Here is a 52727-nt window from a genome sequence, read left to right on the forward strand (position 1 = left end):
GAACCCGCGCGACCGGGCCGCCGCGAGGTCGCCTATACGGTCGGCGTCGCCCACCGCGCGGGGCTGGAAATCGTCACCTGGTGCCCCGACCCCGTCGATGCGGCCCGGTTCGCCGACGCGGGGGTGGACGCGGTCGTCGCCGACGACGTCCCCGGAGTGGTCGCCGCGTTGAAGGCCGACGCCAGGCGCTGAATCCGCACCTGCTTCGAGGCGGTTCGTCCGGCTGCAGCTATGACGACACCGCCTTTCGCCCAAGCCCGGAACCGACGGTCCGCGAACCGCTCGACGACGTAGAGAGAACACACGGAAGAGTCGTCCTCACACGGCACGGGAGGGACACCGCCGTCCTCGTCTCGGCGTACCGCTGATCCGAGGTCAGGCGTGCTGTTCGCGGTTCGCGCGGGCGACACGGGAGTCGGCCCCGAGGCTGGGCGGGCTGGTGAGGAAGCCCACGCCCCAGGCCATGTGCATGGTGGCCAGGGCGGCCGGGATGCTCAGGCGGGCCTTGGCGGGCAGTCCGCGGCCGAGCGGGACCGAGGCGGCGATGATCGCCGCCGCGTACGTGCCGGGAACGAGCCAGGCGGGCCAGAACACGAAACCGCCCGCCAGTCCGAGCACGATCCCGCAGACGGCCGTGGGAGCGGCGAGGTAGCGCAGGCTGATGGTGCCCTTGTGCTGGCGGGAGACCACATGGCGCCAGCGCCCGTAGTTGAAGTACTGCTTGGCCAGCGCGCGCACACTGGGCCGCGGGCGGTAGGAGACCCGCATCCTGGGTTCGAACCAGACCGTGCCGCCGCTGGTGCGGATGCGGTGGTTCATCTCCCAGTCCTGGGCGCGCAGGAACGCCACGTCGTAGCCGCCCACGCGCTCCAGCGCCGAACGGCGGAAGACCCCCAGGTAGACGGTGTCGGCCGGACCTCCGGAGCCGCCGGTGTGGAAGCGGGCGTTGCCCACGCCGATCCTGGAGGTCATGGCGGCCGCGACCGCCTTCTCCCAAGGGGTCTCGCCCTCTGCGGCCATGATGCCGCCGACGTTGTCCGCACCGGTCTCCTCGATGGTGCGCACGGCGACGGCGAGGTAGTCGGAGGGCATCATCGAGTGCCCGTCGATACGCGCGACGATTCCGTGCGAGGACGCGTCGATCGCGGCGTTGAGGCCCGCGGGGGTGCGGCCCGTCGGGTTGTCGACGACCTTGACCCGCGCGTCCGCGGCCGCGATCTCGGCGGCGACCTCGCGGGTGCGGTCGGTGGAGGGGCCCACCGCCAGCACGATCTCCAGCTCGCCCGGGTAATCCTGGGCGAGGACGTGGCGAACTGCGGACGCCAGGTGGCGCTCTTCGTTGAGCACGGGCATGACGACGGATACGGCCGGCCAGGTCACGGGCGATTCCAACGGTCGGGCTACAGGGAGCGCGAGGCCGGGTCGCGGCTTCGCAGTCGATACGGTACTGCACTCTTCGACGACGCCCGGCCACGGCGCACACGCCCCCTCCGCAGTCCGCACCGGACTGAACCGCGCGCCCGCCGCGCGCGTCCCACCAAGGCGAGCGGCCGAACAGCCGATGCGCCCGCTCAGGAAGCGGGCAACACGCCGAGAGGTGATATCGGGCGACCGATGGGTGGATTCGGTGACAACCTAGAGGCGCGAACGTGAGGGCCGGTGGATTCGCGCGGAGCCGGGGGCACGCGATGCACGTGCTCCGTCGGGGCCGTGGGAGACGGGGCGCAGAGCTCGCTCTTCGCCGCGCCGCCGACCTCGTTCCGCCCGCGCAGGACCGCGGAGCGGCGAGCGGACGGAGGGTGCTGTGAGCGACCGCCCTGGCGAGGACCGGCGCAGCGGAGAGCGAGCCGGACGCGGCGAGTTCCGCCGCATGCGTTCGGCTCCCACGCCGCCCGATCCCCGGCGCGGCTTCACGCCGCCCAGCGGCCATGTCCGGCGCAAGCGCGCGGCGCTGCTGATGGCCGGCACCATGTCGATTCTGATCCTGCTGGCCTCGGGCACCGCGTGGTCGCTCACCGGCTGGGTCTCCGGGCAGCTCAACCGCTTCGACGTCTTCGGCGAGATGGTCGACGGCGACCGCCCGCAAGCCGGCGCACACGGCGCCCTGAACTTCCTGATCATCGGGTCGGACACGCGCGACGGCATGGAGCGGGAGAAGCAGAACGAGCTGGGCGTGGGCCGGGCCGAGGGCAAGCGCTCGGACACGATGATGCTCGTGCACCTCAACGACGACCGCGATCACATCACCGTCGTGGGCATCCCCCGCGACTCGTGGGTCGACGTCCCCGGCCACGGCGAGAACAAGATCAACGCCGCCTATTCGCTGGGAGGGCCTTCGCTGGCGGTGGAGACGGTCGAGTCGGCCACCCACGTGCGCATCGACCACTACGTCGAGGTCGACTTCACCGGATTCGTGGACATGGTCGACGCCCTCGGCGGCATCGAGGTGTGCCTGCCCCAGCCCATCGACGACGAAAAGGCGCACCTGGACATGGCCGCGGGTACGCACCGGGTGGACGGCACCGAGGCGCTGGCGTTCGCACGCACACGCGCCACCGAGGGGGGCGACCTCGACCGCATCGACCGCCAGCAGCAGGTCCTCTCGGCCATGCTGGAGACCGCGCTGAGCACCGACACCCTGTCGGACCCCCAGCGCTTCGGCGACTTCGTCGACACGGCACTCAACTCGGTCACCGTGGACGAAGGTCTGGACACCGGCGCCATCAACACGCTGGCCGGCCAGCTGCGCGGCATCGGGCTGGGCGACGTCACCTTCACCACGGTGCCCGTCGAACAGACCGACTTCTGGACTCCGCACGGCGACGTCGCGGTGACCTGGGACCGCCGACGCGCCGCGGACATGTTCGCCCGGATCAACGCCGACAAGCCCCTCGACGGCGCGGAAGGCCAGAGCGGCGGCTCGGCGGCCGGGACGTCCGGTTCCTCTCCCGAACCCGCGGACATCCGCCTGCAGGTGTTCAACGGCACCGGCATCCCCGGGCTCGGCGCCGAGGCGGACCGCGCCTTCAGCGACGCCGGCTTCCGGGTGCCTTCCTCCGCGCGCAACTGGTCCAGCACCGAGGTGCCCGAGACCGTGCTGCGCCACGGCCCGGGCAACAAGGAGGAGGCCGCCGCGGTGGCCGAGACGGTTCCGGGCTCCTCGCTGGAGGAGGACGAGCAGCTCGGCGACAAGATCCAGGTGGTGATCGGGTTCAACTACCGCGAGGTCAAGGCGCCCGAGACGGAGCAGGCCGCCCCCGACCCGTCCCCGCGGCAGTCCGGCGGCCAGGAGCACGGAGACGCCTCCTCCGCCCGGGAAAAGGTCTGCGAGGGCTGAACGGCCCCGGACCCTCGTCCCCCGAGAGGGAAGGGACCCCCCGGGAGCCCACGGGGCCCTGCTCCGCCCAAGCGTGCGGGGCCCCGGGCGGAAACGGGCGATAGCGTGGGTCCCCCGGCGCCGGACCGGGAAGGTACGGCCACCTGCTGAGGAGGCACGATGCTGCGCCACCTGATCGGTCTGCTGACGGGTCTGGTCATCGCCCCCGCGATGTGGGCCGCCCTTGCCTGGTCCGCCCAGCGGGTCTCCACCACGGTGGACGGCGGCGAGGGCTTCGCACCGCTGGCGCTGACCGCCGTGGGCGTGCTGATGGCCGTCGGCATCGCCTGCGGGTTCCTCGCCGGCGCCCGCATCTCGCCGCTGGCGGCGTTCGTCGGCGGCGGCCTGCTGCTGAGCTATGCGCTGTGGCCGGTCATGGCCCCGGGCACGGTGGACGCTGTACTGCCCGGCTGGGTCCCCGACGACTCGATCCTCCACCCGCTGGGCCCCGGGCTGCTACTGGCGCTGCCGCTGGGCACCCTGCTGTTCATCTCCGGGCTGGTGCCCTCGCGGTGGCGCTCCCGCTACGCGCCCCGTCCGGGCGACCCCGGGCCGCCGCCTCCGGCCAAGGGTGTACCCGGCCCCCGCGCCGAACACGGTCCCGAGCCGGTCGGCCCGGCCGACCCGGCGGCCGGCGGCTCCGGCGGGCCGCAGGAGGGCGATCCGGACAAGACCACCACGCCGATGCGCCGCCGGCGCATCGGCAGGCCGCGCTGGCACGCGAGCTCGCCCGAGCCCGAAAGCGACACGCTGGAGTTCCAGCGCGGACGGAGCTGACCGGCTCCGGGGACGTGGCCCCGTGTCCGGTGTGCACCGGAATGCGGCCGAGCGTGCGGCACCTCTGGCACCGGGTGGGGAGTCCCGGCTAGCGTGTGATGTCCAGCGCGTCCCCGGCTGAGGAGTCTGTGCCATGTCCAACGGCCTGCGCCACTTCCTGGGCCTGCTCGTCGGAATCCTGGCCACCCCGCTTCTCGCGGCCGGACTGGCCTGGGCTCCGCACTGGAGCGCCGAGGCCGGCCTCGGCCACGACCCGGCCGCCGTCGTTCCGGGGCCGTCATGGCTGGTGCCGGTGACCGTGCTGGCCTTGGTGGGACTGCTGCTGGGCCTGCTGACGGGATCGCGCCTGTCGCCGCTGGCGGCGCTGCTGCCCGGCCTGGTCATCGGCGCCGTAGGTTTCATCGAGACGGCGGAGCTGCCCCATCCGGTTCCGGCGGTGGCCGACCTGCTGACGGTGGAGTGGGCCGAGGAGCAGCCGTGGTTCTCCTGGGGGCCGGTGCTCGCCCTGGTCGGCGCGGCCCTGTTCATCTCCGCGCTGGCGCCCTCGCGCTGGCGGCGCCGCCTGCGCGAGGAGGACTTCGACTACGACGACGACCCCTACGGCGGCTACGCCCCGCCCCCGGCGCGTCCCGGAACCGGTGGCACGCCGCCGGAGGCCGACGAATCCACTCGGACGATGTCCTGGGACGCCGACGGCATGCCGCCGCGCTACCACGTCTCCGATCCGCAGGGCCGGCAGCCGCCCTCCGCGGGTTCGGCGGGCTGGAACGATCCGCACGGCGACACGCCGCCGCCGCGGTGGCCGGACCGCGGCTCCGGCCCGTAGGTTCGCCCGGCTTCGCCGCCCTGCAGGGCACCGCGCTGCGGGCCACGGCGCCCGCACTGTTTACACACGGGTAATCTTGCGGCCGAGCGGCCGCTCGAATCCCGCTACACCGTCGCCGCACCATCGCATTCGAGCCGTGCCACCCTCGGCGGCCGCTCCCGTCCGCGGCCGGACGACGGCTGCGGGTGGCCGGATCGACGTTGAACCGGACACGAATCCGGAAATACCTCTCCACAGGTGCGCGCGGACGCCCCCACGGCCGCGCGCGACAACGAATCCGGGGCCGCGCAGTCGCGGTGGGCCACACCGCACGGCGCGAGCGGCACCCGGACGCGCGTCATCACCGGCGCCGACCCCCTCCCGACCCGGCGGTAACATGCCAAGGCCGCGGGGCGAAGCAGCGTCGGCGCGGACGGTAGCGACGCCAGCTCAGCTTGGAAGGACGGACCATTGGTCGCAGAATCGCGGAGCAGGATCTCCGTCATCGGCACCGGCTACCTGGGTGCCACGCATGCCGCCTGCATGGCCGAGCTCGGCTTCGAGGTGCTGGGCCTGGACCTCGACCAGTCCAAGATCGACAGCCTCGCCGCCGGACGGGTGCCGTTCTACGAGCCGGGCCTGGAGGAGGTCCTCCAGCGCAATCTCGCCAACGGCCGCCTGCGCTTCACCGCGGACTACGACGAGGCCGTCGCCTTCGCCGACATCCACTTCCTGTGCGTGGGCACCCCGCAGCGCGCCGACTCCGACGCCGCCGACCTCGCATTCGTCGAGGCGGCCGTCGACGACCTCGCCTCCCGGCTGACCGCTTCCGCGATCATCATCGGCAAGTCGACGGTTCCGGTGGGCACCGCCGGGCGGCTGGCCCAGCGCATCGCGGCCCGCGCGCCCGCGGACATCGAGGTACACCTGGGATGGAGCCCGGAGTTCCTGCGCGAGGGCTTCGGCGTGGAGGACACGCTGCGCCCCAACCGCATCGTCATCGGCACCGACTCCCCCGCCGTCGAGTCCGCCATGCGCGACCTGTGCGCGCAGCAGATCGAGCAGGGCATCCCCTTCCTGGTCACCGACATTCCGACGGCCGAGCTGGTCAAGGTCTCGGCCAACGCGTTCCTCGCCACCAAGATCTCCTTCATCAACGCCATGGCCGAGGTCTCCGAGGCCGCCGGCGCCGACGTCATGAAGCTCGCCGAGGCGCTGTCCCACGACGACCGCATCGGGGGCAAGTTCCTCGGGCCCGGGCTCGGGTTCGGCGGCGGCTGCCTGCCCAAGGACATCCGCGCGTTCATGGCCCGCGCCGACGAGCTGGGCGTGGAGCCGGCGTTGTCCTTCCTGCGCGAGGTGGACGCCATCAACCAGCGGCGGCGGGCGCGCACCGTCGACATCGCCCGAGGACTCATCGGCGGCAGCTTCGCGGGCCGCACCGTGGGCGTGCTGGGTGCGGCGTTCAAACCCAACTCCGACGACATCCGCGATTCGCCCGCGCTGCACGTGGCCTCCGCGATCGCCGAGCAGGGGGGCGTCGTCACCGTCTACGACCCCGAGGCGCTGGAGCGCGCCAAGCAGGAGTTCCCCGCCCTGCGCTACGCGCACAGCATGCTGGAGGCCGTGCGCGACGCCGAGGTCGTGCTGCTGCTGACGGAGTGGGCGGAGTTCCGCGACGCCGACCCCGACGAGCTGGCCAAGGTGGTGGCCGAGCCGCGGATCGTGGACGGCCGCAACGCACTGGACCCGCAGCACTGGCGTGGCTGCGGGTGGACCTACAGGGCGTTGGGGCGGCCCTGACCGGACGGCCGGAAACACAAGGCATGATGGGGGCATGAGCATCAGCGCAGTCGCCGACGAGGACGCGATCCGCCGCGTGCTGAAGGAGGCCCGCGTGTGGGCGATCGTCGGGCTCGGCGACAACCCGCAGCGCCCCGCCTACAGCGTCGCCCGCTTCCTGCAGGAGCGCGGCAAGCGGATCGTGCCCGTGCATCCCCGTGCCGCCACGGTCCACGGCGAGCAGGGCTACGCCTCGCTTGCCGAGGTCCCCTTCGACGTCGATGTCGCCGACGTCTTCCGCCGGTCCGAGGACGCCGGGGCCGTCGCCGACGAGGCGCTGGCGCGCAGCGACATCTCCACCGTGTGGTTCCAGCTGGGTGTGGTCGATCCGGATGCCGCCGAGCGGGTCGGCGCGGCCGGACGCACCATGGTCATGGACCGCTGCCCGGCGATCGAGTGGCCGCGTCTGCTGGGATGACCGACGACCACGACACACTCGGGCGTTATGCGCCGTTCGCAGGGATACGTCGCATACCGACTGGATTCCCATGCTTTGCCGGAAACAGCACTGACCGCGATCGGTTCGCCGCGCGGCGAGCCGGGTAGGGAGCGAACATGCGACGCCCGCGCTTCCTCCGCTCCTTGGCCGGCGACCGCCAGGACGCCGAAAGCGGCTCTACCGCCGACGTCGACGCGCCGCCGCCGATCGACCCGGACCGCTCCGAGCAGCGGCGGGAGCTCGCCGACCTCCACGGGTGGGACTACGCCGAGCGCCACCAGGCCGCCATCCAGGGCTGGCCGCGCACGGCCCTGCCGCCCGGCCCGCTGGGGCGGGTGCGCCACGAGCTGACGGGCCGCCACCGCGGACGGCCGTTCCGCATCTTCGACTACGTTCACCACGGCGCGCCCGGCGCCCCGTGGCAGCGGATCGAGGTCTGCGCCGTCGCGCTTCCGGTCCGGGTCCCCTACATCTACATCCGCGGCCACGGCGACGACGAGGGCGACGTCTACGCCGAGAGCCCCGACTCCCGCTTCGCCCTGGAGCTGCTCTCGGAGTCCGTGCGCGCGGACCTGCGCCGATACGGATTCACCGATCTGGTGATGGACCGCGACGTACTCATCTGCACCAGCGACGGCGGTGGCCCCGGCGCCCCGGAGTCCCGTCTGGAAGCGCTGACCGAACTCGTCGACAGGGTCCCCGCCGACGTCTGGGCGCGCTGGGGCCAGGACTGACAGCCGGCTCAGTCCGCGGCGCCGAAGCCCGTCGAGGCCGTGCCGCCCGCCACCTGGCGGCGCAGCCGCGCGCCCTTCTCCTGGGCCTGGCTGCGCAGCTCGTCCTGGAACTCGCTCATGCGCGTGCGCAGGTCGGGGTCGTGGGCGGCGAGCATGCGCACCGCCAGCAGCCCCGCGTTGCGGGCGGCGCCCACGGCCACCGTCGCCACCGGAACGCCCGCGGGCATCTGCACGATCGACAGCAGCGAGTCCATCCCGTCCAGGTGGCGTAGCGGAACGGGCACGCCGATCACCGGCAGCGGTGTGACGGCCGCCAGCATGCCCGGCAGGTGGGCGGCGCCCCCGGCACCGGCGATGAGGGCCTTGAGGCCGCGCCCGGCCGCCTCGGAGCCGTAGGAGATCATCTCGTTCGGCATGCGGTGGGCGGAGACGACGTCGGCCTCGTAGCCGATGCCGAACACCTCCAGCGCCTTGGCCGCCTCTTCCATGACCGGCCAGTCGGAGTCGCTGCCCATCACGATGCCTACGGCCGGGGCGTCCTCGCTCACGTGTGCACTCCTTCGCTGATCGGCGGCACCTCCGCGCTCGGGGCGCGGCGTGCTGCGGCGGCCCGCTGCCTCCGCACGACGAGAGCGATCCTATGGCGGCGGTGGCCCGAGCGGAGCCAGCGCACACAGCGTGCCGTGATGCCCAGCGCCCGGCGCGGCGGGGCTTCTGCGCGGGGGCGCGCGCCCGCTACGGTGGAGTCACCGGCGCGGCCGCCCGCGCACCCAGTGGGCGCGGCGGCGCGGACCGCTCCGCGGCAGGGAACTCACCAGGCAAGGAGGCGTCGACAGTGATGCACCGCCAGCAGCACCCGCGCAAGGCGGAGGTCGGCTGAATGGCCGAGACACAGGGCCCCGTCGACCGCATCGTCACCTCCGGGACCTTCCGCCTCGACGGGGGCGAGTGGGAGGTCGACAACAACGTCTGGATCGTCGGCAACGAGCGCACGGCGATCGTGATCGACGCGGCGCACGACGCCGAGGAGATCGCCCGCGCTCTGGGCGACCGCGAACTGATGGCGGTCGTGTGCACCCACGCCCACAACGACCACATCAACGCCGCGGCCGAGCTCGCCGATCTGGCCGACGCGCCGATCCTGCTGCATCCCGACGACGCCGAACTGTGGGCGATGGTCTACCCCGACCGCGAACCCGACGCGCCGCTGCTGCACGGCGAGTGGCTCCAGGCCGGCGACGTCGAGCTGGAGGTGCTGCACACCCCCGGCCACAGCCCTGGCGCCGTGTGCCTGCACGCGCCGGGCATCGGCACCGTCTTCACCGGCGACACCCTCTTCCAGGGCGGTCCGGGCGCCACGGGGCGGTCCTTCTCCGACTATCCGACCATCGTCAGCTCGATCCGCACCCATCTGCTGTCGCTGGCTCCCGAGACCGTGGTGCTCACCGGACACGGCGACTCCACCACCATCGGCGCCGAGGCCGCGAACCTGCAGGAGTGAACCGGCCGCGGGCACCGGGTGGACGGCGGCTCGTAGAGCCCGGCTCCCCCGGTCGCCCGCGGGGACGTTCGGCGGCGGTCTGGGCGGCTGTGCCGCGCCGGCTCATGCCGGGCTGGACGCCGACGGCGACAGCACGGTGCCCGCCGGGGGCAGGAAGAGCGCGAACGTGGTGGGCCGCGACTGGATCAGCTCGATACGCGCGCCCTGGGACTCGGCGATGTGGCGGGCCAGGGCCAGACCCAGGCCGGTGCCGTTGCCGCCGGTCACCTCGCGCTCGAAGATCCGCCCGGCGATCTCCTCGGGTACACCCGGGCCCTCGTCGCTGATCTCGATGCGCACGGACCCGCCGTCCTCGAACTTTCGCACCGTCACCGTGCCCGCGCCGTGGCGGCGGGCGTTGTCCACCACGGTGGCCATGATCTGCGTGAGGTCGGTGTTGGGGATGGCCGCCGACAGGCCGTGCTCGCCGGTCAGCACGACGTCGCGGCCCTCCCTGCGCAGGATCGGTGCCCATTCCGAGACGAACCGGCCCAGGGCCTCGTCGATGTCGATGGCCTCCGCCTGGGGCTGCTGGCTCTTGCGCGCCCGCCCCAGCAGGCTCTCGACGGTATCGACCAGCCGCTCGGTCTGCGCCAGGGCCGCCTCGCCCTCGTCGCGGACGACGTCGGGGTTGTCGGCCTCGGAGATGATCTCCTCCAGCCGCATCGACAGCGCCGTCAGCGGAGTACGCAGCTGGTGGGAGGCGTCGGTGGCGAAGTGGCGCTCGGTGGCGATGAGGCCGGCGATGCGCTCGGCGCTGCGATCGAGCACCTCGGCGACCCGGTCGGCCTCGGAGATCCCGTAGCGGTGGCCCCACGGGGTGACGATGCCCGAGCCCAGCCGCTCGGCGGTGGCGGCCAGGTCCACCAGGGGCAGGGTCAGCCGGCGGGCCTGCAGCATCGCCAGTCCCACAGCGACTCCGATCGCCAGCAGGGACAGCGACCCGATACCCAGCCAGGCGTTGAGGATGTTCTCCCGCACACGGGCGGTGTCGCGCCAGACGGTGACGGCGCCCCCCGCGCTCGAGGAGGCGGTGGCGTGCACGCTCGGCGGGGCGTTCTCCGCGCGGGGGTCGACCTCCCAGCCTCCTGCGGAGAGGACCTGGCCCGTCTGCAGCCTGATCTCGATGTGGCGCTCGGGGTGGACCTCGGTGAGGCGACCCAGGTCGACCTGCTCGGACTCGGCGAGCTCGGCCTCGATTTCGGCCGCGATGACCTGGGCCTCCTGCTCGACCTGGCGCCGGGCCTGGGAGTGGATGGTGCTGTAGGTCAGCGCGCCCAGCGGCAGCCCCAGCAGCAGGACCGCGATCACGGCCACCACCAGCGTGGAGAACAGCATCCGCCTGCGCATGTCACACCCCCACTGCCCGATCCGCTCGGCCCGGGGACCGCCTTACGGCCCCGGCGGCGGGGCGGGGCCGACTAGTCGCGTTCAAACCGGAAGCCGACACCCCGCACCGTGGTGATGTAGGAGGGCTGGTTCGCGTCGTCCCCGAGCTTGCGACGAAGCCACGATATATGCATGTCCAGCGTTTTCGTGGAGCCCCACCAATTGGTGTCCCATACTTCGCGCATGATCTGCTCGCGCGTGACGACCTTTCCGGCGTCGCGCACCAGAACCCGCAGCAGATCGAACTCCTTGGTGGTCAGCTGCAGTTCGCGGTCGCCGATCCAGGCGCGCCGGGAATCGTTGTCGATTCGCACGCCGTGCACGACGGGCACCTCGGCCCCGCCCCTGCGCAGCAGCGCGCGAACGCGGGCCAGCAGTTCGGCCAGGCGGAAGGGCTTGGTGACGTAGTCGTCGGCTCCCGCGTCGAGCCCCACCACGGTGTCGACCTCGTCGGCGCGCGCGGTGAGGATGAGGATCGGTGTGCCGTGGCCCTCGGAGCGCAGTCGGCGGGCCACCTCCAATCCGTCCATTTCGGGCAAGCCGAGATCCAGGACCATCAGATCGACGTCGCCGGCGCGGGCGCGTTCAAGGGTCTCATTGCCGTTGACGGTCACCTCGACGGAGTAGCCTTCGCGGCGGAGTGCGCGCGCAAGGGGCTCGGAAATCGAGGTATCGTCCTCGGCCAGCAAAACGCAGGTCATGCGGCCGATCGTAAAACGACGGCACGTATTTCCCTATGATCCGCGCCGTAAAGAACCGGGTCGGACGAAAACACACCAGCCTCATAGCGGACATAAGGTCACAAAAATCTGCGGGTTGTGCATTCTTTGCCGATCCCGTGCCGGGAATTTACCGCCCGCTGCGCCGCGCCCGCGTCAGGAGGGCTCGGTCTGGCGCGCCGGAACGTCCCCATCGGCGCCGGCCGGGTTTTCGGCGGGCCGCGGCTCGGCCTGCGGCTCGGCCTGCGGCTCGGGCTGCGGCTCGGGCTGCGGCTCGGGCTGCGGCTCGGGCTGCGGCTCGGGCTGCGCCGGAAACACCCACAGCTTGTAGGAGACGAACCGGAACACCGATCCCATCCCCACGCCGACGACGTTGCCCGCGATGTTGCGTGCGAGTGGACCGTCCAAGCCCAGGCCGTAGACCGAAACCCACAAGCACGCCAGCTGGATGCCCAGCCCGACCGCGTTGAACACGAAGAACAGCACGTACTCGCGGGCCAGGCCGGTCCGGGCGCGGTGCCTGAAGGTCCAGAAGCGGTTGCCGAGGAAGGCCACCACGGTGGCGATCAGCACACCGAGCGCCTGTCCGACCAGCGGCGAGGCGTCCAGCACCAGCCAGAGCACGTTGGTTGCGGCCAACTGGACCGCGTAGGCCACGCCGCCGACAGCGCCGAACTTGGCCAGCTCGCGGGCCAGCCGCGGCAGCCACTCCGGCGTCACGATCACCGATCGCACAGGGGGACCCGCTCCTTTGCCCTGGTGGTCATTAGAATTCCGGGGGGCGCCGCTGGTGTTGTGCCAGCTTACTCCCCGCCCGTTGCGGACCACCAGCGTAGAAGTCGTCGACGAGTTGAGGAACTGTGAGCGAGCATCATCGGCCCGTCCCCTGCGTGGGGATGGTCGGCGGCGGGCAGCTGGCCCGCATGACCCACCAGGCGGGGATCGCCCTGGGCGTGGACTTCCGCGTCCTGGCGGGCTCGCCCTCCGACAGCGCGGCGCGCGTCTGCGGCGACGTCCACCTCGGTGACGACCGGGGCCTGGCCGATCTTCTCGCCTTCGCCAAGTCCTGCGATGTGATCACCTTCGACCATGAGCACGTCCCCGAACACGTCCTGCGCGAGGTCGAGGATTCGGGCGCCAGAGTGCGCCCGGGCCGCGCCGCCCTCCAGCACGCCCAGGACAAGCTGCGCATGCGCACCCGCGCCCAGGAGCTGGGGGTGCCGTGTCCGCGCTGGCGTGCGGTGACCGCCGTCGACCAGATCGAGGCGTTCGCCGAGGAGACCGGCTGGCCGGTGGTCCTCAAGGCCGCCCGCGGCGGCTACGACGGCAAGGGCGTGTGGGTCGTCGCCGACAGGGCGCAGGCCCACGAGGTGCTGGAGCGCGCAGCGGAGAACGGCGTGCGGCTGCTCGCCGAGGAGCAGGTCTCCTTCCGCCGCGAGCTGGCGGTGCAGGTCGCCCGCTCTCCCTACGGGCAGCTGGCCGTCTATCCGGTGGTCGAGACCGTCCAGCGCGGCGGCATCTGCCACGAGGTGATCGCCCCCGCCCCCGGTCTGGACGAGGACAAGGCCACCGCCGCCCAGCAGCTGGCCATCGACCTCGCCCACGCACTGGACGTGGTCGGCGTGCTCGCCGTGGAGCTGTTCGAGACCGAGCGCGGCGTCGTCGTCAACGAACTCGCGATGCGCCCGCACAACTCCGGGCACTGGACCATGGACGGCGCGCGCACCTCCCAGTTCGAGCAGCACCTGCGCGCGGTGCTGGACCTGCCGCTGGGCTCGCCGCGCGGCACCGCCCCCTACACGGTGATGGCCAACGTGCTCGGCGGCGACGACCCCGCCGTCTACGAGCGCTACATCCACGTCATGGCCAAGGACCCCGAGGTCAAGGTCCACTTCTACGGCAAGGACGTGCGTCCCGGCCGCAAGATCGGCCACGTCAACGTCGCGGGAGACGACCCGGCGGACCTGCTCGCCCGGGCCCGGGACGCGGCCTCCTACCTGCGCGGCGACCAGGGCTGAGGCACCGGCGCGCCGCCCTCCGCCGCCCGGTCGGGGCGCGGGGGCGCCGCGCGCCCTACGCCGAGGGCTCGGGTACCGGATGCTCGGCGGCCCGGCTGACCTCCTCCCACCGCGCCCAGGTGTCCATGCGCTGCCGGGAGACGTCGAAGGCGAGGTCGTAGACCATGCCGCCGAGCAGCAGCCGCAGCGGCGGGGCGTCGCTGTCGACCAGCGTGAGCAGGGCCTCTGCGGCGAGCCGGGGCTCGCTGTCGACCGGCTCGGATTCGGCCTGCGACCACTGCCGCTCCAGTTCCGCCCGCAGGGGAGCGTAGGCTTCCAGCGGTTCGGCGGTGCGCATGCGGGTGTACAGCTCCGTCCAGTAGCCGCCGGGCTGGAGGACGGTGACCCGCACGCCGAAGGGTGCGGCCTCCATGGCCAGCGCCTCGCTCATGCCCTCCAGGGCGAACTTGCTCGCGCTGTACATCCCCGACGAGGTGTAGCCGGCGACGGCGCCGATGCTGGAGACCTGCACGATGTGGCCGGATCCCTGCGTCCGCAGCTGCCGCACGGCGGCCTGGCTCACCCATAGTGCGCCGAAGAAGTTCGCCTCCATCTGATGGCGGGCCTCGGCCTCGGAGAACTCCTCGACCATGCCCATCGACAGTGTTCCGGCGTTGTTGACCACGATGTCCAGGCGGCCGAAGCGCTCCACGGCCGCCTCGACGACCGCGAACACCGCCGACCTGTCGGTCACGTCCAGCGTCCGGGCCAGCACCCGGCCCTCATAGCGCGCGGCGAGCCGATCCAGGGCCGCGGTGTCGCGGGCGGCGGCGACGACGCGGTCGCCGGCCTCCAGCGCCGCCTCGGCGAAGGCGCGGCCCAGGCCCCTGCTCGCCCCGGTGATGAACCAGACGCGTCCGGCGCCGTTCTCGGAAAGGGTCATGCCGTCATCCTCCTTCGGAGCGAGACGGACCGTTCCGCCTCGCTGATTCAACCATGGGCGACATGCGGACCGATGTCAAGACGGACCGTCTCGTCTTATCTGCTGGTAGTATCGCGCCGTGAGCACCGGAAGCGGAACCTCCCCCAACGCCGCGCGGCGCAGTGACGCATCGCGCCGGGCGATCCTGAGAGCCGCCTTCGACCTGGTCGGCGAGGTCGGCTACGCGAAACTGAGCATCGAGGGCATCGCGGCCCGCGCCGGAGTGGGCAAGCAGACCATCTACCGCTGGTGGCCGTCGAAGGGCGCCGTGCTCTTCGACGCGTTTCTGATGCTCTCCGAGGACTCCGGCGGCTCCCCGGCACTACCCGATACGGGGGATCTGCGGGCCGATCTCGTCGCGGTGCTGCGGGCGACCGTCGAGGAGCTGAACGATCCCCGTTACGACGAGCCGATGCGGGCTCTGAACACCGAGATCGCTCACGACCCCGAACTGGCCCGGACCTACCTCCAGCGGCTGGAGCGGCCGATGCGCGAGCTCAAGAAGGACCGGCTGCGCAGTGCGCAGCGGGCCGGCGAACTCCCTTCTGACCTCGACCTGGACGTGGCCGTCGACCTGATCTGGGGCCCGCTGCTCAACCGCTGGATGCTGCGCGGCGGCGAACTGACCGGCGACTACGCCGAGCGGGTGGTGGTCGCCGCCCTCGACGGCCTGCGCCCACGCGGCGGCGCCGTCGGCTGAGGCCCGGACACGGCGCGCAGTGTCGCCGCGCGAAGGCGGGAGTCGGCCGGGGGTGTCAGGCCGCCGGGCCGGCGGGTTCGAAGCTGCGGCGCAGAGCGTAGGGCTGGAGCTGCCCCAGTCCGTGGGCGTGGCGCGCCCGCGCGGCGACCACCTGCAGCGAGGGGTCGTCGCTCAGCAGGTCGGCCGTCGCCTCGTCGATCAGGATGGTGCCCGGACGGGCGAAGGAGGTCAGCCGGGAGGACCGGTTGACGGTCGTGCCGAAGACGTCGCCCAGCAGCGCCAGCACCGGTCCGTGGGCCAGCCCCACCCGGACGTCGGGCACCTCGACGTGGGTCTTGACGCCGTCGGCGAGCTGCAGCGCGATCTCGGCCGCCTGCTTCGCGGTGTTGGCGACGTAGAGGATCTCGTCGCCGAGCGTCTTGACCACGCGCCCGCCGCCCGAGGCCACGATGTCGGTGGCGGTGGACTCGAAGCCCTCGACCACCTCGGCCAGCTCGACCTCGTCCAGTTCGCGGCTGAGCGTCGTGAACGACACCAGGTCGGCGAAGCCCACCGCCAGCGGGAAGTAGGTGGGCGCGGCGTCGTCGCTGCTGCGGACGAAGGCGATACGCCGGGCCACGGAAGCGGCGAGCTGACGGCGCCAGATGTGCAGCAGCAGGGTCTCGATACCGGGCATCAGGCCTTGGGCCAGGCCCACCAGCGGCCCGTGCGGCTCCGCGTCGGTGCTCTTGTCGGGCGAGTGGGAGAGCGTGGAGAGGATGCTGGTCTGCCATTCCGCCAGCCGGGCCATGGTCTGGCCCATGGCGCGGGCGAGCCGGATGGCGGCGTCCTCGTCCAGGACGCCGTCCTTCATCAGCTCGGAGGTGATGCGCAGCGCCTCGACGTCGCCGTCGCTGAAGGCGATCTCGTCCTCGCCGCGGGTCGCGAAGCCCAGAGCCCGCCACACCCGCTTGGAGAAGTCGCCGGGGGCGCCGGAGAGCCGGATCGCCTCTTCCCGTGTGTAGCGGGCCTCCCCGCCGAGCAGGACGGATTCGATCTCCGTGGGGTCGGGACGCGACGGCATCAGAAACTCTCGTGTTCGAGGCCAGTAATGGCGGTGCGGGGAGGAGGCGTCGGGCGGAGGGGCGTTTCACGGCACCGTCGCCCGCGTGTCATTGTCGGTTTAGTACGTGCGGGCGGTGCGCGTCAAGAAAACTCCGGCCCCACTGTCCCTGCTCACGGGCTTCTCCCCGGGTCGGGCGGTGAGCCGCCGTCCTGCTGTTCGGCCTGGCCCGGCCCGGCCTCGCGCCGCTCCGCGTCCTCGACCGCACGGTAGATCTCGCCCTGCAGCCACCGCACACGCGGGATGTCGTGCAGTTCCATGCCCTCCTGCTCTGCGGCGGAGCGCACGGTCAGGGTGCCGCGGCCCAGCATCCGGTCGCCCAGGGACATGCTGTAGGAGACGTCGTTGACGCGGCTGAGCGGGATGTCCCGGCCGTGCTGGGTCAGCAGGCCGTGCCTGTTCATCAGCCGCCGGTCGCTGAGGATGTAGAGGTTCGTCCACCACCCCAGAAGCGGCACCAGCCACAGCACGACTGCGGCGACGACGGCCAGCGCGATCACGAGGTAGCGGGTCCAGCGCGCCCACTCCTCACCGGGAGGAAGCAGCCAGACGACGACCGCGGCGACGGCCGCGATCACGATGAGCGCCAGGAATTCGTCGATCACCGTGGTCCAGTGCCGACGGGTGCTGTGAATCAGCGCCTCGTCGCCGGCCAGGTGGCGCCGCCCTGTTGCCATACTCCGATCCTCGCACAGCCCGCCCGCCCAAGGCAGCTCGGCGCGGCGCCACACGGGGCCTCCCGGCGCCTCGGCCCCCGTGCACCCCGGCCTTTCGCACGGCGGTGCCTAGTCCTGATCGGGGCGCAGGTGGACGACGTCGCCGGCGCTGAGGAGGTGCTCCTCCCCCGCGTCGTCGCGCACGGCCAGGTGCCCCCCCTCGCCGACGTCGACCGCCCTGCCCCGCAGCTCGCGGCCGCCGGGCAGGTGGGCGAGCACGCGGCGGCCCAGCGTGGCGCAGCAGGCGCGGTACCGCTCGGCCAGGCCCGCCGCTTCGGCGTCGCCTCCGGCTGCCGACCAGGCGGTATACAGCGCTGAGAACTCCCCCAGCAGTGCGGCGGCCAGCTCCTGGCGGTCGGCGTCGGGGGCGCCGCACAGCGCCAGGGAGCCGGCGGTCTCGACGGGCAGCTCCTCGCGACGCTGGGAGACGTTGAGGCCGATGCCGATGACGACGCCGATCCCGACGCCCCCGGACTCACCGCCCGCCGCGGCCGGGTCCCCGGGGAAGGCGGCCTCGGAGAGGATCCCGGCGAGCTTGAGCTCGCTCCCCTGCGCCAGGAGGTCGTTGGGCCACTTCAGCACCGCCAGCACGCCCGGCCCGCTCTGCAGCGCCCTGACCGCCGCCACGCCCATGATCAGCGGCAGCCACCCCAGCCGGGTCGGCGGGACGGCGGGGCGCACCAGAGCCGAAACGGTCAGCGCGGCGCGCGGGGGCGCAGCGAAGCCGCGGTCGAGCCGCCCCCGTCCTGCCGTCTGGTGGTCGGCGGCCAGCACCGCGCCCCCGGGTTCGCCGTGCCGGGCACGGTCGAGCAGCTCGCTGTTGGTGGAGGCGATCTCGGGCAGCACCTCGACCGAGCGCCACAGCCCGCCGGGGCGCACGAGTGCGCTTTGGAGTTCGGGGCCGCTCAGCGGCGGGCGGGGCCGATCGGCGCCAGGGTCGCCGGGGCCGACGGCGGAGGGTGTGCTCATGGGCCCATTCAACCGCGCTGATCCGGTCCTCCCGCACAACGGCGCCTTCCCCCGTTGATCTTGTACCTACGGTCACATGTGATCGCTCACAATGACCGTAGGTACAAGATCGACGCTGATGCGGAAGGAGGGCCGGGCCCGCCGCGCAGGCGGGCCGGCGCCGTGCCGTCAGCCGGTGTTCTGCAGGCCGGCGGCCACGCCGTTGACCGTCAGCAGCAGCAGCCGCTCCAGGTGGCGCTCGTCCTCCTCCGACAGCGATTCCTCCTCCGCGCCGCGCAGCGCCGACAGTGCCCGCAGCTGCAGGTGGGACAGCGCGTCCACGTAGGGGTTGCGCAGATCGACGGCGCGGGAGAGCACACTGCGGTTCTCCAGCAGGCGCTCGTGGCCTGTCACCTTGAGCACGAGGTCGCTCGTGCGGTCGAACTCGTCCAGCACCACCCGCGTCAGCTCCGGCCTGCCGCCCAGCGCCAAGTAGCGCTCGGCGATGGCGCGGTCGGTCTTGGCCAGGCTCATCTCGGCGTTGTCCAGCAGCGAGGAGAACAGCGGCCACTCGTTGTAGGCGGCCTGCAGCTCGCTCAGATCCGGCGCGGCGGCCAGTCCGGTACCCAGCCCGAACCAGCCCGGCAGGTTGACCCGGGTCTGGGTCCAGGCGAACACCCACGGGATGGCGCGCAGGTCGTCGAGGCCGCGGGCGGCGCTGCGCCGCGAGGGGCGCGAGCCCAGCCGCAGCTCGCCCAGCTCCTCCAGCGGGCTGACGGCCGAGAACCACTCCGCGAAGCCCTCGGTCTCGATGAGCGAGCGGTAGGCGTCGTGGGCGGCCCGGGAGATCCCGTCGGCGAGCGTGCGGTACTTGGACGCGGCCGCGTTGGCGCGCTCCTGCACCTCCTCGGTGCTGGCCATCAGCACGGCGTGGCCGACCTGCTCGATGTGGCGGTGGGCGATGGCGCGCTGGCCGTAGCGGGCGAAGATCACCTCGCCCTGCTCGGTCACCTTGAACCGGCCCGCCACCGACCCGGGCGCCTGGGCGAGCAGCGCCCGGTTCGCGGGCCCGCCGCCGCGCCCCAGGGACCCGCCGCGGCCGTGGAACATGGTCAGCCGGACGTCGTTGCGCTCGGCCCAGGAGGCGAGGTGGGCCTGGGCGTCGTAAAGGCGCAGCGTCGCGCTCACCGGCCCGACGTCCTTGGCGGAGTCGCTGTAGCCCAGCATCACCTCCATGCGGCGGCCGGTCTCCTCCAGGCGGGCCCGCATCCGGGGCAGCCGCAGCATGCCGTCGAGCACGTGCGGCGACGCCTCCAGGTCCGCGCCCGTCTCGAACAGCGGGATGACGTCGAGCACCGGCGTCTGGCCGGTGGGCATGGCGTATTCGGCCAGCTCGTAGACGGCGGCGATGTCGTCGGCCGAGCGGGTGAAGCTGACGATGTAGCGGCGGCAGGCGTCGACGCCGAAGCGCTCCTGGATCCAGGCCACCACGCGCAGGGTGGCCAGCACCTCCTGGGTGCGCTCGGAGACCTGCCCGCCGGCCCGCAGCTCCTCCAGTGCCTGGGCGTGCACCTCGCTGTGCTGGCGGATCTCCAGCTCGGCGAGGTGGAACCCGAACGTCTCGGCCTGCCAGATCAGGTGCTGCAGCTCGCCGTTGGCCTGGCGGGCGGCGCCGGCCCGGGCCAGGGAGTCCTGGACACGGCGCAGCTCGGTCAGGAACTCCTCGGGTCCGCGGTAGGCGAGGTCGGCGTTGCGCTCGCGCGTCGCGCGCAGGCGTTCCGTGGCGAACAGCAGCGCCTGGCGGTGCGGCTCGTTGGGCGAGCGCTTGGTGATCTCGGCCATGATCCGCGGGTAGCCGGCCTCGGCCGCCGCCAGCGCGTCGCGCAGCTCCTGGCCGGCGGGGGTGAGGTTGCTGTAGACGGTCAGCGTGCGGGCGACGCGCCCGCACGCGTTCTCCAGAGCGCGAAGCACATGCTCGGCCTGGATGGAGATGGCTTCGCGGGTGACGTCGTGGGTGACGAAGGGGTTGCCGTCGCGGTCGCCGCCGATCCAGCTGCCGTAGCGCACGAACGGGCGTGCGCGCACGGGTTCGCGGCCGGTCCCGTCGGGGTCGATCGCCGCGTCCAGGGCCCGGTAGATCTCCGGCACCACCTGGAAGATCGTCTCGTCGAAGGCGGCCAGGGCGGTGCGCACCTCGTCCAAGGGGTCGAGCTTGGTGTAGCGCAGCTGGGAGGTGCGCCAGAGCAGGTCGATCTCCTCCAGCAGGCGCCGCTTGGTCTCGGCCTCGGCGGTGCTGCCCGGGTGCGCGCCGTGCAGGCGGTCGAGTTGTCCGCTGATCCGCAGGATCGCGGTGGAGACCGCTCGGCGCCGCGCCTCGGTGGGGTGGGCCGTCAGCACGGGGTGGAACTCCATGTTCTCGACCAGCTCGCGCAACGTCTCCTCGCCGGCGCTCTCGCGGATGGCGTGCACGGCCGCCGCCAGCGACTCCCGCGGGGGGTTGTCGGCGTCGTCGCGCTCGCGCAGCGCGCGGATGCGCTGATGCTCCTCGGCGAGATTGGCCAGGTGGAAGTAGACGGTGAAGGCGCGCGCCACCTGTTTGGCGCGTTCCAGCGGCCAGGAGTCCACCAGTTCGGTGATCTCCTCCCCGCTCACCGAGCCGTCTCGGGCGCCGATGACGGCGCGCCGCAGCCGTTCGACGTCGGAGAGCAGGTCCTCGCCTCCGCTTTCGGCCATGACCGTGCCCAGCATCTCGCCGAGAAGGCGCACATCGCCGCGCAACTGGTCGGGCATCTCCTGGCGAGCACTGTCGCGTTCCGCGCTTACCGCTGTCATGTCCCCGACCTTACCCAGATTGGTCTGAACCATTTTCCGCGGGACGGGCGGAGCGGAGCGCGCTCGGGCGCCGCCGCAGGGCGTCGCGGCGAAGCCGCGGCAGAGGCCGTCCAGGACGCTCGGCCGCCGCCCGCCGTGGCACCACCGGCGCTCTCAGGACAGACACCGTCTCATCGTGTCGGCCCGCCCCGCTGCCCCCTCTGCTGCGGGGCCTACCCGCAGCGGGGGCGGCGGACGCTCCGCGCCTCCGCCGATTCCTGCGGTTTTCGCCCGCATTTCCCCGGCCGGTGGGACGCCGCGGTGCTGTGTCCACGCGTTCCCCGGGCGCTCTGTGCGCCATGCCACTCCTCCCCGAACAGACGCGGGGGACGTATCGGCACGGGGAGCGCACGAAGCTATCGTGAGTGCCTATGGCCACCGAAGCCCCAGAACCGCTGCCTGCGGACGAGATCGACATCCACACCACCGCGGGCAAGCTCGCCGACCTGCAGCGGCGCCGCTACGAGGCGGTGCACGCCGCCTCGGAGCGAGCCATCGAGAAGCAGCACGCCAAGGGGAAGCTGACCGCGCGCGAGCGGATCGACGCGCTGCTCGACCCCGGATCGTTCGTGGAGTTCGACGCCTTGGCGCGGCACCGCTCCACCAACTTCGGACTCGACGCCAACCGCCCCAACGGCGACGGAGTCGTCACCGGCCACGGCACGGTCGACGGCCGCCCCGTCGCGGTGTTCAGCCAGGACGTCAACGTCTTCGGCGGCTCCCTGGGCGAGGTCTACGGCGAGAAGATCGTCAAGGTCCTCGACCACGCGCTGAAGACCGGCTGCCCGGTCGTGGGCATCAACGAGGGCGGCGGCGCGCGCATCCAGGAGGGCGTGGTCGCGCTCGGCCTCTACGGCGAGATCTTCCAGCGCAACACCCGCGCCTCCGGCGTCATCCCGCAGATCTCGCTGATCATGGGCGCCGCCGCGGGCGGGCACGTCTACTCCCCCGCGCTCACCGACTTCGTCGTCATGGTCGACCAGACCTCGCAGATGTTCATCACCGGCCCAGACGTCATCAAGACGGTCACCGGCGAGGACGTCACCATGGAGGAACTGGGCGGCGCGCGCTCGCACAACACCAAGTCCGGCGCGGCCCACTACATGGCCTCCGACGAGCACGACGGCCTGAACTACGTCCGCGACCTGCTGGCGCACCTGCCCGCCAACAACCTGGAGGACCCGCCCCGGGCCGAGGCGCCGGACGAGCACGAGGTCACCGACGCCGACCGGGAGCTCGACACCTTCGTTCCGGACTCGGCCAACCAGCCCTACGACATGCACCGGGTGATCGAGCACGTCCTGGACGACGGCGCCTTCCTGGAGGTGCAGGCCCATTTCGCGACCAACATGGTGGTCGGCTACGGGCGTGTCGAAGGCCGCCCGGTGGGCGTGGTCGCCAACCAGCCGATGAGCCTGGCCGGCTGCCTGGACATCGACGCCTCGGAGAAGGCCGCGCGGTTCGTGCGCACCTGCGACGCCTTCAACGTGCCGGTGCTGACCTTCGTGGACGTGCCCGGCTTCCTGCCCGGCACCGACCAGGAGTGGAACGGCATCATCCGCCGGGGCGCCAAGCTCATCTACGCCTACGCCGAGGCAACGGTCCCGCTGGTCACCGTCATCACCCGAAAGGCCTTCGGCGGCGCCTACGACGTCATGGGCTCCAAGCACCTGGGCGCCGACATCAATCTGGCCTGGCCCACCGCCCAGATCGCGGTGATGGGCGCCCAGGGCGCGGTCAACATCCTGCACCGGCGCACGCTGGCGGCCGCCGAGGACGTCGAGGCCGAGCGCGCGCGCCTGATCCAGGACTACGAGGACACCCTGCTCAACCCCTACTCCGCCGCCGAGCGGGGCTACGTCGACGGGGTCATCATGCCGTCGGAGACCCGCACACAGGTGGCCAAGGCGCTGGCGTCGCTGGAGAACAAGCGCGAACAGCTGCCCCCGAAGAAGCACGGGAACATCCCGCTGTGAGCCGCAGTGCGGCTACCCGGCGCCCGCGGGGCGCCCCCGGTCCCGCGGAGGCGGGCCGAGGAGACCGTGACGCGGACCGTCTCCGCCGGCAGCGGTGGACGCAGATGAGGACGAGAGGGAAGCGATGACGACCGACCCGTCCCGGCCGCCGCCCGCGCCGTTCCTGCGGGTGGTGCGCGGCGAACCCACACCCGAGGAGACCGCGGCGCTGGTCGCCGTGCTCACAGCGCGCGCCCGCGCCGCCCGGGCCGCGGGCGACGAGCAGGCCCCGGGGCCGCCGTCGGGCTGGCGCGACCGCTCGCGGCTGCTGGGTCTGCCGCCGGCACCGGGCCCCGGTGCCTGGCGGGCCGCCTACCGCCCGCGCTGAGGCGGCGCCCGTCCACAGGCCGGGCCGCCGCGGCCCGCCGATGCCCGCACGTTCCTAGACTTGTCACAACCCGGCGCGGTCCCCGCCGGACCAGGAGGATGTTCCACCGTGCGCAAAGTTCTGATCGCCAACCGGGGCGAGATCGCGGTCCGCGTCGCGCGCGCCTGCCGCGACGCCGGTGTCGCCAGTGTCGCCGTCTACGCCGAACCCGACCTGGACGCCCTGCACACCAAGGTCGCCGACGAGGCCCACGCCCTCGGCGGGCAGACGCCGGCCGACAGCTACCTCGACATCGCCGCGATCCTGTCCGTGGCCGAGCGCACCGGCGCCGACGCCGTCCACCCCGGTTACGGTTTCCTCGCCGAGAACGCCGACTTCGCCCAAGCCGTCATCGACGCGGGGCTGACCTGGATCGGCCCGCCGCCCTCGGCCATCAACGCGCTGGGCGACAAGGTCGCCGCCCGCCACATCGCCCAGAAGGTCGGCGCGCCCCTGGCTCCCGGCACCTCCGATCCCGTCGCCGGCGCCGACGAGGCCGTGGCGTTCGCCGAGGAGCACGGGCTGCCCATCGCGATCAAGGCGGCCTTCGGCGGCGGCGGGCGCGGTCTCAAGATCGCGCGCACACGCGAGGAGGTCCCCGAGGCCTTCGACTCCGCGGTGCGCGAGGCGGTCTCGGCGTTCGGCCGCGGCGAGTGCTTCGTCGAGCGCTATCTGGACCGCCCGCGCCACGTCGAGACCCAGTGCCTTGCCGACTCCCACGGCAACGCCGTGGTCGTCTCGACCCGCGACTGCTCGCTGCAGCGCCGCCACCAGAAGCTCGTCGAGGAGGCCCCCGCACCCTTCCTCACCGCCGAGCAGGAGGAGCTGCTCTACTCCTCCTCCAAGGCCATCCTGCGCGAGGCCGGCTACGTCGGCGCGGGGACGTGCGAGTTCCTCGTCGCCGCCGACGGCACGGTCTCCTTTCTGGAGGTCAACACCCGGCTGCAGGTCGAGCACCCGGTATCGGAGGAGGTCGCGGGGATCGACCTGGTCCGCGAGATGCTGCGCATCGCCGACGGCGAGGAACTGGGCTACGCGGACCCGCAGCTGCGCGGGCACTCCTTCGAGTTCCGCATCAACGCCGAGGACGCCGGCCGCAACTTCATGCCCGCGCCGGGCACCGTCACCGCGCTGAGCCTGCCGGGCGGGCCCGGGGTCCGGGTCGACACCGGGTGCGAGGCCGGGTTCACGGTGCCGCAGGCCTTCGACTCGATGGTGGCCAAGCTGATCGTCACCGGCCGCACCCGCACCGAGGCGCTCGAACGTTCGCGGCGGGCGCTGGCGGAGTTCCGGGTCGGCGGCATGCCCACGGTCATCCCCTTCCACCTGGCCGTCATCGACGACCCGGCGTTCGCCCCGTCCGATCCCCAGACGCCGTTCTCGGTCTACACCCGCTGGATCGAGACCGAGTTCGACAACCGCATCGAGCCCTACACCGAGTCGGTCGTGCAGGCCGAGGCCGCCGAACGCGAGCCCATCACCGTCGAGGTCGGCGGCAAGCGCCTGGAGGTCGTGCTGCCCGCCGGCCTGGGCGCCGCCGCGAGCGCACCCGGCCGCAAGCAGGACGGCGGGCGCTCCTCCCGGCGCAGCGGCGGCAGCACCGGCGGGACCGCGGCCGCGGCGGGCGGTGACGCACTGGTCTCCCCGATGCAGGGCACTGTGGTCAAGGTGGTCGCCGAGGACGGCCAGACCGTGGCCGAGGGCGACCCGGTCGTGGTCATCGAGGCCATGAAGATGGAGCAGCCCCTGACCGCCCACAGGTCCGGCGTGGTCACCGGCCTGACGCTGGCGGCGGGCGACGGCCTCAGCAACGGCGGCGTCGTCTGCGAGATCAAGGACTCCTGACCCGCCCGCCCCCGAGAAACCGTAGGTGTGATCCGCGCCACAACCGCGGCGTAGGACGGAATAACGCGGCGGTTGTAACCCTTGTGCCCGTTCGTGACGAATATTTGGGATCTGACCGTGCGGCGACACATCGACCTCTGCCGTGTCGCGTCGCAGGCGTGTCGCCGGGGCTGACCGGAAACCGCCCCCCCCCCCGATCGCCCGCGCGGGGCCGCTGCCGGCCGCGCCGTCGTCCCCCAGGTGCACCCGCCATCGCGGGACACCGGTCAACGTCCTGACACAGGAGTCACACCGTGCTATCCGCATTGCGGCGCATACCCTTCGCCGTCCAAGTCCTCGCCGCCCTCGTCGTCGGCGTCGCCCTGGGCATCGTCGCCCGCCAACTGGGCGGCACCGCCGAGGACCCCAACTGGCTGGCGCTGACCCTCGACACCGTCGGCTCCACCTTTGTGACGCTGCTGCGCACGATCGTGCCGCCGCTGATCGTGCTGGCGGTCATCTCCTCCATCGCCAACCTGCGCAACACGGCCAACGCCGCCCGCTTGGCGGGGCAGACGCTGCTGTGGTTCGCCATCACCGCGCTGATCGCAGTGGGCATCGGCATCGGCCTGGGCCGGCTCTTCCAGCCGGGCGTCAACGCCGATGTGGACGCCGGGGCCGCGCAGGCGCCCGACGCCGGGTCGCAGGGGTCGTGGCTGGCGTTCCTCGAGAGCCTGGTGCCGACCAACTTCCTGGGCGTCACCGCCGAGACCTCCGAGGAAGCCGGATCGCTGGCCACCAGCCTGGACTTCAACGCACTGCAGCTCATCGTCATCGCGATCGCCATCGGCATCGCGGCGGTGCGCGTGGGTTCGGCCGCCGAGCCGTTCCTGGCCTTCACCCGCTCGGCGCTGACCGTGGTGCTGAAGGTGCTGTGGTGGGTCATCCGGCTGGCCCCGCTGGGCACCGTCGGCCTGCTGGGCAACGCGGTCTACAGCTACGGCTGGACCACCGTAGGCGCCCTCGGGCAGTTCGCGCTGGCGATCTACACCGGCCTGGCTCTGGTGTTGTTCGTCGTCTATCCGGTGCTGGCCCGCCTGCACGGGCTCTCGCCGCTCAAGTACTTCACCGGTGTGTGGCCGGCGGTGCAGCTCGGGTTCGTCTCGCGCTCCTCGATGGGCACCATGCCCGTCACCCAGCGCGTGGCCGAGACCAACTTCGGCGTGCCGCGCCACTACTCGTCCTTCGCCGTGCCCTTCGGAGCCACCACCAAGATGGACGGGTGCGCCGCGATCTACCCGGCGATCGCCGCGATCTTCGTGTCGCAGTTCTACGGGGTGCCGCTGGGGCTGACCGACTACCTGCTCATCGTGTTCGTATCCGTGATCGGCTCGGCCGCGACCGCCGGCACCACCGGCGCGACGGTCATGCTCACGCTGACGCTGTCGACCGTGGGCCTGCCGCTGGAGGGCGTCGGCCTGCTGCTGGCCGTCGACCCGATCCTGGACATGGGCCGCACCGCGGTGAACGTGGCCGGACAGGCCTTCGTGCCGGCGCTGGTCGCCAAGCGGGAGCGGATCATGGACGTGGCCCGCTTCCACGCCCCGCGCGGGCTCGGCGGGTTCGTCGCCCCCGACAGCGGCGAGGAACTGCGCGCCGACGCCGAGCGGACCGCGGCCGATGCCGCTGAAAGCGAGGCCCGCACGGACGCGGCCGACGGCGATGAGGCACCCGGCGGCCACGGCACCGCCGCAGCGCCCGCAGGCCGGGCGGCGCCCTGACGCGGCCAGCCGCGACGCACCTCACGGGCGGCCCGCCGCGCAGGGGGCCGCCCGTAGTGTTGGAGACGACAGCCGCCTGCTCCGCGGGAACCTTCCAGCCGCCCTGTTCGTCTTGTGAGAGTGAGGGAGGCGAGAGGAACGATCATGTTGCGCCGCTTGGTACTACCCGCCCTGCTTGCCGCAGGGCTCTCCGCTGTGGCCGTGGCACCCGCCAGCGCCGACTCCGTGCCGGATTCGGGCGAGGTCGTCGACGACCTGCGGAACGACAACGTCTACATCCACCCCGACATCACCGACGACCAGCTCCCCCAGGCCGAGCGTGAAACGCTGGCCGACGCCGCCGACTCCGCGGCGAACCCCACCTACTACGTGGTCCTCCCCTCGGACACGCTCAACTCCGAGGCCAGCGTCAACAGCTACATCGAGGACATCCAGCCCGAGGTCGGCGAAGGCACCTACGCGGCACTCGCCGGCTCGCAGGAGCTGGTGATCAACTCCACGGAGCTCAGCGCGTCGGAGGACGACGCTCTGGAGGAGGACCTGCTGGCCCGCAACGAGGGGCAGATCGACACGCTGGTCGCGGTGCCCGAGGCCGTCGAGGACCAGCAGTCCGCCGACGCCGCCTCCGGCGTCTTCGGCGCGATCCTGCTGGGTCTGCTGGTCGTCGCCGTCGCCGGCGGCGGGTTCTTCCTGTACCGCGGCAAGAAGCGCCGCGACGAGCAGAAGGCCAAGGAGCTGGCCGAGATCAAGCAGATGGCCAACGAGGACGTCGTGCGGCTGGGCGAGGACATCGCCGGCCTGGAGATCGACGTCTCCGAGGTCGACGAGGCCACCCGCACCGAGTACAGCCACGCGATGGACTCCTACGACCGCGCCAAGTCCACGCTGGACACCATCCACGAGCCCGACCAGGTGAAGCAGGTCACCACCGCGCTGGAGGACGGCCGCTACCACATGGTCGCCACCCGCGCCCGGATGAACGGCGAGCCGGTGCCCGAGCGGCGCCAGCCCTGCTTCTTCAACCCCCAGCACGGTCCGTCGAACCAGGACGTGATGTGGGCGCCCCCGGGCGGCACGAGCCGGTCGGTTCCGGCCTGCCCCGCTTGCGCGCAGGCGGTCCTCTCCGGGGCCGACCCCGACGTCCGCCAGGTCGAGGTCGACGGACAGCGCCGTCCCTACTACGACGCCGGCCCCGCCTACGCGCCCTACGCGGGCGGCTACTTCGGCATGGACATGATGATGGGCATGTTCACCGGCATGATGATGGGTTCCATGATGGGCTCCATGATGGGCGGCGGCATGATGGGCGGCGACATGGGCGGCGACATGGGCGGCGGAGGCGACTTCGGCGGAGGCGGCGACTTCGGCGACTTCGGCGGAGGCGACTTCGGCGGGTTCGACTTCTAGAGCGGTCCCGCGGAGCCCACGCGCTCGCGTCCTTCACACAGAGAACGGCCCCGGCGGTGCGCCGGGGCCGTTTCGTGTCGCGGCAAGCCCGGTCCGCGGGACGCACTACCCACCGGCGGCCGGTGGGCCGGGCCCGTCCGCGCCGGGCCGCCTACTCGGGCGAGGCCTGCATCAGCGAGCGGGCCGCCTCGGTGATGCTGCCCGACAGCGAGGGGTACACCGCGAAGGTGTGCGCGAGGTCGTCGACGGTCAGGCGCTGCTGCACCGCCACCGACACCGCGAGAATCAGCTCGCTGGCACGCGGCCCGACGACGACACCGCCCATCACGATGCCCGTGTGCTGGCGGCAGATCAGCTTGACGAAGCCGTCCTTGCTGTTGGTCATCTTCGCGCGCGGATTGGTGTCCAGCGGCAGGTTCACCACGCGTGCGTCGAGCTTGCCGCTGCGCACCTCGCTCTCGGTGGCACCGACCGACGCGAGCTCGGGGTGGGTGAACACGGTGGAGGCCACCGTGGAGAGTTTCAGCGGGGAGACGGCCTCGCCCAGAGCGTGCCACATCGCGATGCGGCCCTGCATCGCCGCGACCGAGGCCAGCATGTTCACGCCGGTGCAGTCGCCGGCGGCGTAGACGCCGGAGGCGGAGGTTCGCGATACCCGGTCGACCTGGATGAACCCACCGTCGTCCAGGCCCACGCCGATCTCCTGGAGTCCGATGTTGGCGGTGTTGGGGATCATGCCCACCGTCATCAGGCAGTGGCTGCCCTCGACGGTGCGGCCGTCCGACAGGGTGACCACGACGCCGTTGCCGGTGTTGGTCACCGACTCCGCGCGCGTCTTGCTCAGCACCGTCATGCCCTGGCGGCGGAACACGCCCTCCAGCACCTCGGCGGCGTCGGCGTCCTGGGTGGGCATCACGCGCTCGCGGGAGGAGACCAGGGTGACGTTCGAGCCAAGACCCTGGTAGGCGTTGGCGAACTCGGCGCCGGTGACGCCCGAACCCACCACGATCAGGTCCTCCGGCAGCTCCTGAAGGTCGTAGAGGTGGCGCCAGGTCAGGATGCGCTCGCCGTCGGGCTTGGCCGAGGGGAGCTCGCGGGGGTGGGCGCCGGTGGCCACCAGGACGACATCGGCGTGGATGCGCCGGTCGCCGACGGCGACGATCTTGGGGTCCACCAGCCGCGCCTCGCCCGGGATGATCTCCACGCCCTCCTTGACCACACGCGAGGCCGTGTCGTCGGACTGGGCCTGGGCCAGACGCTTCACGCGGGCGTTGACGGTCTTCACGTCGACCGAGACGCCGCCGTCGGTGTCGACGACGTCGATGCCCAGCCTGCCGGCCTCTCGGACGTAGGTGGAGCGCACCGAGGTCGCGATCATGGTCTTGGACGGGACGCAGTCGGTCAGGACGCAGGCGCCGCCGACGCCGTCGCGGTCCACGATCGTCACGTCCGCACCCAGTTGAGCGGCGACCAGCGCCGCCTCGTAGCCGCCCGGGCCGCCGCCGATGATCACGACCTTGGTCACGCTGCTTCACTCCTTCTGGCGGACGCGCGTCAAAGCGCCGCTTGCCTCGTGGGCCGCCGCCTGGGACGTCTCTGCTTGCCGTCTACCCATTGTCCGCCATGCCGAGCCGCGGAAATCGCAACGGGGGCGCACGGCCCGGCTTACCATTGGCGCCGTGGTTCTCTACGCCGCCTACGGCACCAACCTGGACCCCGAGCAGATGGCCGGGTGGGCTCCGCGTTCTCCGCTGTGGGGCACGGGCTGGCTGGAAGGCTGGCGGCTGACCTTCGGCGGCGAGTCCGGACCGTGGGGCGGCGCGCTGGCCACCATCGTCGAGGACGGGCGAGCGAGCGTCTTCGTCTCCCTCTACGACGTCCCCGAGTGCGACGAATCACACGTCGACACCTGCGCCGGTGCCGGATTCGGCCTCTACCGGCGCCTGCGGGTGCGGGCGAGCACGCTGCTGGAGGGCGAGACCGCCGCCTGGACCCATGTACTCGACGACTACGAGGGCGGGCTGCCCTCGGCGCTGTATTTGGCGATGCTGGCCGACGCGGCGGAGAAGGCCGGAGCGCCCGCGTTCTACGCCGACGATCTGCGTTCACGCCCCTGCACGTCGGCACGCCCCTGACGCCGGCTCCGCCGGCTTCTCCTCTCTTCACGCCCGCCCGCCGGGACCCGACCGGCGCCGTCGTCCGGCGCCGGCCCGGCCTCCGAGGACCGCGCGTCGGCGCAAGGCCCTCCGATCCCACACGCGTGGGTCGCACCCGGTTCCGGACGATTTTGAACACGGCGCGTTGCGTTCCGGATGAGTTCGGTTACACACGCGTACTCTCCGGAGATGTGAGCGAATCCACGCAAGTACGCCCAACGACCGGCACCGCCCAAGCCAAGGAGCGGGCCGTCCAGGCGGCGAACGAACTGCATTCCCGGACCGGCGCCGACGCCTTCGACGCCGTGGTGGTCCTCGGATCGGGCTGGGCCGATGCGGCCGACGCCCTGGGCAGCGTCGAGGCCGAGCTGGACATGACCGAGCTGCCCGGGTTCGTGGCGCCCACCGCGGCCGGCCACTACTCGACGCTGCGCAGCATCCTGGTCGGCGACAAGCGCGCCGCGGTGTTCTGCGGCCGCACCCACCTCTACGAGAAGCACGACCCGATGCGGATCGTGCACGCGGTGCGCACCGGCGTCGCGGCCGGCGCGTCGGTCGTTGTGCTGACCGGTGCGGCCGGGTCGCTGCGCACCGACTTCTCGGTCGGCCAGCCGATCGTGGTGCGCGACCACATCAACCTGACCTCCACCTCGCCGCTGTCGGGACCGGACTTCGTGGACCTCACCGAGGCCTACAGCCCGCGGCTGCGCACGGCGGCCCAGGAGGTCGACCCGTCGCTGGCCGAGGGGGTCTACGCCTCACTGCTGGGCCCGCAGTTCCAGACTCCGGCCGAGCTGTCGATGCTGCGTGTCGCCGGCGCCGACCTGGTGGGGCGCTCCTTCGCGCTGGAGACCATCGCCGCCGTCGAGATGGGCGCCGAGGTGCTCGGACTGTCGGTGGTCAGCAACGACGCCATGAGCGCGGTCTTCGAGCCGTTCGACTCCCTCAAGGCGCTGGATGTGGTCCGGCAACGCGCGCAGCACCTGGGCCGACTGCTCAGCGCGACACTGCAGCGGAGCTGATCCGCGCTCGGCGGCGCCTGCGGGCCCGGCCCGAGGGGCGGGCGCGGGCCGTGCAGTACCCGCCGGCGCTCCGATCGCGCCGCTTCCGACGCTCACACATACGGGGCGGACACGGTGCGCCCGGCGGCCGTCCGCGCGGGCCGCCGGGCGCACTCGTGTTCCTGCGGCGCGGAGCGAGGTCCCCGCAGACCCCGTGGCGAGCCCCGGCCGCATCTTCCGGTGGAACATCGCACCGCCGGGTGCGCGGCGGCCCGGACGGAACCGGGCTTCCCCGCAGACGCACGGGTGGCGATCCGTGCCGGCGGCGCTTCCTTATTCAGTTGACCCATGCCGCCTGTGCGAGCGGTGAGGGATCCGCGTAAGCCCGCCCACCGCCCAACCATTAGGCATGCCTTACCTAACCAGGAATTCGAGGTGCGGTCAACCCCCGCTCCCCCGCCGGACCGAGAACGGGCCCACACGACCCTCAGCGCGTCGCGAGCGGCAGCACGAGCCACCGGGCGACTTCCGCGGGGGCGGCGTGTCCGCCAGGCGCGGCAGGGCGCCGCAGACCGCCGCACGACGCCACCGCCGGGGCAGTCGCTGCGCACCCGCGCCGCCCGCCGCTCAGACCAGCAGCAGCACAACGATCAGCAGGAACACCGGGGCGCCGAGCGCCGCCAGAGCGTCCGGCGCCCACACCGTGGCCGGCTCGCTCGGCCCCGGCGCCGCCGCGGGCTCCTCCTCGCCGGCCCTCTCGGCCGCCGCCCGGACCCCCGGTTCGGCCTTGCGGCGCTCGGCCTCCGCGCGCAGGTGCCGGGCGGCCAGATCGGTCGGGCGCATCGAGGCCGGGTCGGCGTCCTCGTCCAGGGCGTAGGCGGGACCGTCGCCGGCCCGGCGCAGGTTCTCGCGGACCCGCGCGCGCTTGGTCTCGCGCAGCGGCCAGGAGCGGAACACCTGCTCGCCGGCGTGGATCCGCAGCACGTCGGTGACGTCGGCCCAGGTGAACACCGACCACGGGACGAAGGTGTCGCGCAGCGGATTGACCAGGCGCACCCCCTCGGCGGTGGGCACCACGCGCGGGCGCAGCCACAGCACATAAGCCACGCCCACGGTGATCATCAGCACCGAACCGGCGATGAGGCTGGAGGCGCCGCTGCCGCGCAGGGCCAGATCCGCGATCAGCACGACGACGATCACCACCCAGGCCCATCCCGCAAGGCGGGAGGCCGGCGCGGTCAGCGGCTTCATTGCGTCGCCCACTTCAGCTGCGCGAACCCCGGCTTGATGCGCCCGTTGATCAAGGACAGCCGCTCGTCGAAGGGCAGGAACGCCGACTTCATCGCGTTGACCGTGAACCACTCCAGGTCGTCCCAGCCGTAGCCGAAGGCCGTGGAGAGCTTGAAGAACTCCTCGGAGAGGCTCGTGCCGCTCTGCAACCGGTTGTCGGTGTTGACGGTGACGCGGAAGCGCAGCTCGCGCAGCATGCCGATGGGGTGCTCGGCGATCGAGGGCGCCGCTCCCGTCTGCACGTTGGAGCTGGGGCACATCTCCAGCGGAACGCGCTGGTCGCGCACGTAGTTGGCCAGGCGCCCCATCCGGACCTCGCTACCGCCGCCCTCGGCGCGCAGGTGCTCGATGTCGTCGACGATCCGCACCCCGTGGCCCAGCCGGTCGGCGCCGCACCACTGCAGGGCCTCCCAGATCGACGGCAGCCCGAACGCCTCGCCGGCGTGGATGGTGAAGTGGGCGTTCTCCCGGCTCATGTACTCGAAGGCGTCCAGGTGGCGGGTGGGCGGGTAGCCGGCTTCGGCTCCGGCGATGTCGAATCCCACCACACCCACGTCGCGGTAGCGCACCGCCAGCTCGGCGATCTCCAGCGAGCGGGCGGCGTGGCGCATCGCCGTGAGCAGGGTTCCGACGATGATCGGCCGGCCCTGCGCGGCGGCGCGCTCCTGGCCGATACGGAATCCCTCCAGCACCGCCTCGACGACCTCGTCCAGCGACAGGCCCTGCTCCAGGTGCAGTTCGGGTGCGTAACGGACCTCGGCGTAGACGACACCGTCGGCTGCCAGGTCCTCGGCGCACTCGGCCGCGACCCGCTCCAGGGCTTCGCGGGTCTGCATGACGGCCACGGTGTGGGAGAAGGTCTCCAGATAGCGCTCCAGCGCTCCGGAGTCCGCGGCGTCGCGGAACCACGTCCCCAACTCGGCGGGGTGGCGTGCGGGCAGTCCGGTGTAGCCGACGGCCTCGGCCAGCTCTACGACGGTCTCCGGGCGCAGCCCGCCGTCGAGGTGGTCGTGCAGCAGCACCTTGGGCGCGCGGCGGATGTCGTCCAGGGTCAACGGGTGGCTCATACAGTTCAGGATGCCACCCGGCAGAACCCGCCGGCGCGCACCTCAGGCCAGCGCCGCGTCCTGCACGGTGTCGCTGCCCGCCGAGCGGGCGCACTCCCACAGCGCGGTCAGCGCGGTGGCCGACATCAGCTGCACGCCCACGCCGATGGCGCTCTCGTCGACGTCGAAGTCGCCGCGGTGCAGGTCCAGCATCGGCGAAGCCGAGCGCGGGGCGTGGGTGCCCAAGCGGGCCAGTGCGCCCGGCACGTGCTCCAGGTACCAGGCGAAGTCCTCGCCCCCCAGGCTCTGGGGAGTGTCGGTCACGGACTCGGGGCCCAGCGCCTGGTTGCAGGCGTCCTGCAGCATCTTCACGCTGGAGGATTCGTTGACCGTGGGCGGCACGCCGCGGCGGTAGTCGACCTCGGCGCGGGCTCCGTATCCGGCGACGACCGAGTCGACGAGCTCGCGGATGAGGTCGGGGGCCGCGTGCCAGGCGTCGTCGTCCAGGCAGCGGACGGTCCCCTCGGCCACGCCGTCGTCGGGGATGGCGTTGGGGGCCGATCCGGCGCTGACGCGGCCCCAGACCAGGCTGAACCCCGCGCGGGGGTCCACCCGCCGCGACAGCGCGGCGGGCAGCTCGGTGACGACCTTGCCCAGGGCGTAGACGAGGTCGGAGGTCAGGTGCGGGCGAGCGGTGTGGCCGCCGGCACCCGACAGCCGCACCATCACCTGGTCGCAGGCGGCGGTGATGGGACCGGTGCGCAAACCCACCTGGCCGGTGAGCAGGCGCGGGTCGCAGTGCAGCGCGAAGACGCGGTCCACGCCGTCGATACCGCCGGCCTCGACCACCTCGCGCGCCCCGCCGGGCAGCTCCTCGGCGGGCTGGAACAGCAGCCGCACCCGGCCCGGCAGCGCGCCGGCGCGGGCCTGCTGGGCCAGGAACAGCCCCGTCGCCAGCAGCACGGTGGTGTGCACGTCGTGTCCGCAGGCGTGGGCGGCACCGGGCACGGTGGAGCGGTAGGGCACGTCCTTCTCGTCGGTGAGGGGGAGCGCGTCGATGTCGGCGCGCAGGGCGACCGTGGGGCCCTCGCCCGTGCCGATGTCGCAGACGAGGCCGGTCGTGTGCGGCAGGGGCTCGGGCACGAGTCCGATGCCGCGCAGCCGTTCGGAGATCCGCTGTGTGGTGCGGTGCTCGGCGAAGGCGAGTTCGGGGTGCATGTGCAGATCGCGCCGGAACTCGATGAACTCGCGCTTGTGGCGAGCCAGGAATGCGTTCAATTGCTCCCGCAGGTCACGCCCCTGCATGGGATGGCCCCCTGTTCTTCGTCGCATAGTCGGTGCCGGTGCCGCCGCCCGCCGCCCGATTCGGGGTGAGGGGCGCCGCCGGGAAGACGTCGGCGCGGAAGTCCGCCACCAGTGAGTCCACGACGTCGTTGAGGGTGCCGCCGCCGTCGATGACGGCGCGCTGACGCTCGTAGGAAGCGCCCGTGTCGAGGACCTCGGAGACCACGCCCAGGTCCTCGGCGCAGCCCAGCCGTGCCGCGACGGGTTCGAGCTCGCGGAGCAGCTCGTGCAGGTCGTCGCGCAGCGGCATGGTGTGCCCCCGCTCGTCGGTGATGATCCGGGCGTCCAAGCCGTAGCGGGTCGCCCGCCATTTGTTGTCGTTGACCACCCATGAGGGCGGATTGGGAAGCCCGTAGCCGCGGTCGAGCTGCTGATCGAACAGCCGGACCAGGCTCTGGGACAACGCGGCGGCCATGCCGACCTCGCGCAGTGTGGGGATGCCGTCGAACATCCGGATCTCGATCGTGCCGAAATCGGGATGCGGACGGACGTCCCACCAGACTTCCTTGATACTCGATATGGTCCCCGCTCGGAGCAGGGTTTCCATATATTCCTCGAACGCGTCCCAGTGCTGCAGGCGCGGCGGCGGTCCCGCGGTGGGCAGCGCGCCGAAGATGATCGACCGGCTGGAGGCCAGTCCGGTGTCGTGACCGCTCCAGAACGGGCTGGAGGCGGTCAGGGCGAGGAAGTGCGGCAGGTAGTTGGACAGCGCGTTCACGATCGGGATGGCCTTCTCGCGCGAACGCACCCCCACATGGACGTGCACGCCGAAGGTGAGGATGCGCCGCGCCAGCCACTGCATCTCGTCGATGAGCTCGCCGTAGCGCTGGACCGGCGAGAGGGTCTGATCGCGCCAGTCGTCCAGCGGATGCGTGCCGGCGCAGATGAGGGCGGCGTCGCGGCCGTCCAGCACGGAGCCGAGCCGCTCGATGCTGCCCGCCAGGTCGAACCGGGCCTCCTCGACCGTCTCGCAGATGCCGGTGACCACCTCGACCGTGCACTGCATCAGTTCGTGGCGCAGCGGCGGGTTCTCCGGGGTCTCACTCAGATCGGGGAGTTCGGCCAGGACCTGCTGGGCCTCCTGGCGAAGGTGGCGGGTGTGCGCGTCGACGAGCTGGAGTTCCCACTCCACGCCGAGGGTGGCGCGCTGGGAATCGTTGAATTCGATGGCCACGGTCAACCTCCGCACTGTCGTCCGGCCGGGTCGGGCACCGACGCTGACCGCACACTAGGCGAGGCGCCGCCCGCGTGGTGGGTACGCGTCATGAGGTTTCCGTTCCTGGGGGATCGGGCGACGTGGGACGGGTCGAGCTGCGCGGACGCCGATGAGGGTCGGCGCTGCACCGGGGCCGCAGCCGGCCCCGGTCCGAGGGGTGCTCCCGGCGCGCGAACCCGGTCGGGTGCGATCGGGACGCCGCCGGCGTTCGCGGTACGCCGGTGGCGGCGGACCCGCGCGCGACCGCGCGCGTGGAGGCCGCGTCCGAGCACGGAACACGCGGTTTCGCAGGCGGCGCCGTGCGGGCTGCCGTCCGCGCGTTCGAAGATCACGCTACACAACAACAGGGGAGACTACCCCGAAGTAACCGATACGTGACCTCGGTGGTCGATGCGGTCTACGGACTGCCGACCAGGGCTGCCGACATTAGTGCAGAATGTCGCGATCGCCCCGTCAGTGCCGTTCATTCGTCGGGATGCTCGCCGCGGCCCCGGCCGCCGCGGCGGCGCAGCCACACCAGCGCACCCGCAGCCGCCCCGGCCAGCGCCGCCGGCGGCCCGAACCGGCGCAGCGCGCTCCGGGCGCGCCGCAGCCGCCCCAGCCTGAGGGAACGGCGCTCCTGCTCGGCGGTGGGACGCGCCGGCAGACTGGCCACGGAGGTACCCAGGTTCTCGCGCACGGTTGCGCGCGGGGGCTCCTCGTCGCTCAGGCCGATCGGCAGCCCGGACGGCACCGCGCCTTGGTAGGGCGGCGGCACCGGCAGCCAGGTCGCGGTCCAGGCGGCGCACAGCAGCAGCATCCGCATGACCAGGTTGATCCACACCAGCAGTCCCACGACCACCGCGAAGGAGGCGTAGACGGGGTTGCTCAGCGTGCCGCTGATCAGCAGGGCAGCGGCGGACTTGAGGACCTCGAAGCCGATGGCGGCCATCAGCGCCCCCTGCCACAGAAGGCGCAGCGGGCGGCGGGTTCCCGACAAGCGGGAGAAGGCCACAAGGAAGATGACCGTGTCCACGGCCACGGCGACCACCAGTCCCAGGGTGCGGGTCGTCGCCACCGCGACGAGGGACTCCTCCAGGTCCAGGAACCCCAGCACCACGCTCGTGGCCGCCTGGACGACACTGGTCAACGCGACCGACCCGAGCAGGCACAGGCCCAGCACCGCCATCACCGCGATGTCGAGCAGCTTCGCCACGGCGAAGTTGGGGCCGTCGGAGACGTCGTTCAGCCAGATCCGGTGCAGCGCCTCGCGCACGGCCCCCACCGCCCCGACGCCCGCGTACAGCAGGCCCAGCAGGCCCACGACTCCGGCGCCGGTACGCGCATCGGCGATCTCGCCGATCGGCAGGCCCGCGGCCACTCCCGGCAGAGCCTCCCGGATGGCCTGGTCGAGGTAGTCGCGGGCATCCGGTTCGACGGCGGCGGCGTAGCCGACCGCCGCGAAGGCCAGCGCCAGCAGGGGGAAGAAGGAGAGGAACGCGTAATAGGTGACCGAGGCGGCCAGCCGGTTCCCCTGGGTTCCGGTGTAGCGCTCGAAGGCGCGGACGGCGTGGTCGGCGACCGGGCGGCGCCGGCGCACCGACCAGTAGGCCTCCATGGCCGAGTAGCGAGCGCGCCGCACCCGGTCCTTCACCGCCGTCGTCACCGACATCGGCGCCGCCCCCTCCCCGGCTCTTCCCTCGTCCGGCGTATCGGTGCGCCGCCCGGCCCGCAGGGACAGGGCCTCCGGCGGCGCGTCCGGACGACCCTAGCCAACGCGGCATCGGCGGCCGAAGAGCCGCACCCGCGCGCCCCGCGGTCGGCCGAGGCGCCGAGACCGCGAGACGTTGACCGCATTCCAGGCAGAACGAAACGATAGCGATCAAAAACCGTCATAATCGGTCGCGTGAGGTCGCAAAGGGCATGCATTAGACTGATCTTGTGCGAACTCGACAGGTTTTTCGATCGACTGGCCGGCTCGCCGACGGGCGCGAGATCATCTACTTCGACGAGACGCCCGACACCGGTCGGGCCGAGGTCGACGACCGCAGGCCGCTTCCGCCGTTCTCCACCGGATCCCAGCTGCGCTACGACCCCCTCCTGGACGAGTGGGTCGCACTGGCCGCTCACCGGCAGAACCGCACCTACCTGCCGCCGCCCGACGAGTGCCCCCTCGACCCCTCCCGGGGCGAGCGCCTGAGCGAGATCCCGGCCGGCGACTACGACGTCGTCGTCTTCGAGAACCGCTTCCCTTCGCTGGCCCCGGCACCCGAGACGGCCGCCGGCGAGGGCGACCCCGCCCTCGCCGCCCGCCCCAGCGCCGGCCGCTGCGAGGTCGTGTGCTTCACCTCCGACCACTCGGCCTCCTTCTCCGACCTCACCCCCCAACGGGCACGCACCGTCGTCGACGCCTGGGCCGACCGCACCGCGGAGCTGGGCGCACGCCCCGACGTCGCCCACGTCTACCCGTTCGAGAACCGCGGCATCGAGATCGGGGTGACCCTTCAGCACCCCCACGGCCAGATCTACGCTTACCCGTTCGTGCCGCCGCGCATCGCGGCCATGCGCGAGGCCGCCCGCAAGCACCGCGCCACCACCGGCGACAACCTCTTCGACACCGTGGTGGCCGACGAGCGCCGCGCCGGCAGGCGCGTGGTGGCCCAAGGCGAGCACTGGACCGCCTTCGTGCCCGCCGCCGCCCGCTGGCCCTACGAGGTCCGCCTCTTCCCGCTGCGGCGCGTGCCCACCCTGGCCCACCTCGACGAAGACCAGCGCGACGAGCTCGCCGGCATCTACCTCGACCTGCTGAGCGCCTTCGACGGCCTGTTCCCCCAGCCAGCACAGGGCACCGACCCGCCCACGCCCTACATCTCCGCCTGGCACCAGGCCCCCGTCGACGCCGACGGCGCCCCCGACACCGAGTTCGCGCTGCACCTGCAGTTGTTCACGCTGCGCCGCGCCCCTGGAAAACTGAAGTACCTCGCGGGGTCCGAATCGGGCATGGCGGCGTGGATCAACGACGTCGCCCCCGAGGACGCCGCCGACCGCATCCGTGCCGCGCTGCCCGCCTCGGCGGCAGCGCGTCCCACCGAGAACAAGGAGCAGCGTTGAGAGTCCTGGTCACGGGAGGCGCCGGTTACATCGGCAGTGTCGTCGCCGCCCAACTGCTGGAATCCGGCCATGAGGTGTCCGTGCTCGACGACCTGGCCACCGGCTACCGCGAGGCCGTGCCCGAGGGCTGCCGCTTCGTCGAGGGCGGCATCCGGGAACGCGCCGCCGAGGTGCTGGCCGACCACGGCATCGAGGCCGTCCTGCACTTCGCCGCACGCTCGGTGGTGCCCGAGTCGATGGCCCACCCCGAGCGCTACTGGGACGGCAACGTCGGCTGCACGCTCGCGCTGCTGGACGCCATGCGCGCCAACGGCGTCGGACGCATCGTCTTCTCCTCCACAGCCGCCGTCTACGGCGAACCCGAGTCCTCCGAGATCCCCGAGGACGCCCCGGTGCGCCCGGGCAACCCCTACGGCGCCACCAAGGCCGCCATCGACACCGCCCTGACCGAGTTCGCGCGCCTGCACGGCATCGGCGCGGTCAGCCTGCGCTACTTCAACGTGGCCGGCGCCTACGCGGGCCTGGGCGAACGGCACGACCCCGAGACCCACCTGATCCCGATCGTGCTGCAGGTCGCGCTCGGGCTGCGCGAGTCCGTGGCCGTCTACGGCGAGGACTACCCCACTGCCGACGGCACCTGCGTGCGCGACTACATCCACGTCGCCGACCTCGCCGAAGCCCACCTGCTCGCCCTCGACGGCTGCCGCCCCGGCGAGCACCGGGTGTACAACCTCGGCAACGGGACCGGGTTCAGCGTGCGGCAGGTCATCGACGTCTGCCGCGAGGTCACCGGCCATCCCGTCCCCGCGGTCTCCGCTGAGCGGCGCCCGGGCGACCCCGCCGTCCTGGTCGCCTCCAGCGAGCGCGCCCGCCGCGAGCTGGGGTGGACGCCGCGCCGCCCCGAACTGCGCCGGATCGTCGCCGACGCCTGGGACTTCCACACCAGCGGCAGCGAGGCCGCCGGCCACCCGGCCGGCTGAGCGCCCGCCACGGCGCCCCCGGGCGCCGATCCGCCGATTCAACGCAGCGGACGCGGCAGTGTGCGGCGCCCGCGCAGCCAGCGAGGAGAGATCAAGCGTGTTGGACCGCCTTCTCGCGCCGTTCCGGCGCGCAGCGGAGCCGCAGGCGAGCACCGGCCCCGCCGCCGCGGCCGAGGACACCGCACAGCGGCAGGCCCCCTCCGGCGGCCGAGCCGATCCCCAGAGTCCGCAGCAGGCGCCGCAGGAGAGTGAACGCCTCGTCGACCCCGGCGAGGTCGCCGCCGCATTCGCCGACGCCTTCGGCCGCGACCCGCTGGGCGTCTGGCACGCCCCCGGCCGCGTCAACCTGATGGGCGAGCACACCGACTACAACGACGGCCTGGTGCTGCCCATCGCCCTGCCGTGGGGCGTCACAGCGGCACTGCTGCCTACCGGAGACGGCACCGCCGAAGTCCGCAGCGCCCAGCGCCCCGGTGAGCGGGTCCGCTTCACCACCGCCGACCTCGATCCCCAGGACCCGGTCGAGGGCTGGGCCGGCTATGTGGCCGGCGTGTTCTGGGCGGCACGCGAGGCGGGCCACCTGCCCGCCGACGCCGGCGCCCGCATCCTGCTCGACTCCGACCTGCCCATCGGCGCCGCGCTGTCCTCCTCGGCGGCCCTGGAGTGCGCGGTGCTGCTCGCCCTGGCCGAGGCGCACGGACTCGACCACCTGGCCGCCGACCGCCCCGCGATGGCCACCGTCGCCCGCCGCGCCGAGAACGCCTACGTCGGCGCCCCCACGGGCATCCTCGACCAGAGCGCCTCGCTGCGCTGCACCGAGAACCACGCCCTCTACCTGGACTGCCGCAGCGGCGCGGGCAGCGACGTCACCTTCGACCTGGACACGGCCGGACTGCGGCTGCTCATCATCGACACCCGGGTCGAGCACACGCTCAGCGACACCACCGGCGGCTACGCCGCCCGCCACGAGGAGTGCACCCGCGCGGCCCGCGAACTCGGCGTGGAGGCGCTGCGCGACGTCGAGGACCTGGAGGCGGCCCTGACCCGGCTGGAGGACCCCGTCCTGATCAAGCGGGTGCGCCACGTCGTCACCGAGATCCACCGGGTGAACGCGGCGATGGGCCTGATGCGCGCCGGCGCCCTGGGCGATCTCGGCGCGGTGTTCACCGCATCCCATCTGTCGATGCGCGACCAGTTCGAGATCTCCACCCCCGAACTCGACCTGGCTGTGGAGACCGCCGTGGCCGCCGGCGCCCGCGGCGCCCGCATGACCGGCGGCGGCTTCGGCGGCAGCGCCATCGCCCTGGTCCCCGAGTCTCGCCTGGACGCGGTCAGCAAGGCCGTCACCGACGCCTTCGCCGGGAAGGACTTCACCGCCCCGTCCCTGCGAGCCGCCCTGCCCTCGCAGGGAGCCCGCCGCCTGCGCTGAGGGCACGGCGGCACCGCCGCGCACCGAGGCCCCCTCGCCCCGCGAGGGGGCCTCGGTGCGCGGACGCCTCGCGAGCCGTTCGGACGGGAATCCGGTGGCGCGTGCGCGCTGGAGGCGGCTTTAGGTCGGTCGTAGCCGGAACCTGACTAGGCTGTGGCGAGTCCCAACGCATGAAGGGGGCGTAGGTGGACCGCACAGTGGTGTACGCACAGATGGGCGACCAGAGGCATGGTTGACGGGTCAGACCGGCGAAGAGGCGCGGCGGGTCGCGGAGACGCCGACCGGACCGGGGTGTTTCGCCGCACCCGCAACGGCGGCGCCGACGAGTTCGAGAAGCTCTACCGCCCGCGCCGTTCCGAGCAGGGCTCGGGAGCGGGGCGTGCAGGATCCACTCGGCGGATGCCACCGGTCGACGAGCCGCCCCGGCGGCGGCCCTCCTCCGGCGGGGGCGGCCGCGGACGGACCTACGACGGCTCCGGGAGCGCCCGGCGCAGGCGCGAGGAGCGCCGCAAGCGCCGCCGCACCGTCCTGGTCGTGCTGCTGGCCGTGCTGATCCTGCTGCCGACCGCGTTCTACCTCTGGGCCGACTCCCGGCTGCAGCGCGTGGAGGCGCTGGGCTTCGAGGGGCAACTGGAGGACCAGCCCGGCGACACCTACATGATCGTGGGCTCCGACAGCCGCGACGGCCTCAGCGAGGAGGAGCGCCGGCAGCTGGGAACGGGAAGCGCGGCCGGCAAGCGCACCGACACGATCATGGTCCTCTACGTCCCCGAGACGGGAAAGCCCACCATCGTCAGCGTCCCGCGTGACTCCTACGTGGACATCCCCGGGATCGGCCAGCAGAAGATCAACGCCGCCTTCGCCGAGAACCTGGGGGGCGGGCCGACCAAGCTCGTGCACACCTTCGAGCAGTCCAGCGGGGTGCGCATCGACCATTACGTCGAGATCGGGTTCTCCGGGTTCGTGGGCATCGTCGACGCCGTGGGCGGCGTGGAGATGTGCCCCGACCAGGCGATCCAGGACCCCAAGGCCGACCTCGACATCGAGGCCGGCTGCCAGGAGATGGACGGCGAGACCGCGCTGGGCTACGTGCGCACACGCGCGACGCCGCGCGCCGACCTGGACCGCATCCAGCGCCAGCGGGAGTTCTTCAGCTCGCTGGTGTCCGAGGCCACCTCGCCGGCCACGCTGCTCAACCCCTTCCAGTCGATCCCGCTGGTCACCGAGGGCACCGACACCTTCGTCGTGGACGAGGACGACCACCTGATCGACCTCGCGAGCATGGCGCTGGCCATGCGCGACAACCCCTCGACCACATCGGTACCGGTCGGCTCGACGCCTACCGTGGCGGGTGCCGGCTCGGTGGTGCTGTGGGACGAGGCGCTCTCGGCCGAGATGTTCGAAGCCATGCAGGCGGGTCAGCCCATCCCCGAGAGCGCGATGCAGGACTAGATCCGTCCGCCGGGACGACGCCCCGGGGCGTCGAGGGCGGCTCCAGAGCCGCTCTCGGCGACGAGAGGGGCGGTGGGCGCGCCCCCGCCGCGCACAGCCGTGGAGAACAGAGAAAAGGGCCCGTCGCGTGGCGACGGGCCCTTTCCCTGACGTTCCGCACCGCGCGCGCCTACCCCCCAGCGGGCGCACGGCCGGCACGTCGGCCGGAATGATTTCGGGGACCGCGTCCGCCGGGCTCACCCGGCGGGCGGATACCTCCAAGATAGGGCAATGTTCGCGAAACACGCGAATCGCAACAGAGTGGCATTCGCCGCACTACCGGTCAGGACTACGCTGCGTGTCCGAAGGGTCCGGCACGGCCATCCTGTCATCCGCGGACCGTCCCGAAGACGGGACCGGCCGAATCGGAGGCCCGCATATGCGAAGGCCGTCCCGCTCACCGCGCGGTGAGCGGGACGGCCCGCGAACACGGCGATGCGTGGTGTGCGGCCTCAGGCCAGGCGCTTCTGCAGGTTCTCGTCGAGCGCGGCGAGGAACTCCTCGGTGGTGAGGAAGCCCTGGTCGCCGCCGACCAGCAGAGCGAGGTCCTTGGTCATCTGCCCGCCCTCGACGGTGGAGACGACGACCTTCTCCAGGGTGTTGGCGAACTCCACGACGGCCGGGGTGTTGTCCAGCTTGCCGCGGTGCTCCAGGCCCCGGGTCCAGGCGAAGATCGAGGCGATGGGGTTGGTGGAGGTGGGCTTGCCCTGCTGGTGCTGGCGGTAGTGCCGCGTGACGGTGCCGTGGGCGGCCTCGGCCTCCACGGTCTTGCCGTCGGCGGTGCGCAGCACCGAGGTCATCAGGCCCAGCGAGCCGAAGCCCTGGGCGACCGTGTCGGACTGCACGTCGCCGTCGTAGTTCTTGCAGGCCCAGACGTAGCCGCCCTCCCACTTCAGGGCGGCGGCGACCATGTCGTCGATCAGGCGGTGCTCGTAGGTGAGGCCCGCCGCCTCGAAGCGGTCCTTGAACTCGTTCTCGAAGATCTCCTCGAACACGTCCTTGAACATGCCGTCGTAGGCCTTGAGGATCGTGTTCTTGGTGGACATGTAGACCGGGTAGCCGCGGTCCAGCCCGTAGTTGAAGCTGGCGCGCGCGAAGTCCTCGATGGAGCTGCGGTAGTTGTACATGCCCATGGCCACGCCGCCGCCCTCGGGGAAGTTCGCGACCTCCATCTCGATGGGCTCGGCGCCGTCCTCGGGCGCGTAGGTGATGGTGACCGTACCGGGGCCGGGCACCTTGAAGTCGCTGGCCTTGTACTGGTCGGCGTGAGCGTGGCGCCCGATGATGATGGGCTGGGTCCAGCCGGGCACCAGCCGGGGCACGTTCTCGCAGATGATGGGCTCGCGGAAGACGACGCCGCCGAGGATGTTGCGGATCGTCCCGTTGGGCGAACGCCACATCTTCTTCAGGCCGAACTCCTCGACCCGGGCCTCGTCGGGGGTGATGGTGGCGCACTTGACGCCGACCCCGTACTCCTTGATCGCGTTCGCCGCGTCGACGGTGACCTGGTCGTCGGTGCGGTCGCGCTCCTCCATGCCCAGGTCGTAGTACTTCAGGTCGATGTCCAGGTACGGCAGGATCAGCCGGTCCTTGATGAAGGACCAGATGATGCGCGTCATCTCGTCGCCGTCGAGCTCTACTACGGGGTTGGCAACCTTGATCTTGGCCATGGCTGGTGGCTGTCCCTTCGTTTCGGCTAGCCGTCATGTGGCTGGAGGCCGCACCGGGACAACCGGACGCGCGCCGCGGCGGGCGCGTGGCGCGAGGCCGCGCTCAGCCGCGGAGAGGCCGGTGTGTCCACGACACGCCTCATGAGCTCGCCGCAAAGCCGTCGGCCGCCCGAGGCCGCTCCGGTGGGAGATCGCCTCCACCGGGTGGCCGGCGGGCGGCGGGCGGCGGCTAAGTCGATCGAACGTCTACGGTATCTCGATATCAAGCTTATTAGACGTCGACTAGGACAGCTGCGGCGCTACCCACGCGAGCGCGATGAGCAGAATCGCGAGGCCGGTCAGAGTGACGACGTCGACCCACCGGCTGCGCACCGCGAGCATCCCGGTCTTGTGCGGAGGAAGCAGGGCACGGAACACCGCGGCCAGCATCAGCGCTCCGGCGATCAGTGCCGGCCCGCGCTTGAAGTGGGCGGCCGCGACGATCACGATCCCCGCGGACATGGTGGACAGCACCAGGAAGTAGGGCACCTGCGAGAGCCAGCCGGGGGCTTCGTCGCCGACCCCGGTCTCCTGCTCCCCGGGAGCCGGATCGGGTTCCTCATCGGGCTGGCGGGACTTGGCTGCTACCGCTTCCTCCACCGTGTTCTGGCTCACCGTCAACCCCACGCTAGCGCACGCTTCCGGCCGGACGGCCCGGCACCGGGATGCGTCCCCGGCGAACCGGCCGCGGGCCCGCCGGCGAGGCGCCGGCGTCCCCGGCGCACTGGCGCGCCGATCGGCCGGGCGCCTTGACGCGCCGCCGGCCGAGGACGCACACAGTTTAGTGACGTCGGCCGCCACCGCACGCACCGCAGCACGGAATCGGCCCTATCCGGTTCCGAATTGATTCAGGCCCGGAATCCGGGAAACGCCGTAAACGTCCCGGGATGGCTGTCTAACTCCTGAGTAAGAGCGTAGAACCAACACCGCCCGGGTAACCAGTGAGAAGATGAGTGCCACGGCGAGCGAGGACCACCCCCTGATGAACCCCACTCAGCCAGCGACCACCAGCCAACACAGCCAACCTGCGAGGCACCCGTCCCCGCATTGCCGTGCACTCCCTCATCGGCCGCGCCCCACACTGGGAGGAAAAACCGTGGACGGGCCCTATATGCGGGTCGAGGAGAGCGGGGACGTACAGCCGTTGAATTCCGAGGTCACCACAGTCGGACGCGGAGAAGGGGCCGATATTCGCCTCAGCGACGCGAGCGTGTCACTACTCCACGCCGAGCTGGTGCGCCGCGGCCCCTACGTCTACGTCGTCGACCTCGGCCTCTCCCGCAACGGAACCAGGGTCAACGGCCGCCCGATAGCGCGCAGGGTCCTCGACGAGGGCGACGTCGTCAGTTTCGGCAGTGCGCGGTGCAAAATCGGCGGTCTGCCCAGGGAGGAACTCAACCCCGATGTCGAGGTGCGGCGGGGAACCGCACCCGAACTCACTCGGAGGGAGCTCGACGTCCTCACGTCGCTCTGCCGCCCCGCTCTCTCCGACGAAGCTTTCGTCTCCCCTGCGACCGCCCGCGAGATCGCCGAGGACTTGGTCGTGACGGAAGCCGCTGTCAAACAGCACCTCCTCCGCCTGTACCAGAAATTCCGGGTCCCCGAGGGGGCCAACCGCCGTACCCGCCTGGCCAACGAGGTCGTCGCACTCGGGCTGGTCCGCCCGATGCCCGCCCTCGACCGCGAACGCAAGGCCAGCTGACAGCGAGGGGCCGGCCGAGCCGCAGCGGCGGCTCACGATCCGTCCGGCCCCTCGGGCGGACCCGTACCGGCCCCGGCGACCGGAAGCCCCTCCCGCGCCGGGGCCGGTGCACCCGCCGCCGCACCGCCTGCCGCCGCGGCGGCCGCACCTCCTCAGCCGACCAGGCGCTCCGCGGCCTCGACCACGTTGACCAGCAGCATCGCACGGGTCATGGGCCCCACGCCGCCCGGATTGGGCGACACGTACCCGGCCACCTCGCGCACGTCCTCGGCCACGTCGCCGCGCAGGCCCTCGTCCGTGCGCGTGACGCCCACGTCCAGCACCGCCGCTCCCGGCTTGACCATCTCCTTGGTGATCAGCCCGGGCACCCCGGCCCCGGCCACGACGATGTCGGCCCGCCGGGTGTGCTCGGCCACGTCGCGCGTGCCGGTGTGGCACAGGGTCACCGTGGCGTTCTCGCTGCGCCGGGTCAGCAGCAGCCCCAGAGGGCGGCCCACCGTCACCCCCCGGCCGATCACCACGACCTCGGCTCCCTTGAGCGGCACGTCATAGCGCGTCAGCAGCTCCACGATCCCGCGCGGCGTGCACGGCAGCGGCGCCTGCTCCATCAGCACCAGCTTGCCCAGGTTCACCGGCTGAAGGCCGTCGGCGTCCTTGTCCGGGTCGATCATCCCCAGCACCCGGTTCTCGTCCAGCCCGCGCGGCAGCGGCAGCTGCACGATGTAGCCGGTGCAGGACGGATCGGCGTTGAGGTCGGCCACCACGCCCTCGATCTGCTCCTGAGTGGCGGTGTCGGGCAGGTCGCGGCGAATGCTCTCGATCCCGACCTCGGCGCAGTCGCGGTGCTTGCCCGCGACATAGGAGCGGCTGCCCGGGTCGTCACCGACCAGGACCGTGCCCAGCCCCGGCGCCGCCCCCTTGGCCCGGAGTGCCGCCACCCGGTCCACCAGCTCGGCGCGGATCGCCGCGGCCGTGGCCTTCCCGTCGAGAATCTGTGCGCTCATCTGCGTTCCGTTCCTTCCCTGGGCTTGCCCGGGCTCGTCGACTCGTGGCGGTCGTGCTGGTCAGTGGTAGAAGTGCCGGGTTCCCGTGGCGTACATCGTGACTCCCGCCGCTTCGGCCGCCGCCACGACCTCCTCGTCGCGCACCGATCCGCCCGGCTGGACGACCGCCCGCACGCCGGCCCGGGTCAGCACCTCCAGCCCGTCGGGGAAGGGGAAGAACGCGTCGCTGGCCGCGACCGAACCGCTCACCCTCTCGCCCGCCCGCGTCACCGCGAGCTCGGCGGCGTCGACGCGGTTCACCTGGCCCATGCCCACACCGACCGTCGCGCGGTCGGCGGCCAGCAGGATCGCGTTGGACTTGACCGCGCGCGCCGCCCGCCAGGCGAAGGCCAGGTCGCCCAGCACCGCGTCGTCGGCCGCCTCGCCCGCCATCAGCCGCCAGGACCCGGGATCGTCGCCGGGCGCGTCGACCAGGTCGGCCGCCTGCAGCAGGGCGCCGCCGCTGATCTGGTGCTCCTCGGCGCGGGAGGCCCGGTCCGGCGGGGTGACCGCCAGCAGCCGGATGTTCTTCTTGCGGGTGAGGATCTCCACGGCGCCGGGCTCGTACTCCGGTGCCACCAGCACCTCGGTGAAGATCTCGGCCACCTGCTCTGCCAGCGCGACGCTCACCGGCCGGTTGGTGGCGATGACCCCGCCGAAGGCCGAGGTCGGGTCGCACGCGTGGGCCTTGCGGTGTGCCTCGGCGATGTCGGCGCCCACCGCGATCCCGCACGGGTTGGCGTGCTTGATGACCGCCGCGCACGGTTCGGTGAAGTCATAGGCGGCGCGCAGCGCGGCGTCGGCGTCCACGTAGTTGTTGTAGGACATCTCCTTGCCGTGCAGCTGTTCGGCGGCGGCCAGCCCGGGCCCGCTCGTGCCGTCGCCGCGGTACAGCGCCGCCCGCTGGTGGGGGTTCTCGCCGTAGCGCAGGGTGGCGGCACGGTGTCCCACCGAGGCGTAGAAGTCCGGCCAGCCGGTCTCGGCCGCGACCTCGTCGGGGGCGTAGGTGCCCGCGAACCAGCTCGCCACGGCGGCGTCATAGGCCGCGGTGTGGGCGAACGCCTGCGCGGCCAGCCGCTTGCGCTGCTCCAGGCCGTAGCCGCCGACCTGCACCGCCTCGATGACCTCGTCGTAGCGGGACGGGTCGACCACCACCGCCACCGAGCTGTGGTTCTTGGCGGCGGCCCGGATCATCGCGGGACCGCCGATGTCGATCTTCTCGATGCACTCGCCCATCGAGGCACCGGCCGACACCGTCTCCTGGAACGGGTAGAGGTTGGCCACCAGCAGGTCGAACGCGCCGATGCCCAGTTCTTCGAGCGTGCCGCGGTGGGAGGCGTCGGCCCGGTCGGCCAGCAGCCCGGCGTGCACCCGCGGGTGCAGGGTCTTGACCCTGCCGCCGAGGATCTCGGGGAACCCGGTGACCTCCTCGACCGGGGTCACCGGGACGTCGACCTCCGCCAGTCGCGCGGCCGTGGAGCCCGTCGAGACGATCTCCACCCCGGCTTCGGCGAGCCCGTAGGCCAGCTCCTCCAGTCCGGTCTTGTCGTAGACGCTGATCAACGCGCGCCGAATGGCCTGCTGGCTCACCGGTTCTCCTCTGCGACGTATTCGGTTGACGGGGACTGTCGAGGCCCGCCCAGGCGGACCTGCCGGCCCTGGACGCTCCAGCCCTCGCGTGCCAGGCGGCCCACCACCTCGACGAGCATCCGCCGCTCCACGGACTTGATGCGCTCGTGCAGCGAGGCGGTGTCGTCGTCGGGCTCGACCCGCACGGCGGCCTGGTCGATCACCGGTCCGGTGTCGACGCCGGAGTCGACGAGGTGCACGGTGGCTCCGGTGATCCTGACTCCGTAGGCCAGAGCGTCGCGCACCGCGTGCGCACCGGGGAAGGCCGGCAGCAGGGCCGGATGGATGTTGATCACCGTGTGGCGCTCCAGCACCTCGGCACCGAGGATGCGCATGAAGCCCGCGGAGACGACCAGGTCGGGCCGGTAGGCGTCGAGCCGCTCACTGAGCGCGGCGTTCCAGTCGCCGCGGTCGTCGTAGTCGGCGAAGGGCACGGTGAACGTCTCGACCCCGGCGTGCCGGGCCAGGGCCAGCCCGTCCGCGCTGTGGCGGTCGGCGCCCACCGCCACCACCGAGGCGCCGAATCCGGGCTCGGCCGCGGCGTCCAGCAGGGCGGCCGCGTTGCTCCCGGCTCCTGAGATGAGAACGACGACTCGCGACGACAGAGTGCTTCCTCCTCATGGGAAAAACGGTGCGGGAGCGCACGCCGTCCGGTACCGCCGCGTACGCCGGAGCCCTGCCCGGCCTGCGGGTATGCAAGCGCACGCGGGCGGGCACGCGACCGAGGGCCGCCCGGTAGGCGGGCGCACGGGCTCCCCCACCCGCGCTGTAAGCCTATCTCGGCAGGTAGCGTCTACTCCACGGGACCCCGACGGGGCACGCGCGCGCCGGGCACGCGATTCCGCGCCGCCCGAAGCCCCGCTCCCGGTGTCGACCGACCGCCGCCAGGCGCCGTCTGCGAGGAGCCCTTGTGACCGACCAGCAGCCCCAGCCGCCCTCTGACGGGCAGCAGCGCACCGTCGAACGAGGCGGGCTGTGGGGACTCTTCCTCTCCGCGGCCGGGCTGGTGCTGCCGCCCTACGGCATCCTGCTCTCGGCGCTGGGCATCTTCCAGGGCCGCCGCGCACGCCGCTCCGCCCGGGAGAAGAACGCCGTGGCACCCGGCGCCATGACGAGCATGGTGCTGGGCTGGGTCGGCGTCGCCCTCTCCGGCCTGATGATCGCGGGATACGCGGTGTTCTGGGACCAGTACCAGGAGTACTCGGCGTGCACGGCACGAGCGCTCACCCACAGCTCCCAGGAGCAGTGCGACGAGCGTTTCCGCGAGTCGATCTCCGAGCGCGTCGGCGTCCCGGTCGAGAGCCTGCCGCCCATGGGCCGCGTGATCTGAACCCCTCCGAGCGTCCCGGGCGCCCGCACGCTGCGGGCCTCACCGCTACCGCAGCGGCGGCTCTTCCGTGCCTCCGTCACCGTCGGGGGCGGCGTCTGCGGGCTGTTCCGCGGCGGCCTCCGCGCCGCCCGCCTCGTAGGTGATGCCGAAGAAGTCCTCGTCCTCGTCGGAGGTGCGGCGGCGAGGCAGGCGGGGCCGGGGCACGCGCGCCAGGGACGCGCGCACGCGGCGGCGCGGTGATCCCGGCTCGTCGCCGCCCCGGCGCGGGGCAGCGGCACCGGAGGCGCCCGCCGCGCGTTCCCGCCGCGGAGCCTTGCCGAGGGGCGCACGGTCCGCGGCACCGTCGGCCGTCTCGGCGGGGGCGCCCGCCTCGGGGGCCGAGCGCCGGTAATAGCGCCAGTTGGCCACCCACGCGGTGATGGCGGCCGCCAGTCCGACCTCCAGCGCGGTGATCAGCCCGACCTGCCAGGGCGAGGGCCCCACGACGGCAAGCCGCTCGGCGCCCATCGATCCTCCCGCCGACGCCGACAGTGCCGCGCACGCCAGTCCCGTGGTCACGCCGCAGACGAATCCCCACAGCGGAGCCGCCTCGCTGACCACGGCAGGGGCGCTGCGCTGGGTCAGGGCGCCGCCCAGGCCGCCGGCCAGGAACGGCACGCCCAGAGCCGCCAGCGACAGAACCGGTGCCGGACCGTTGTCGGGCAGCGCCGCCAGCATGGGGAAGGCGGGCACAGCGCCCACCGACACACCCGTCGGGGCCACGATCGTGCCCGCACCCACCGAGAACCCGGGTCCCACCGCGTAGGCCAGGCCGAACACCACGGCGTTGGGCACGTACAGCAGTTGGATGAGCAGCAGCAGCGCGCCGCCGACCAGGCCGGGCCCCAGATCGCGCGTGGTCGCCACGGCCTCGCCCAGGTCGGCCGTGAGCGCGACGAGGAACAGCAGAGCGCCGGTGGCCAGCAGCGTCCCGGTGGAGGTGAGCGTGCCCACCAGCAGCGAGCGCGGGCGGTCGGGCATCAGGTCCAGTAGCCGCCGCTTGGCGATGTCCTTGTCCCGCAGCATCTGCATCAAGGCGCCCGCGCCGCCTGCTCCGAAGGCCAGGCAGAACCCGGCGATGAGCGCCTGCAGCATGCTGGGGCGCACCGCCTCGGTCTGGCCGATCAGCGCCAGCGTCCCGGCGATGGCCGCGTACGGCCCCGCGATGGCCAGCGCGGCACGGAACACGTGGCGCAGCCGCGGCAGGTCGCAGGTGCGCGCCAGCCGCCGACCCGCCCGGTACAGCAGGAGGCCCGGCAGCACGATCAGGCCCAGCGGCAGCATGGCCACGTCGCCGCCGGGGATGCCGAACCCGACGAGGTGGCCGACCAGCCAGGCCTGCACGGCGGTACGCAGCACCTCGCCGATGTCCTCGCCGAAGGCGCCGTGCGGTGCCGCCACCCAGCCGGCGACGGTCAGGGTCATCAGCACGGCGATCCCGAGCCCGGCCGAGGAGGCCGCCGCCAGCCCGCCGGCGGTGTACAGCGGGCGCAGTTCGTCTCCGGAGAGGGAGTCACCGCGCCGCGGGCCTCCGGGACCGCGGCCTCCGCCGGCTCCGCCGCCCGTGCCGGAGGACCTGCGGCGGGGGCGGTCGCCGCCGCTGTTGCGGGAAGGACGTGCGGGCGCGCTCACCCGTCCCATGCTGCCAGCCGCGGACCCGTCCACGCCCCTCCACACCGGGCGTGTCGCCCAGCGGCACACCCGCCGCGTGTGCTATCGGGCCGCGGCAGACGAAGACGGGCCGGCCCCGCCACCCGGGTGCTGTGGCGGGGCCGGCCCGTCCGTTGCGGCGTGCTGCGTGGCGCCGCCGCGTCCGCTGCTGTGCGACCGGAGTCTTAGAACAGCTCGCGGGCCAGGCGCGCGGTTGCGCTGGGCGTCTTGCCGACCTTGACGCCGGCGGC

General features: G+C 72.4%; 46 protein-coding genes (1 of these 46 only partly in view). 24 read left to right on the forward strand and 22 right to left on the reverse strand.

Features of this window, described 5'->3' with window-relative positions:
- On the forward strand, window positions 1-192 hold the 3' end of the coding sequence (locus LP52_RS21510) for a glycerophosphodiester phosphodiesterase (RefSeq protein ID WP_040276174.1). Its footprint begins 594 nt before the window's first position; 192 of the gene's 786 nt are visible here — the last part of the coding sequence; the start codon falls outside the window, past its left edge; its stop codon occupies window positions 190-192.
- Between the two features lie 183 nt (window positions 193-375).
- Here LP52_RS21510 and LP52_RS21515 read toward each other — a convergent pair whose 3' ends face one another.
- Window positions 376-1380: a glycosyltransferase family 2 protein gene (locus LP52_RS21515; RefSeq protein ID WP_040276175.1), complete on the reverse strand. Its 1005-nt coding sequence runs from the start codon at window positions 1378-1380 to the stop codon at window positions 376-378.
- A gap of 490 nt (window positions 1381-1870) precedes the next feature.
- Here LP52_RS21515 and LP52_RS21520 point away from each other — a divergent pair, with 490 nt between their 5' ends.
- The 6 genes from LP52_RS21520 (at window position 1871) to LP52_RS21545 (ending at window position 7973) form a co-directional block, all read left to right on the forward strand.
- Window positions 1871-3337, forward strand: a complete 1467-nt coding sequence (locus LP52_RS21520; RefSeq protein WP_084723397.1) for an LCP family protein — start codon at window positions 1871-1873, stop codon at window positions 3335-3337.
- A 159-nt stretch (window positions 3338-3496) separates the two neighbouring features.
- Window positions 3497-4153, forward strand: a complete 657-nt coding sequence (locus LP52_RS21525; protein WP_052810114.1) for a hypothetical protein — start codon at window positions 3497-3499, stop codon at window positions 4151-4153.
- Window positions 4154-4286: 133 nt separating this feature from the next.
- Window positions 4287-4979, forward strand: coding sequence for a hypothetical protein (locus LP52_RS21530; RefSeq protein ID WP_040276177.1), 693 nt, complete (start codon window positions 4287-4289; stop codon window positions 4977-4979).
- Window positions 4980-5429: 450 nt separating this feature from the next.
- Window positions 5430-6761, forward strand: a complete 1332-nt coding sequence (locus tag LP52_RS21535; protein ID WP_040276178.1) for a UDP-glucose dehydrogenase family protein — start codon at window positions 5430-5432, stop codon at window positions 6759-6761.
- A gap of 34 nt (window positions 6762-6795) precedes the next feature.
- Entirely contained in the window at window positions 6796-7218 is a 423-nt protein-coding gene (locus LP52_RS21540) for a CoA-binding protein (protein ID WP_169775393.1), read from the forward strand.
- A gap of 137 nt (window positions 7219-7355) precedes the next feature.
- Window positions 7356-7973, forward strand: coding sequence for a hypothetical protein (locus LP52_RS21545; RefSeq protein WP_238581039.1), 618 nt, complete (start codon window positions 7356-7358; stop codon window positions 7971-7973).
- 8 nt (window positions 7974-7981) lie between these two features.
- Here the strand turns inward: LP52_RS21545 and purE are convergent, their stop codons facing one another.
- Complete coding sequence (gene purE, locus LP52_RS21550; protein WP_040276179.1) at window positions 7982-8521, reverse strand: 5-(carboxyamino)imidazole ribonucleotide mutase; 540 nt, start codon at window positions 8519-8521, stop codon at window positions 7982-7984.
- Between the two features lie 332 nt (window positions 8522-8853).
- Here purE and LP52_RS21555 point away from each other — a divergent pair, with 332 nt between their 5' ends.
- Window positions 8854-9474 (forward strand): MBL fold metallo-hydrolase, encoded by a 621-nt coding sequence (locus LP52_RS21555; protein ID WP_040276180.1) that lies wholly within the window; start codon window positions 8854-8856, stop codon window positions 9472-9474.
- Window positions 9475-9576: 102 nt separating this feature from the next.
- On the opposite strand, the gene LP52_RS21560 is transcribed toward LP52_RS21555, so the two are convergent.
- The 3 genes from LP52_RS21560 to LP52_RS21570 all read right to left on the reverse strand — a co-directional run bounded on the left by LP52_RS21560 (window position 9577) and on the right by LP52_RS21570 (window position 12356).
- Window positions 9577-10863 (reverse strand): sensor histidine kinase, encoded by a 1287-nt coding sequence (locus LP52_RS21560; RefSeq protein WP_052810115.1) that lies wholly within the window; start codon window positions 10861-10863, stop codon window positions 9577-9579.
- 71 nt (window positions 10864-10934) lie between these two features.
- A complete protein-coding gene (locus LP52_RS21565; protein WP_040276181.1) occupies window positions 10935-11603 on the reverse strand; it encodes a response regulator transcription factor in 669 nt (222 codons plus the stop codon).
- Window positions 11604-11777: 174 nt separating this feature from the next.
- Window positions 11778-12356, reverse strand: a complete 579-nt coding sequence (locus tag LP52_RS21570) for a GtrA family protein (RefSeq protein WP_084723391.1) — start codon at window positions 12354-12356, stop codon at window positions 11778-11780.
- A gap of 125 nt (window positions 12357-12481) precedes the next feature.
- On the opposite strand from LP52_RS21570, the gene LP52_RS21575 reads away from it, so the two are divergent.
- A complete protein-coding gene (locus LP52_RS21575; RefSeq protein WP_040276182.1) occupies window positions 12482-13639 on the forward strand; it encodes a 5-(carboxyamino)imidazole ribonucleotide synthase in 1158 nt (385 codons plus the stop codon).
- 55 nt (window positions 13640-13694) lie between these two features.
- Here LP52_RS21575 and LP52_RS21580 read toward each other — a convergent pair whose 3' ends face one another.
- Window positions 13695-14561, reverse strand: a complete 867-nt coding sequence (locus LP52_RS21580) for an SDR family NAD(P)-dependent oxidoreductase (protein ID WP_040276183.1) — start codon at window positions 14559-14561, stop codon at window positions 13695-13697.
- Window positions 14562-14679: 118 nt separating this feature from the next.
- Here LP52_RS21580 and LP52_RS21585 point away from each other — a divergent pair, with 118 nt between their 5' ends.
- On the forward strand, window positions 14680-15300 hold the full coding sequence (locus LP52_RS21585; RefSeq protein WP_040276184.1) for a TetR/AcrR family transcriptional regulator: 621 nt from the start codon (window positions 14680-14682) through the stop codon (window positions 15298-15300).
- Window positions 15301-15355: 55 nt separating this feature from the next.
- Here the strand turns inward: LP52_RS21585 and LP52_RS21590 are convergent, their stop codons facing one another.
- From LP52_RS21590 to LP52_RS21605, 4 genes are all read right to left on the reverse strand, one after another.
- A complete protein-coding gene (locus LP52_RS21590; RefSeq protein WP_040276185.1) occupies window positions 15356-16363 on the reverse strand; it encodes an adenylate/guanylate cyclase domain-containing protein in 1008 nt (335 codons plus the stop codon).
- Window positions 16364-16515: 152 nt separating this feature from the next.
- Window positions 16516-17079 (reverse strand): PH domain-containing protein, encoded by a 564-nt coding sequence (locus LP52_RS21595; protein WP_052810116.1) that lies wholly within the window; start codon window positions 17077-17079, stop codon window positions 16516-16518.
- 108 nt (window positions 17080-17187) lie between these two features.
- A complete protein-coding gene (locus LP52_RS21600) occupies window positions 17188-18087 on the reverse strand; it encodes a biotin--[acetyl-CoA-carboxylase] ligase (protein ID WP_052810117.1) in 900 nt (299 codons plus the stop codon).
- Between the two features lie 168 nt (window positions 18088-18255).
- Window positions 18256-20856: a phosphoenolpyruvate carboxylase gene (locus LP52_RS21605; RefSeq protein ID WP_274518831.1), complete on the reverse strand. Its 2601-nt coding sequence runs from the start codon at window positions 20854-20856 to the stop codon at window positions 18256-18258.
- Between the two features lie 452 nt (window positions 20857-21308).
- On the opposite strand from LP52_RS21605, the gene LP52_RS21610 reads away from it, so the two are divergent.
- The 6 genes from LP52_RS21610 to LP52_RS21630 all read left to right on the forward strand — a co-directional run bounded on the left by LP52_RS21610 (window position 21309) and on the right by LP52_RS21630 (window position 28331).
- Window positions 21309-22913, forward strand: coding sequence for an acyl-CoA carboxylase subunit beta (locus tag LP52_RS21610; RefSeq protein WP_040276186.1), 1605 nt, complete (start codon window positions 21309-21311; stop codon window positions 22911-22913).
- A 124-nt stretch (window positions 22914-23037) separates the two neighbouring features.
- Complete coding sequence (locus LP52_RS21615) at window positions 23038-23280, forward strand: acyl-CoA carboxylase subunit epsilon (protein ID WP_040276187.1); 243 nt, start codon at window positions 23038-23040, stop codon at window positions 23278-23280.
- 108 nt (window positions 23281-23388) lie between these two features.
- Complete coding sequence (locus tag LP52_RS21620; RefSeq protein ID WP_040276188.1) at window positions 23389-25164, forward strand: ATP-binding protein; 1776 nt, start codon at window positions 23389-23391, stop codon at window positions 25162-25164.
- 93 nt (window positions 25165-25257) lie between these two features.
- A complete protein-coding gene (locus tag LP52_RS29025) occupies window positions 25258-25338 on the forward strand; it encodes a putative leader peptide (RefSeq protein WP_394298223.1) in 81 nt (26 codons plus the stop codon).
- Between the two features lie 119 nt (window positions 25339-25457).
- On the forward strand, window positions 25458-26924 hold the full coding sequence (locus tag LP52_RS21625) for a dicarboxylate/amino acid:cation symporter (protein WP_052810118.1): 1467 nt from the start codon (window positions 25458-25460) through the stop codon (window positions 26922-26924).
- Between the two features lie 144 nt (window positions 26925-27068).
- Entirely contained in the window at window positions 27069-28331 is a 1263-nt protein-coding gene (locus LP52_RS21630; protein ID WP_040276190.1) for a hypothetical protein, read from the forward strand.
- Window positions 28332-28482: 151 nt separating this feature from the next.
- Here LP52_RS21630 and LP52_RS21635 read toward each other — a convergent pair whose 3' ends face one another.
- A complete protein-coding gene (locus LP52_RS21635; RefSeq protein WP_040276191.1) occupies window positions 28483-29856 on the reverse strand; it encodes an NAD(P)H-quinone dehydrogenase in 1374 nt (457 codons plus the stop codon).
- A 154-nt stretch (window positions 29857-30010) separates the two neighbouring features.
- On the opposite strand from LP52_RS21635, the gene LP52_RS21640 reads away from it, so the two are divergent.
- Window positions 30011-30466 (forward strand): gamma-glutamylcyclotransferase, encoded by a 456-nt coding sequence (locus LP52_RS21640; RefSeq protein WP_040276192.1) that lies wholly within the window; start codon window positions 30011-30013, stop codon window positions 30464-30466.
- A gap of 212 nt (window positions 30467-30678) precedes the next feature.
- Window positions 30679-31509 carry a purine-nucleoside phosphorylase gene (locus LP52_RS21645; protein ID WP_040276193.1) on the forward strand — a complete coding sequence of 277 codons (831 nt, stop codon included), beginning with the start codon at window positions 30679-30681 and terminating at the stop codon, window positions 31507-31509.
- A gap of 606 nt (window positions 31510-32115) precedes the next feature.
- On the opposite strand, the gene LP52_RS21650 is transcribed toward LP52_RS21645, so the two are convergent.
- The 5 genes from LP52_RS21650 to LP52_RS21670 all read right to left on the reverse strand — a co-directional run bounded on the left by LP52_RS21650 (window position 32116) and on the right by LP52_RS21670 (window position 38035).
- A complete protein-coding gene (locus LP52_RS21650; RefSeq protein ID WP_193790026.1) occupies window positions 32116-32739 on the reverse strand; it encodes a PH domain-containing protein in 624 nt (207 codons plus the stop codon).
- Window positions 32736-33845: an adenosine deaminase gene (locus LP52_RS21655; protein WP_040276195.1), complete on the reverse strand. Its 1110-nt coding sequence runs from the start codon at window positions 33843-33845 to the stop codon at window positions 32736-32738. The genes LP52_RS21650 and LP52_RS21655 overlap by 4 nt, the downstream gene beginning before the upstream one ends.
- A 42-nt stretch (window positions 33846-33887) precedes the next feature.
- Window positions 33888-35129, reverse strand: a complete 1242-nt coding sequence (locus LP52_RS21660; RefSeq protein WP_040276196.1) for a M20 family metallopeptidase — start codon at window positions 35127-35129, stop codon at window positions 33888-33890.
- Complete coding sequence (locus LP52_RS21665) at window positions 35116-36342, reverse strand: glutamate--cysteine ligase (RefSeq protein WP_040276197.1); 1227 nt, start codon at window positions 36340-36342, stop codon at window positions 35116-35118. The genes LP52_RS21660 and LP52_RS21665 overlap by 14 nt, the downstream gene beginning before the upstream one ends.
- Before the next feature lie 505 nt (window positions 36343-36847).
- The gene (locus tag LP52_RS21670) at window positions 36848-38035 is read right to left on the reverse strand and encodes a YihY/virulence factor BrkB family protein (protein ID WP_052810119.1); all 1188 of its coding nucleotides are present in this window, start codon (window positions 38033-38035) and stop codon (window positions 36848-36850) included.
- Window positions 38036-38304: 269 nt separating this feature from the next.
- Here LP52_RS21670 and galT point away from each other — a divergent pair, with 269 nt between their 5' ends.
- The 4 genes from galT to LP52_RS21690 all read left to right on the forward strand — a co-directional run bounded on the left by galT (window position 38305) and on the right by LP52_RS21690 (window position 43335).
- Window positions 38305-39474, forward strand: coding sequence for a galactose-1-phosphate uridylyltransferase (gene galT, locus LP52_RS21675; protein ID WP_040276198.1), 1170 nt, complete (start codon window positions 38305-38307; stop codon window positions 39472-39474).
- Entirely contained in the window at window positions 39471-40454 is a 984-nt protein-coding gene (galE, locus tag LP52_RS21680) for a UDP-glucose 4-epimerase GalE (protein ID WP_040276199.1), read from the forward strand. The genes galT and galE overlap by 4 nt, the downstream gene beginning before the upstream one ends.
- Window positions 40455-40551: 97 nt before the next feature.
- A complete protein-coding gene (galK, locus tag LP52_RS21685; RefSeq protein WP_238581040.1) occupies window positions 40552-41883 on the forward strand; it encodes a galactokinase in 1332 nt (443 codons plus the stop codon).
- 228 nt (window positions 41884-42111) lie between these two features.
- Complete coding sequence (locus LP52_RS21690; protein ID WP_052810120.1) at window positions 42112-43335, forward strand: LCP family protein; 1224 nt, start codon at window positions 42112-42114, stop codon at window positions 43333-43335.
- Window positions 43336-43826: 491 nt separating this feature from the next.
- On the opposite strand, the gene LP52_RS21695 is transcribed toward LP52_RS21690, so the two are convergent.
- Window positions 43827-45044, reverse strand: a complete 1218-nt coding sequence (locus LP52_RS21695; RefSeq protein ID WP_040276201.1) for an NADP-dependent isocitrate dehydrogenase — start codon at window positions 45042-45044, stop codon at window positions 43827-43829.
- A gap of 282 nt (window positions 45045-45326) precedes the next feature.
- Window positions 45327-45698 carry a DUF3017 domain-containing protein gene (locus LP52_RS21700; protein WP_040276202.1) on the reverse strand — a complete coding sequence of 124 codons (372 nt, stop codon included), beginning with the start codon at window positions 45696-45698 and terminating at the stop codon, window positions 45327-45329.
- A gap of 481 nt (window positions 45699-46179) precedes the next feature.
- On the opposite strand from LP52_RS21700, the gene LP52_RS21705 reads away from it, so the two are divergent.
- Window positions 46180-46785: an FHA domain-containing protein gene (locus LP52_RS21705; protein ID WP_040276203.1), complete on the forward strand. Its 606-nt coding sequence runs from the start codon at window positions 46180-46182 to the stop codon at window positions 46783-46785.
- A 152-nt stretch (window positions 46786-46937) separates the two neighbouring features.
- Here the strand turns inward: LP52_RS21705 and LP52_RS21710 are convergent, their stop codons facing one another.
- Genes LP52_RS21710 through purN form a run of 3 tightly spaced genes read right to left on the reverse strand, consistent with a single transcriptional unit; the run spans window position 46938 to window position 50062 of the window.
- Complete coding sequence (locus LP52_RS21710) at window positions 46938-47789, reverse strand: bifunctional methylenetetrahydrofolate dehydrogenase/methenyltetrahydrofolate cyclohydrolase (protein WP_040276204.1); 852 nt, start codon at window positions 47787-47789, stop codon at window positions 46938-46940.
- Between the two features lie 60 nt (window positions 47790-47849).
- On the reverse strand, window positions 47850-49418 hold the full coding sequence (gene purH, locus LP52_RS21715) for a bifunctional phosphoribosylaminoimidazolecarboxamide formyltransferase/IMP cyclohydrolase (RefSeq protein WP_040276205.1): 1569 nt from the start codon (window positions 49416-49418) through the stop codon (window positions 47850-47852).
- Window positions 49415-50062 (reverse strand): phosphoribosylglycinamide formyltransferase, encoded by a 648-nt coding sequence (gene purN / locus LP52_RS21720; protein ID WP_052810121.1) that lies wholly within the window; start codon window positions 50060-50062, stop codon window positions 49415-49417. Before purN ends, purH begins: the two co-directional genes overlap by 4 nt.
- Before the next feature lie 305 nt (window positions 50063-50367).
- On the opposite strand from purN, the gene LP52_RS21725 reads away from it, so the two are divergent.
- Window positions 50368-50787, forward strand: a complete 420-nt coding sequence (locus tag LP52_RS21725; RefSeq protein WP_040276207.1) for a DUF4190 domain-containing protein — start codon at window positions 50368-50370, stop codon at window positions 50785-50787.
- 45 nt (window positions 50788-50832) lie between these two features.
- On the opposite strand, the gene LP52_RS21730 is transcribed toward LP52_RS21725, so the two are convergent.
- Window positions 50833-52320, reverse strand: coding sequence for a cell division protein PerM (locus tag LP52_RS21730; protein ID WP_449336610.1), 1488 nt, complete (start codon window positions 52318-52320; stop codon window positions 50833-50835).
- Window positions 52321-52727: the final 407 nt, after the last annotated feature.

The sequence above is a fragment of the Streptomonospora alba genome (assembly GCF_000826685.1).
Classification (GTDB): domain Bacteria; phylum Actinomycetota; class Actinomycetes; order Streptosporangiales; family Streptosporangiaceae; genus Streptomonospora; species Streptomonospora alba.

What these genes read in the sequence shown, in the direction of transcription:
- LP52_RS21525 (WP_052810114.1), top strand. Translation starts at nt 3,497, where the DNA reads ATGCTGCGCCACCTGATCGGTCTGCTGACGGGTCTGGTCATCGCCCCC.
- LP52_RS21580 (WP_040276183.1), bottom strand. Translation starts at nt 14,561, where the DNA reads ATGACCCTTTCCGAGAACGGCGCCGGACGCGTCTGGTTCATCACCGGG.
- LP52_RS21560 (WP_052810115.1), bottom strand. Translation starts at nt 10,863, where the DNA reads ATGCGCAGGCGGATGCTGTTCTCCACGCTGGTGGTGGCCGTGATCGCG.
- LP52_RS21655 (WP_040276195.1), bottom strand. Translation starts at nt 33,845, where the DNA reads ATGAGCCACCCGTTGACCCTGGACGACATCCGCCGCGCGCCCAAGGTG.
- LP52_RS21530 (WP_040276177.1), top strand. Translation starts at nt 4,287, where the DNA reads ATGTCCAACGGCCTGCGCCACTTCCTGGGCCTGCTCGTCGGAATCCTG.
- LP52_RS21600 (WP_052810117.1), bottom strand. Translation starts at nt 18,087, where the DNA reads ATGAGCACACCCTCCGCCGTCGGCCCCGGCGACCCTGGCGCCGATCGG.
- LP52_RS21595 (WP_052810116.1), bottom strand. Translation starts at nt 17,079, where the DNA reads ATGGCAACAGGGCGGCGCCACCTGGCCGGCGACGAGGCGCTGATTCAC.
- LP52_RS21610 (WP_040276186.1), top strand. Translation starts at nt 21,309, where the DNA reads ATGGCCACCGAAGCCCCAGAACCGCTGCCTGCGGACGAGATCGACATC.
- LP52_RS21710 (WP_040276204.1), bottom strand. Translation starts at nt 47,789, where the DNA reads ATGAGCGCACAGATTCTCGACGGGAAGGCCACGGCCGCGGCGATCCGC.
- LP52_RS21590 (WP_040276185.1), bottom strand. Translation starts at nt 16,363, where the DNA reads ATGCCGTCGCGTCCCGACCCCACGGAGATCGAATCCGTCCTGCTCGGC.
- LP52_RS21605 (WP_274518831.1), bottom strand. Translation starts at nt 20,856, where the DNA reads ATGCCCGACCAGTTGCGCGGCGATGTGCGCCTTCTCGGCGAGATGCTG.
- LP52_RS21670 (WP_052810119.1), bottom strand. Translation starts at nt 38,035, where the DNA reads ATGTCGGTGACGACGGCGGTGAAGGACCGGGTGCGGCGCGCTCGCTAC.
- LP52_RS21565 (WP_040276181.1), bottom strand. Translation starts at nt 11,603, where the DNA reads ATGACCTGCGTTTTGCTGGCCGAGGACGATACCTCGATTTCCGAGCCC.
- LP52_RS21520 (WP_084723397.1), top strand. Translation starts at nt 1,871, where the DNA reads ATGCGTTCGGCTCCCACGCCGCCCGATCCCCGGCGCGGCTTCACGCCG.
- LP52_RS21540 (WP_169775393.1), top strand. Translation starts at nt 6,796, where the DNA reads ATGAGCATCAGCGCAGTCGCCGACGAGGACGCGATCCGCCGCGTGCTG.
- LP52_RS21545 (WP_238581039.1), top strand. Translation starts at nt 7,356, where the DNA reads ATGCGACGCCCGCGCTTCCTCCGCTCCTTGGCCGGCGACCGCCAGGAC.
- LP52_RS21630 (WP_040276190.1), top strand. Translation starts at nt 27,069, where the DNA reads ATGTTGCGCCGCTTGGTACTACCCGCCCTGCTTGCCGCAGGGCTCTCC.
- LP52_RS21555 (WP_040276180.1), top strand. Translation starts at nt 8,854, where the DNA reads ATGGCCGAGACACAGGGCCCCGTCGACCGCATCGTCACCTCCGGGACC.
- LP52_RS21615 (WP_040276187.1), top strand. Translation starts at nt 23,038, where the DNA reads ATGACGACCGACCCGTCCCGGCCGCCGCCCGCGCCGTTCCTGCGGGTG.
- LP52_RS21650 (WP_193790026.1), bottom strand. Translation starts at nt 32,739, where the DNA reads ATGAAGCCGCTGACCGCGCCGGCCTCCCGCCTTGCGGGATGGGCCTGG.
- LP52_RS21660 (WP_040276196.1), bottom strand. Translation starts at nt 35,129, where the DNA reads ATGCAGGGGCGTGACCTGCGGGAGCAATTGAACGCATTCCTGGCTCGC.
- LP52_RS21690 (WP_052810120.1), top strand. Translation starts at nt 42,112, where the DNA reads ATGGTTGACGGGTCAGACCGGCGAAGAGGCGCGGCGGGTCGCGGAGAC.
- LP52_RS21695 (WP_040276201.1), bottom strand. Translation starts at nt 45,044, where the DNA reads ATGGCCAAGATCAAGGTTGCCAACCCCGTAGTAGAGCTCGACGGCGAC.